The following is a 57,671-nucleotide window of genomic DNA, read 5'->3' on the forward strand; positions in this document are numbered from 1 at the left end:
GCTGCCGCGCCCGCAGCCGCAGGCGACAGCCCGCGCGAGCGCCGCGCGCCGCGGCCAAAGCCGAGGCCGACGGCCCGAAGGAGCCGTCGCCGAACCAGCCGCTGCTCGACCGTCTCGTCGCCATCCTGAAAGAAACGGTCGGCGAAGATGCCATCGAAGCGGCTTACATCAACGAGATGGATAGCCACCGGCCGTGCGTCGTCATCAAGGGTGAGCGCTGGGCGGAAGCGGCCAAAGTGTTCCGCGACCATGCGGAGCTCAAATGCGATTATTTGCGCAACCTCGCGGGAGTCGATCAGGAGACGCACCTCGAGGTCGTGTACCACCTGCTTTCCTTAACGTCCAAACGCGAGTACGGCGTGAAAGTGAAGACCGACCGCATGGCGCCTGCCGTTCCTTCCGTGACGCCGGTGTGGGACACCGCGAACTGGAACGAACGGGAGGCGTACGACTTGTTCGGCATCGATTTTCCCGGTCATCCCGACCTGCGCCGCATCATGATGCCGGACGACTGGGTCGGCCACCCGCTGCGCAAAGATTACGAACCGCTCGATCCGGAGGTGTAACGTCGTGGCTCAACTAGAACGCATCGAACCAATCCGCGAACAGGCCGAAGCCGAACCGGCAGCAGGCAGCGGCCAGCAAACCTTTGCCGATGGCGACATTTCGGCAGCGTACGAAGCGACGGCCGGCGGCCTTCTGAGGGCGGGGCCCCCGGAAAGCGGCGACGGACTGCGCACGGAGGAGCTGCTGCTCAACGTTGGCCCGCAGCATCCGAGCACGCACGGCGTTTTCCGCGTCATCGTCAAACTGGACGGCGAAGTGATCCGCGAAGCGATTCCCGTGATGGGCTACTTGCACCGCGGCACGGAAAAGCTGGCGGAGAACCTGAACTATACGCAAATTATTCCGTACACGGACCGGATGGACTACGTGTCGGCAATGACGAATAACTACGTGCTGGTAAACGCCGTCGAGAAAATGCTTCAGCTCGAAATTCCCGAGCGGGCGCAATTTCTGCGCCTGATCGTGATGGAGCTGCAGCGCATCGCTTCCCACATGGTATGGTGGGGAACGTACCTGCTCGACATCGGCGCCATGAGCCCGTTCCTGTTCGCGTTCCGCGACCGCGAGATCATCATCAACCTGTTCAACGAGCTGTGCGGCGCGCGCCTGACGTACAACTACATGCGCGTCGGCGGCGTCAAGTGGGACGCTCCTCCCGGCTGGATCGACAAAGTCCGGGAATTCATCCCCTATATGCGGAAAAAACTCGACGAGTACAACAATCTCGTCAGCGGCAACGAAATTTTCTTGGCCCGGATTCAAGGCATAGGCAAGTACGACGCCCAGACGGCGATCAGCTACGGCCTGAGCGGCGCCAACCTGCGCTGCACGGGGGTCAGCTGGGATTTGCGCAAAGACCAGCCTTACTGCATTTACGACCGGTTCGAATTCGACGTGCCGGTAGGCAAGAACGGGGACTGCTACGACCGCTATTTGCTGCGGCTCGAGGAGATGCGCCAATCGCTGCGCATTCTGGAGCAAGCGGTAGCCCAGTTCCCGGATGGCGGCGATATTATGGGCAAAGCGCCGCGCGTCATCCGTCCGCCCGAAGGCGAAGCGTATGCGGCAATCGAATCGCCGCGCGGCGAGATCGGCTGCTACATTATCTCGCGAGGTAAGCAGGAGCCGTTCCGCCTCAAGTTCCGCCGCCCGTCGTTCGTCAACTTGCAAATTTTGCCGAAACTGCTCGTCGGCGAAACGATGACGAACCTGATCACGATTCTCGGCGGCATCGACATCGTAGTCGGGGAGGTGGACGCGTAATGATGCACTTCCTGGAACAGCCTTTCGGCTGGAGCAACTTTTTCGTCTTCCTGCTGCTCGGTATCGTGATGCTGCTCATCGTGCTCGGCTTCGTGACGTACGCGATTTACTTCGAGCGTAAGGTCATCGGCTGGATGCAATTCCGCATCGGGCCGAACCGCACCGGACCGCTCGGACTTTTGCAATCGGTGGCCGACGTAACGAAGCTGCTGATCAAAGAAGATACGATTCCGCGCAAGGCGGAGCGGCAGCTGTTCATCCTGGCGCCGGTCATTACGTTCATTCCGTCGTTTGCGGCCATCGCCGTCCTGCCGTTCGCTAGCAATCTGTTTTTCGCGGATTTGGACGTCGGCATTTTGTACTATGTAGCGCTGTCCGGCATTTCCACGATCGGCATCGTGCTCGGCGGCTGGGCGTCGAACAACAAGTACGCCCTGCTCGGCGGCATGCGCTCGGCGGCGCAAATGATTTCGTACGAAGTGCCGCTCGTCATTTCCGTCGTCGGCATCGTGATGATGACCGGCACGCTCAACCTGCGGCTTATCGTCGAAGGCCAGGCCGGCGGCTTCTGGCACTGGAACTTCATCCCGCAAATCATCGGCTTCGTCGTCTTCGTCATCGCCGGCATTTCCGAGCTGAACCGGACGCCGTTCGACTTGCCGGAGGCGGAGTCGGAGCTCGTGGCTGGCTATCACGTCGAATACAGCGGCTTCCGCTTCGCCTTCTTCATGCTGGCGGAGTACGTTTACGTGTTTGCCATCGCGTCGCTGACCACGGTGCTGTTCCTTGGCGGCTGGCAATCGCCGCTGCCGGTGCTTGACTTTATTCCGGGAATCATTCTGGTTCCTGCTCAAATTTTCGTTCATCGTCTTTTTCTTCTTCTGGCTGCGCGCGACGCTGCCGCGCATCCGGATCGACCAGCTCATGGGTCTCGGCTGGCGGGTGCTGCTGCCGCTCGCGATCGTCAACATTTTCGTCAGCGCGATTTTAATGGCATTGGGGGTTGGGGGCGCATGAAAGGGATCATGAAAGGGCTGGGCGTCACGTTCAAAGCGATGACGGCCAAAAAAGTGACCTACGCCTATCCGGACGTCCCGCTCGAGATGCCGGACCGGTTCCGCGGCATACAGCATTTCGAGCCGGACAAATGCATCGTCTGCAACATGTGCGCGAAAATTTGCCCGACCGAGTGCATCACCTTGACCGGCAAGCCGAATCCGGACCCGGAGAAGAAAGGCAAAGTCATCGACACGTACGACATCAACTTCGAAATTTGCATTTTGTGCGATCTGTGCACGGAAGTGTGTCCGACCGAAGCGATCGTCATGACGAACAACTTCGAGCTGAGCACGTACAGCCGCGACGAGCTGTTCAAGGACATGAAATGGCTCACGGACAACAACGAGAACGTGCGCAAGGAAAACAACTCCGCCGCTCCGAAAGGAGGCGCCAAAGCCAATGCTTGACCGCCTTATCGGATTTTTAAGCAGCGGAGAGAACCTCGTGTTCTTCGTGTTCTCGCTGGTGGCGATTTGCGGCGCGATTTTCATGATCAGCCTCACCCGCGTCGTCCACATGGTCATGGCGCTGGCGCTGACGTTCCTGTCGCTCGGCGGCATATACATTACGCTCGGAGCCGAGTTCGTCGGCTGGGTGCAGGTGCTCATCTACGCCGGCGCGATCACGATTTTGATGATCTTCGGCATTATGATGACCCGCCACCGCGGGGAAGCCGAAACGGAGCCTCAGCGTCCGTGGCACAACGGCCTTTTGCTCGTCGGGGCGATCGTGCTGTTCGGCATTTTGTTCTATGTCATTCAGAACGCGACGATTACGCCGCAGTCAGCGCCGGTCGATCCGAAAGATAACACGCTGCAGATCGGGCAACTGCTGTTCAATCAGTACGTCATTCCGTTCGAGATCATGTCCGTGCTGCTGACCGTCGCGTTCATCGGTGCGATTGTCGTGGCGAAGAGGGAGGAGGATTAGGATGAGCATCACCCCTTACCTGACGCTGGCGGCAATTTTGTTCTGCATCGGGCTGTACGGCGCCCTTTCCAAAAAGAACGCGATCATCGTGCTGCTCTCGATCGAGCTGATGCTGAATGCGGTCAATCTCAATCTGATCGCCTTCGCCAAATACGGTCCGAAGCCGGGGCTAGCCGGGCAAATTTTCTCGTTGTTCAACATTACGGTGGCGGCGGCGGAAGTGGCCGTAGGCATCGCGATTCTGATCAATCTGTACCGCAACCGGGGGACGACCGACGTCACCGACATGGACACTATGAAGCGATAGGAGGCTGGCACGGACATGGCAAACGATTTTACCTCATACGCATGGCTCGTTCCGCTGTTCCCGCTGCTCGCCTTCCTGGTGCTCATAGCGGCGGGGCGGCAGCTGCGGGAGGCCGGCGCGTACATCTCGATTGTAGCGATGCTCGCCTCTTTCGTGCTGGCGCTGCTTATTTTCTTCGAGCGGCTCGGCCATACGACGGACTATACGTGGAATCAGCTGAAATGGCTTACCATCGGCGACTTCCAACTGAACATGGGCTTCGAGGTGACGAATCTCAACGCGCTCATGCTCGTCATCGTGACGCTCGTCAGCCTGCTGGTCAACATTTACTCGAAGGGCTACATGCACGGTGACGAGCGCGTCAACGTATTTTTCAGCTATATCCAGCTGTTTTCGTTCGCGATGCTCGGCCTCGTCATTTCGGTGAACGTGCTGGAGCTGTACATTTTCTGGGAGCTTGTCGGCGTCTGCTCGTTCCTGCTCGTCGGGTTCTGGTATTTCAAGCCGGAAGCGCGCGCCGCCGCAAAAAAAGCGTTCATCGTCACGCGCGTCGGCGACGTCGGCCTGTTCCTCGGCATGCTGCTGCTGTTCTGGTATATGCCGGGGCATTCGCTCGACTTCAGCGCCATTCACAACGCCTTCTCCCAAGGCAAAATCGATCCAAGCATCGCCACCTGGATTGCGATTCTCGTCTTTGTCGGCGCGATGGGCAAATCCGGCCAGTTCCCGCTGCATACGTGGCTTCCGGACGCGATGGAAGGCCCGACACCGATTTCGGCGCTTATCCACGCGGCGACGATGGTCGCTGCCGGGGTATACCTCGTAGCCCGCACGATGGACATTTTCCAGGCGTCGCCGGATGCGATGCTGGTCGTCGCCTACGTCGGCGGCTTCACGGCCATATTCGCGGCGACGATCGGCACGGCGCAGAACGATATCAAGCGCGTCCTCGCGTACTCGACCGTCAGCCAGCTCGGCTACATGATGATGGCGCTCGGTCTGGGCGCGGCGACGGCAGGCATTTTCCACCTGTTCACGCACGCGTTCTTCAAGGCGCTGCTGTTCCTCGGAGCGGGCAGCGTCATTCATGCTGTACATACGCAAGACATCCGCGAGATGGGCGGCCTTGCCGGCAAAATGAAAATTACGGCCTGGACGTTCGCAATCGGCGCCCTGGCGCTGTCCGGCATTGTGCCGCTGTCCGGCTTCTGGTCGAAGGACGCGATTTTGTCCGCTGCCTTCGAACACAACCAGCTGCTGTTCTGGGTCGGCCTCATCGCCGCATTCTTTACCGCGTTCTACATGGCGCGCCTGTTCTTCCTCGTCTTCGCCGGCAAACCGCGCTCGGACGCACACGCCCACGAATCGCCGGCGCCCTTCACGTTCCCGCTCGTCGTGCTGGCGGTGCTTGCCGTTATCGCCGGCTTCGTGTTCACGCCGTTTAACGGCTGGCTCGGCCACTGGCTAGGCGATCATGCTGAGGCGGAGACGGCAAATTGGACCGTTATGATATTGTCGACGCTCGCCGGACTGCTCGGTATCGGGCTCGGTTACGTGATGTACGGCAAAAATTCGGTTTCGCGCGATATCGTCGCCGGCAATGCGCCGTGGCTGTATACGCTCGTATACCGCAAATACTACATCGACGAATTGTACGACGTCGTGTTCGTCCGCGGATTGCGCCTCATCGGCAAAGCGTTCGAATTGTTCGATATTTATATCGTAGACGGGATCGTCCGGCTGTGCTCCGCCGCGGTCGTCGGCATCGGCCGCCTCGGCCTGCGCCTGCAGAACGGCCAAGTGCAGACGTACGGACTCGCTACGCTGCTGGGGCTGCTGATCCTGGCGCTTGCTCTGGCGGGAAGGAGGTTCTTCCACCTTGGATAAGCTGCCCTTACTGACACTGATTGCCTTCACGCCGCTGCTCGGAGCGCTCGTCCTGCTCTTCGTTCCGAAGCAGCAAGGCCGCCTGATCAAAACGATCGCGCTGATCGCGACGCTCATCCCGCTCGTCCTGGCCGCAGCGCTTTATGCCGCCTATCAGGCGTCGGGCGATCCGGTGCAATTCAAAGAGATGTACAGCTGGATCAAAATTCCGCTCAACAAGGAAGGCTTGGAGCAGATCACATCGTTCTTCTTCGAGTTCAAGTACAATCTTGCCGTGGACGGTTTGTCGCTGCCGCTCGTGTTCCTGACCGCGCTCGTGTCCGCGATGGCGGCCCTCGCGTCGTTCCATATCAAGAAGCGGTGGAAGACGTTCTATATTTGCTTCCTGCTGCTCGAAACCGGCATGTTCGGCGTGTTTATGGCGCAAGATCTGTTCCTGTTCTTCCTGTTCTTCGAAATCACGCTCGTTCCGATGTTTTTCCTGGTCGGGATTTGGGGCTATCTGGACCGCGAGAAAGCGGCCAACAAGTTCCTGATCTATAACGGCATCGGCTCGGCGATTATGCTGATCGCGTTCCTGATTATCGTCGCCACGGTCGGATTCACGATGACGCAGACGAACAACGAAGTGATCCTGTCCTACAGCGGCGACATTCATCAGATCGCGCACAATCTGTTCCAGGATCCGAACGCATTCGTCAATCAGGCGAAACCGAACAACCCGTTCTTCATGAGCGATACGATGAAGTGGACGGTTTTCCTGATGCTGCTCGTGGCGTTCGGCATCAAGCTGCCGATTTTCCCGTTCCATACATGGATGCTTCGCGTACATACGGAGGCGCCGCCTTCGATCGTCATGATCCACTCGGGCATTTTGCTGAAAATGGGCGCTTACGGCTTGATCCGCTTCGGCGTGCTGTTCTTCCCGGCGCAGGCGAAGGAAGCGGCGCTCCTGCTCGGCATCCTCGGCGTCATCAATATTTTGTACGGGGCCGCGCTTGCCGTCGTGCAAAGAGAGTTCAAGCTCGTGCTCGCGTACTCGAGTATTTCCCACATGGGCGTCGTGCTGCTCGGCCTGGCGGCGTTTAATACGTCCGGCCTGCAGGGTGCGGTGTTCCAGCTCGTGTCTCACGGACTCATCTCGGCGCTCCTGTTCCTGCTCGTCGGCAGCATTTACGAGCGGACGGAGACGACCGAGCTCGGCGCTCTCGGCGGACTCGCCAAATCGATTCCGTTCATGAGCGGCATTCTGCTCATCGCCGGCATGGCTTCGCTTGGCCTTCCCGGCTTGTCCGGCTTCATCGGCGAGTTTCTGGCCTTTGTCGGCATGTTCGGCACGTACAAGGCGGTCGCCGCCGTCGGCGCGCTCGGCATCATTCTGGCTGCCGTCTATGTGCTGCGAGGGGTGCTGAGCATCACGTTCGGCCCTATTGCCGCGCAATATGCGGGCATCCGCGATGCGCGTCTCGTCGAGGCGATTCCGATGATCACACTCGTCGCATTCATTCTGCTGCTCGGCATCTATCCGAGCGTCCTGAGCGAACCGCTGCAGCAAACGATCAGCGGCATGGATCAGCTGCTGCACAGCGCCGCCGGGCACATAGGAGGGTAGAGCCATGGAAGCGTTACGTCTGCAACTGTCCGATCTTCAGCACCTGATTCCCGAACTGACGCTGATCGTTACCGCCTTGCTGGCAGCTCTGCTCGATCTGGCGCTGCCGCGCAAAGTGAGCCGCAGCTTCAGCGCCTGGCTGACGCTGCTGGGCATTGTCGTCGCCATTTGCTTCACCGCGCTGGAACTGAATCCGGAAGAACCGATCCAGCTGCTCGCCCAGAGCTACCGGATCGACGATTTCGCCAGCTTGCTGAAGCTGGTCATCCTGGTCGGCACCGGGCTCGTCGTCTTCATGAGCCTCGGCAGCGCCGCCAGAGACGACATCCATCACGTCGGGGAGTACTACTACTTGTTCCTGCCGGCCGCTCTCGGCGGCATGATCATGGCCTCATCCGGCGACTTGATCACCCTGTACGTCGGCCTGGAGCTGCTCAGCATCACATCCTACGTGCTCGTGGCGATGAAGAAAAAGAGCACGGAGTCCAATGAGGGCGCGTTCAAATACATTGTTCTCGGCGGCATATCATCGGCGATCATATTGTACGGCATGTCATTCTTGTACGGCATTTCCGGCTCGACCAATTTGCTGGCGATCAATTCGGCGCTGGCTGGCAGCATAGATGACGTCAAAGGGCTTGTCTATCTCGCATTCTTCCTGCTGCTGGCGGGCTTCGGCTTCAAAATCGCCGCCGCCCCGTTCCACACGTGGGCGCCGGACGTATACCAGGGCGCTCCGACGCCGGTCACCGCGTTTCTGGCCGTCGTATCCAAAGGAGCGGGCTTCGCCATCCTGTTCCGCGTCATGTACTGGGTGTTCGGCTCTCTGACGCTGATGGGCACGGATTTGCAAAAAGATGCGCTGCTGTCGCTGTCCGTCCTGGCGGCCATCTCCATGATTGCGGGCAATGCGATGGCTCTGCGGCAACATAACGTCAAGCGGCTCCTCGCTTACTCGGGGATCGCCAATGCCGGCTACTTGCTCGTGCCGATCGCCACGCACTTTTCGCTGGTGCATTACGCGAACTACTCCGAGTTCCTGTTTTACTTGATCGCCTATCTGTTCATGAACATCGGTGCCTTCGCCGTGCTCATGATCGTTCAGCGGAGCAGCGGCAACGAGGAGCTGAGAGGGTTCGCAGGCTTGTACTACCGGGCGCGTGGACGGCCGCAGCGGCCGTGCTGCTCGTCCTTTCGCTGGCCGGCATCCCGGTCACGGCGGGATTTTTCGGAAAGCTGTTCATCATCCTGGGCACGATGCAGACGCAACAGTATTGGCTCGGCACGGTGATGATCCTGACGAGCGTCGTCTCGTTCTATTACTACTTCGGCTGGATCCGGCAAATGTTCATGCGCACCGACCAAGAATCGAAGGAAGTAAGCGTGCCGGTGCCGCTCGGCATCACGGTATGGCTCTGTGCGCTGGCCGGCGTGCTGCTCGGCTTCTTCCCGCAGCTCGTGCTGAGCGGGATCGACCGCATTTTCAGCTTGACCAAAGATATGTTCTCGATGTAACGGCAACAGACGCGAAGCAAAATGACACTCGAACCGTCGACGGTTGGAGTGTCATTTTTTTGCGGTTGATGTTTAAGCGCTGAAGCGAACGCGAGTGCCCCATGTTGAAGGGAACTGTTGGTTTCGGCGTCCGCAGAGCCATCGCAGCTCCCCGTTGTTTATTGCGATAACGTTACGGTCTCGCCGATTCGGACGTTGAGCCGCGTTCCACTCGGCAAAACAAGCTGCATTTTGACAGTTTTGTGATTGTTCCGGCAGCGGAGCATTTTTTCCAGCGAATCTAGGGAGGGTTTCAGAGGCTAAGCCTCGAATTATAAGTAGAAGCATTCACAGCTCCATCATGAAGAGGATTACGATATGTTACGAATACGAAAATCCATCCCATCCGCCGCCAAGGCAGCTTGGCTGTCGGGTGCCGTTATGCTATCGCTGCTGCTTGCGCTCACGTCCACCGTTCCGGCCGCTCATGCCGCCGTGGACCCGGCGAAGCCGAACGACCCGCTGCGCGTGAAGCAGACGTATTTGGACCAAATACATGCGCCCGAAGCTTGGGCGGCCGCCGCAGGCATTGCCGCGAGTCCGCCGATTGTCGTGGCGCTTGTCGATACCGGGGTCGATCTGACCCATCCCGATTTGCAGGGCAAACTGACCAGCGGTTACAATTTGCTCGATCCGGCGAAGCCGCCGCAAGACGACAACGGGCACGGCACGAACGTGGCCGGCGTCATTGCCGCTGCCGCCGACAACGACAAAGGCATCGCCGGCATTGCCCAGAACGTCCGCATTATGCCGATTAAGGCGCTGGAAGCGGACGGACGCGGCGACGAGGCGAAGCTGGGGGAGGGGATTCGGTATGCCGTCGATCACGGCGCCCGCATTGTCGTGCTGTCGTTAGGCTTGTACCGGTACAACGAAAGGCTGGCTCAGACAGTGCAATATGCCGAGCAGCAGGGCGTACTGCTCGTGGCCGCCACAGGCAATGAGGGCGACAGCGTCAATTACCCGGCCGCCTATCCGACTGTTGTGGCGGTGGGCGGCGTCGATCCGTACAATCAGCCGGAATACCGTTCCAACATCGGTCCGGAGATCGACCTGGTAGCTCCCTATGACGTATTTACCACAACGCTGGGGGGCGGCTACGGGTCGAAAAACGGCACCTCCATGGCGGCCCCGCAGGCGGCGGCCGTAGCGGCTCTGGCCTGGAGCAAATACCCCTGGATGAAGCCGTATCAGCTGCGGAGCTTGCTGCGGCAAACGGCAGAGGATTTGAACGTGCGCGGCTGGGACGAATATACGGGGTACGGCCTTCTCCGCGCCGATCGCGCGCTGCTGCAGCCGTACCGGGAAGATCCGTTCGAGCCGAACGATCAAGCGAAAGACGCGAAGACGATCCCGGTCAATAAAACGATCAGCGCCGAGTTCGCCGGCGGTTCGGATATCGATTGGTTCAAAATGGACAGTCCCTATGACGGGGCATTGAATATGAAGCTGGAGACGAATGACGGCTCAAGCGCGTCGGTCGTCCTGTACGACGCCAGCCTGCGTCAGCAGGCGGTGTACGAAGCGCCCTCAGGCCGAACAATGCGGCTTCCAGTGAAGCGAGGCTACTCGTATTTGAAGCTGCAAGCGGCGGATACGAAGCGGAGCACCGCTGTCGGTTACCGGTTAACGACCGATTTTCAAATTTATGCGGATCCGTACGAGCCGAACGACAAGCAGTACGAAGCGTTCGTGCTGCCGGCGCAAAGCCAGGTGGTGAAAGGAACGTTCGACCACCCCGGCGATGTCGATTGGTTTATGCTGCCCATCGAACAATCGGGAAAGCTGACAATTCGGCTCTCCGCCGACACGGCGCGCATGGATCCGATTCTGCTGCTCGAGAAAAAAGGGGAGAAAGCCTCCATTTACGACGAAGGGGGCAACGGGGCCGACGAGACGGCGTCGCTGGAAGTATTTCCGGGCGACTATTATATTCGGGTAAGCAACCAGAAAAATTACACGAACCCGATCATGGGGCAATACACGCTATCGATCAACTATACGCCCGAGTGGCTCGACCCGAACGAACCGAACGACAAGCCGTATCAAGCCGCATCGCTCAGTCCCGGCACCGAGTATCCGGGAACGTTCGAGACAGCCGACGATCAGGACTGGTTCCAGCTGGATGTGGCGCAGGACAGCTTGCTTCAGCTGCGGCTGACCGGAGTTCCGGAAGGCCGCACGGTAACGGCGACAATCGTCGACAACAGCTTGAAGCCGGTATGGTCCGGCCAAACCGAGGCACCGAGCTCGGGGCTGCGTGGCTCTCGCATGAACAGCATTTGACAAGCGGAACCTATTATATTAAGCTTCAATCGGATCGGCCCTTTTCCAACCAGCCTTACCGGCTGCAGGCGGACCTTACGCCGCTGGTGGCCGGTTATTCGGATATCGCCGGACATTGGGCGGAACGGGCCATTGTCGAGATGACGAAGCGAGGCATCATTGACGGGTACGGCAATTACCGGTTTTTGCCGGACGGCATTGTAAGCCGGGCGGAAGCGGCCGCCATACTCGCCCGCGCCTTCCGCTGGACGAAGGAGGATCCGCTGCGCTTTTCCGACGTTGCGAACGCGTACTGGGCGTATTCCGCGATCGCCAGAGCGGCTCACGCCGGCGTTATCGACGGTTATCCGGACGGCACGTTCCGTCCGGACGCCGCAATTACGCGCATGGATATGGCCTACATGATCGCCAGAAGCCTTGGCTTGGCGGGCAAGAAGCGCGGAGGCCCGCCGTTCGCCGATATCGGCGAAGATGACCCGGCAGCGGGCATCTTGAAGCAGCTGAAAGCCGACGGCTGGATCGGAGGCTTCCCCGACGGCACGTTCCGTCCGGACCGGCTGGCCACGCGTGCCGAACTGCTGACCGTGCTGGAGAAAATCCTGAATTCGTAGGAGGCGAAGGCGCGACGTGAACCCGCTCGATCCATCTATGGCGGCAGCCCGTTACATGGGACTTATCAACATTTTCGTCTATTTGCTCTTTATTGCGCTCTCCTGGTGGGCGCTGCAGCAGTTCCGCTTCGACGTGCTGCTGCGGCAGCCAAAAAGCGCGCAGGGCAAAATGCTGCAAATATTTTTATCGATTGCGCTAGGTTACGAGCTGGCCCGCTTTTTCCTCGATTACTTGCAGTATTCGCTAGGGCTGCAGCGTATGTTCTGAACGCGATCGAATAACGCGTCCTGAACTTGTCAACAATGGTAATACAACCGTACGAAATTCGGGACCGTCTCCGAACGCTATAAACCGTGGCGCAAATCGGCAGAGTTGATCCGTGCGGAAGGCGGCGTTTTCGCCTTCCTGGCGTTAAGCTGGAGAGTAACGGCGAGCAATGTGCAAGACGTCTCGCCGCCAGCTTAACGCCAAGACGTTAAGCTGGTGGAGTAATGGTGAACAACGCGACTAACGTCTCAGCGCCAGCTTAACGCCTACGTGGAAATATATCTCAGTTGAGCTGCAAAATCATCCAATGCTAAACTAGCAAAGGGATCGGCTTTGCCGCGAGCCGGCATGTCGGAGGAAAAACAGTTAACGCGGAGGGACCATGATGAGCAAAATTATCGTCCGCGGCGGCCGAAAATTATCGGGGCGCATCAGAGTCAGCGGCGCGAAAAATGCGGTGCTGCCTATTATTGCGGCTTCGATTTTGGGGGAAGAAGGAGAAAGCGTCATTCACGAGGCGCCTCCTCTTGACGACGTACTTGTCATAAACAAAGTGCTGCAAAGTCTCGGCATCGGGATCGAGTATCAGGGCGAGACGATTCGCGTGAAAGCTCAGCATATTGGGACGTGCGAACCCGCTTACGATCTCGTGCGCAAAATGAGGGCTTCGTTCCTCGTGATGGGACCGCTGCTGGCGAGGCTCGGGCAGGCTCGCATTTCGCTGCCGGGCGGCTGCGCCATCGGCACGAGGCCGATCGACCAGCATCTCAAAGGGTTCGAGGCGATGGGCGCCGACATCGAGCTCGGTCAAGGCTACATTGAAGCCAAAGTCCGGGGCACACGGCTGCACGGGGCGAAAATTTACCTCGACGTGGCGAGCGTAGGCGCGACAGAGAACATCATGATGGCGGCAACGCTGGCCGAGGGCACGACCATTATCGAGAACGCCGCGAAAGAGCCGGAAATCGTCGATTTGGCGAACTACTTGAATGCGATGGGGGCCATGGTTCGCGGAGCGGGCACAGGCATTATCCGGATCGAAGGGGTCGACAAATTGCGGGGGGCCGTACATACTGTCATTCCAGATCGAATCGAAGCGGGCACGTATATGATCGCTGCAGCCATTACCGGCGGCGACCTGTACATCGAAGGGGCGATCGGTGACCATCTGGCCCCGGTCATTTCCAAACTGCAAGAGATGGGCGTTACCGTCGAGGAAGATGAGAACGGCTTGCACGTGCGCGTCGAGCGGCCGCTCCGCTCCGTCGACGTCAAGACGCTGCCGTATCCGGGCTTCCCGACCGACATGCAGTCGCAAATGATGGCGCTGATGATGGTCGCCGACGGTACGGGCATTGTGACGGAGACGATTTTCGAAAACCGCTTCATGCATGTAGAAGAATTCATCCAGATGAACGGGCAAATTAAAGTCGAAGGCCGCTCGGCTGTCGTCAGCGGCAATACGGCGCTCAAGGGTGCGAAAGTGTGCGCGTCCGATTTGCGCGCCGGCGCCGCGCTCGTGCTGGCGGCACTCGCCGCCGAGGGCGATACGGAAATTACCGGCGTCCACCATATCGACCGCGGCTATGTCGATCTGGCGGCGCGACTGCGCGCCGTCGGCGCCGATATTTCCCGGGTCGAGCCGGAGGAAGACGAAGAGGAAGCAGCGGATTTGCCGCTGTTCTCCATTCAGCCGAGTTGGGCTTGAGGCCCGACAACATTGTAAACAGCCAATCTTTCTGATGAGAAAGATTGGCTTTTTGTTTCCCGGATTCTCCGATTGTCGCCATAGTTTCGTTCTATCCTAGCATTTTTTCTCATATGCTGATTATACGTACGGGCTGATCTAAGAGACGCAGCACAAGGCGAAACCGCATATGGAGGAACGGATATGAACGCTACATCCAAACAGCTGCTAGGCTGGGGTACCGCATGGCTGGCGGCCCTCGCCTTCCTTGCCGTACTGCTGCCCGGCCTGCTCGTGAAGCGCATCGCCGGCCCGGCCGCGCCTGCGCAGAGCCCCGTCACCTCCGGCGCCGGAGTTCCGTCAAGCGGGGACAACGCCAAGGTGCAGCCGCTGCTCATTCCCGTCTATCTCAGCGAGCGGCAGACGATAGAGAAGGTGCCGCTGGAAGACTACGTGCGCGGTGTCGTAGCAGCCGAAATGCCCGCCGACTTCGAGCTCGAGGCGATGAAGGCGCAGGCCCTCGCCGCCCGGACCTACATGGTCCGCCGCATTATGGAGCAAGACTTCGGGGGCGTCCCCGTGCAAATGCCTGGGTGACCGATACGGTAGCTCACCAGGCCTATATCAGCGTGGACGAGCTGCATCGGCGCGAGACCTCCTCGCCGGCTGCCGCCGCGCAGATGGAGAGGCTGAACCGTGCCGTGCAGGAAACGAAAGATCTCATTCTGACCTATGACGGCAAGCCTATTAACGCGACCTTCTTTTCGACCAGCAACGGCTACACGGAAAATTCGGAAGATTACTGGGGCGTGTATACGCCGTATTTGCGCAGCGTGGCAAGCCCATGGGATGCGAAATTGTCTCCGCGCTACAAAGAGACTGTTACGTTCTCCTATAAGGAGCTGCTGCAGAAGCTCGGCGTTGCGTCGATCTCGGCCAGCGCCGGGCGCTCCACGGCGATCAAGGTGCTCGGCTGGACGGAGGGACACCGGATCAAAACGATTTCGATCGGCGGCAAAACGTTTTCCGGCAAAGACGTCCGCGAGAAGCTGGGGCTGAATTCGACGCAGTTTGCGTGGACGTGGCGTGGCAACCAGCTGGACATTACGACAACCGGCTACGGACACGGCGTCGGCATGAGCCAGTGGGGTGCGAACGGGATGGCCAAAGAGGGCAAGACGGCGGAGCAAATCGTGAAGTATTACTATCAAGGCATCGCGATAGAAAAGGTCCCTTCCTCTTATCTCGCAGCAAAATCTTAAAAACAATCAAACTTTCAACTGGAAAAATGTATAAAACTCTTGTTGTTGTCAACAATGGTTATTGAGGTGATAACCATATGAATGAACAAAAACAAGAGTTGCAGAAAGAAGAAGCTCCCAAAACTGGACGGGGAGCGCAGGGACAATCGTCCTGGAAGAGGCTGCTGGCGAAGAAATGGGTCTTTCCGGCGGTGTACATGGCGGCGGCGGCAATTATTTTAACCTTAATGTGGGTCTATCAGGACGCAGGCAAAAAGTCTGCGGCCGACGATACCGGCCTCAAGGTGAGCCAGTCGGATACCGGCGCCAAAGGCGGACAATCGGTACCCGTGAACGCTACCAGCGAGACAATGGGTTGGCCCGTTAAGGATCGCAACGCTGTCGCTACGTCGATGGATTTCTACGACGCAGGCGGTACGCCGGAAGCGAAAGCAGCCGCTATGGTGGAGTACAACCAGCAGTTCACGCCGCACACCGGCATTGACCTGACGGCAAAAGACAACTCGGCGTTCGATGTGCTCGCTGCTCTTGGCGGTAAAGTAACGACGGTGGACAACAATCCGGTCGTCGGACATTTGATCGAGATCACAAGCCCGAACGGTCTCGTCACTGTCTACCAAAGCGTTACCGACGTGAAGGTGGCGAAGGGCGCCGACGTGAAGAAGGGCGACGTCATCGCCAAAGCCGGCCGCAACGAGCTGGAGAAGGACGAAGGCGTACATCTTCACTTCGAGGTGCGCCAAGACGGCAACGCCGTTAATCCGGCCCAGTTCCTCGGCGACAAGTAATTGCAAACTCTTCCATTTGGAAGCGGGAGGATTCGTTCCTTCCGCTTTTTTTTTCTTTGCTCCTGGCTTTTGCCCATGGCACGCGGAGCGAAGCGGAGGGCGGAATATGGGGGCGGAGAGCGTTAGCGTGCGCGTTCCCTCCTATTCATGTCTTATTGGATGAGGGAACCCGCTTTTAACGAAGCCGTAGCCCCCATATTCCAGCACGAAGTGCAGCGCAGCCCTTGCCATGTCTTGCAAAGACTAGAGCCTGGAGCCGTAACCCCATATTCCAACCCGTAGCGCTACCGGCCCTCGCAGCCCGTTATTGCCGGGGAAATAATTTCCCCAATTTGTACGACCGCCCTTGTCCACGACGAATATAACGTACCGCCCCTCATATAATGTACCAAACTAATTCGAGCAGGGAGGCGAGGGGAGTGCACGATTACATCAAGGAGCGAACGATCAAGATCGGGACCTGCATCGTGGAAACCCGCAACACGGTTCGCACCATTGCCAAAGAATTCGGCGTTTCCAAAAGTACGGTGCACAAAGACTTGACCGAACGGCTGCCGGAAATCAATCCGGAGCTTGCAAATCAAGTGAAGCATATTTTGGAATATCACAAATCGATCCGCCATCTGCGCGGCGGCGAAGCGACAAAAATCAAGTACCGCAAAACGAAAAGCCCCAGAACCTCCGAACTGGTCGCAAGCAAATCGTGACCGCCGTCACCTTCCGTCCAAATCCGCACTTGCCTCATCACATTCGCAGAAACGTTCCCGCCCTATGCAGCACAATCCCATAAGCATGTCCGCAGGGCGAGCCGGTTACACGGGTCGCCCGCAGCGGTGCCGCAATTTGCAGCGGGATATGTCGATTTTATGGTAAAAAAAAGAGGAATTGTCGACTTTCCAGCGAATTCAGGTATAATGAAAAAGTGTATATTTCGGCTCCGTGAGGACGGGCAAGGCGATTTAGGAGGATGCGGCGGTCATGTTGAATAAAGATATCGGAATTGACTTGGGCACGGCGAACGTGCTGATTCACGTAAAAGGGAAAGGAGTCGTTCTGGACGAGCCGTCCGTCGTGGCGATCGAGAGCGATACGAAGCGGGTGCTCGCCGTCGGCGAAGAGGCGCGCCGCATGGTAGGCCGGACCCCGGGCAACATCGTCGCCATCCGTCCTCTGAAAGACGGCGTCATTGCGGACTTCGAAGTTACGGAGCAAATGCTCAAGTACTTCATTGCCAAAGTAGGCGGAAAGCGCTGGTACAGCCATCCTCGCATTCTCATTTGCGCGCCGACGAACATTACGTCGGTTGAACAGAAGGCGATTCGCGAGGCGGCGGAACGGAGCGGCGCGCGGGAAGTGTTCCTGGAGGAAGAGCCGAAAGCGGCGGCTATCGGCGCCGGCATGGACATTTACCAGCCTTACGGGAACATGGTAGTCGACATCGGCGGCGGGACGACGGACGTAGCCGTTCTGTCGATGGGCGACATCGTTACCTCATCTTCGATCAAAGTCGCAGGCGACAAATTCGATCTTGCGATTTCCAAATACATAAAAAAACAAATACAAGCTGCTCATAGGCGAACGGACCTCGGAAGATATCAAAATCAAAATCGGTACCGTGTATCCGAACGGACGCAACGAGACGATGGACATTCGCGGGCGCGACATGGTGTCCGGGCTGCCGCTCACCGTCTCGATCCATTCCGACGAAGTGCAGGAAGCGCTGTGGGATCCGGTGTCGTCGATCGTGATGGCGGCCAAAGGGGTGCTGGAACGGACGCCTCCGGAGTTGTCGGCGGATATTATCGACCGCGGCGTCATTTTAACCGGCGGCGGCGCGCTCCTTCACGGGCTTGACCAGCTGCTGGCCGACGAGCTGAAAGTTCCCGTGCTCATTGCCGAAGATCCGATGCATTGCGTCGTCAAAGGTACCGGCTTAATGCTGGACAACCTGGACAAAATCACCAAGCGGAAATTGGGCTAATCGGAGGCAACCGCTGCTGGCGACGGCTTCCTCTTCAGAACTTACGGAGATATGCCGTTATTATATGTAGTCGGTAACCGCAAGGAGGAGGCAGGCTCCTATGTTAAGAGGATTGTACACCGCCGCCGCCGGCATGATCGCCGAGCAGCGGAAACACGATATCATTACGAACAATATCGGCAACTTGAACACCCCGGGCTTTAAGCAGGGCAATGCGGTGGCCCGTTCTTTCCCGGAGATGCTGATCGCCAGAATTCGCGGCGGCCAGCAGGACGGGGGCGCCCCTGTATCGTTAGGACGCATCAATACCGGCGTTCTCGCGGAGGAGAACGTTTCTCTCCACGCTCAGGGCGATTTGGAGGAGACGCAAAATCCGTTCGACTTCGCGCTCATTTCCAACATTCAAGTTCCGGGCGCGACGTTCGACGCTTCCGGCAAATACATCGATGCGAACGGCAACCGCGTATTTCAACCGCAAGCACTGTTTACCGTGCGCAATGCGCAGGGTGAGCAGCGATATTCGCTCAACGGCAAATTTTCGGTCGACGTGGCGGGCAATCTGGTCAACGGCGACGGGCTGCAAGTGCTCGGCACGGGCGGCCAGCCGATCCGGCTCGTGGATGCGGGCGGCCAGCCGATTCGGAACTTCAAAGTTACCGCGACCGGCGAATTTCTCGACGGCGACGGCCGGCCTCTCGTCGATGCGAACGGCCAGCGGGTCGGGCTGTTGATCAGCCGCGCCGACGATCCGAACGCTCTGGTGCGGGAAGGCAACGGGCTGTTTTACGTTCGTCCGGAAGACGCCGCGACGGTAACCCCGATTCGTCAGGGAGATCAAGTGCAAGTGCGGCAAGGTTACATAGAGCGGTCGAACGTCGACCCGCAGCAATCGATGGTGGATATTATGACGGCGCTACGCGCCTACGAAGCCAATCAGAAAGTGATCCAATATTACGATAAAAGCATGGAAAAAGCGGTCAACGAGATCGGAAGGGTGTGAATAAGCGATGAATAACTCGATGATCAACTCCTTCGTTTCGATGCACACGCTGCAGCAAAAGCTGGACATCCTGGCCAGCAATATCGCGAACGTCAACACCGCCGGATACAAGAAGAAAGAAGCTTCGTTCGAAGACGTGCTGACGAACATCAAGCTTCAGCCTGCAGGATTTCGCCGGGATGGCCGTCTGACACCGCTCGGCTACAATCAGGGCTGGGGATCGAAACTTGTCGGCATCAAGTCGAATTTTGCGCAAGGCCCGCTTTCGCCGACGCAAAATCCGACCGATCTCGCCATTCAAGGCGACGGTCTGTTCGAAGTGGAGGTTCCGAGCCGGGATGCGAACGGCAATCTTGTCGCGAAACAGGCCTGGACGCGCAACGGCGCTTTTCAGTTCGAACCTTCGGCGGACGGCACCAAGATGTATTTAACAACGAAGGAAGGCTATCGCGTACGGGACGTAAACGATCAGCAGATTGCAGTACCCGTGAATACTCATCCACAGATCGACGCGCAAGGCAACATTTGGGCTTATCCGGACGGGAGCGCGACGGCGGGGGCCAAGGTCGGCCAGATCAAGCTCGTGCGCGTTGCCCGTCCGCAGCTGTTGAAGGAAATGGGCGAAGGCCTGTATACGCTGCCGACTACTGGCAATGCGCAGCAGGATCAGCAGATTCTGGCCGATAATATGAGGAACGTCAACAATCTGCCGCCGAACGATACGGATCGGGTAGAAGTGCGCCAAGGCTATTTGGAGCAATCGAACGTGAATTTGCCCGACGAGATGGCCGAGCTCGTTACCGTGCAGCGTGCGTTCCAATTGAATGCGAGGGCGCTGACGTCGGCGGATACGATGATGAATTTGGCTAACAATTTGCGCGGCTAAAGGCGGTGCGTGACGCCGCCGCGACAGCAGCCCGCACATAGGAAGGAAACGGCATGTCGGATCAAACGAATACTAGGCAAGGGAGCCGGCGCCCGCTGTGGCTGACCGTTGTGCTCGCCATATTGAAAATTATCTGGTTCCCGGCCGCCTGCATCGTGGCTCTTATTGCCGGACTTATGATCGGTTACGTCATGTTGGGCGGACAGCCGTCCTCGGAAGTGTTTCATATTCAGACATGGAAGCATTTGTTCGATCTCGTATTTGCCGCCAGTTAAGGGCGCGCCTCCCGCTCGGGAGTTTTTTTTTTGCCGGAGGAACGGTATAATGGATGGGAAACTGGCGACTTGCCTTGCTGCATCAGATGGTATAAGCTTCGCCAATACTTGGGCCGAATCCGCTGCTAAGCGTAAAGCCGGAGGTGTAACGGCGAGCAATGTACCTGATGTCTCACAGCCAGCTTAACGCCGGCAAACGCGCACGTCGAATTGGACGGCGTAAGCCGTTTATCCTTAGAGGTGAAGGCGATTGAACGTACCGAACGCTCTGACGCTTTGCCGCTTCATGCTTATACCCGTTTATTTGGCCGTCTTCTTCGCCGGCTACGTCAAGCTCGCGTTCGTCGTCATTGTAGTGGCGGGGGCTACGGACGTGCTGGACGGCTATTTGGCGCGCACGCGCGGCCAGGTAACGATCGTAGGCACGATGCTCGACCCGCTCGCGGACAAAATGATGATGATCGCCGTCTTCCTGTCCCTCGTGCTTGGCGGACTGATTCCGTGGACGGCTGCGGTCGCCATGCTGGTGCGGGACGCCGGCATGATCGTCGGCTCGGCCTTTTTCCATTTCCGCGGCAGCCGCACCGTGCCGGCCAACTGGATGGGCAAGCTGACGACGGTACTCTACTATGCGGCCATCTTATGGATTTTCTTCGATCTGCCTTACGCTATCCCGTATTTATGGTTCGTCATCGGCTTTTCTTTCGTCACGTCATTCATCTATATCTTTCTTTTCGTTTCCTTGAACAAAAAAAGAGCTTATCCCTGAGCCTCAAGCCGCGTGAGACGCGCTGCCGATTCAGGGAAAAGCTCCTTATCTCAACCTTCACTGCTGCAGATCGTGAAGGATACTGTTATTGTAAGTTTCTCCATAGCATTTTATACAAGTGTCGGAAGGGGACCTGTCCACAATGTTGAACGTTCAGCAGATTCAAAATATTATTCCGCACCGGCCGCCGTTTCTGCTTGTAGACCGCATCCTGGAAGTAGAAGAAGGCGTACGCGCTGTCGGCATCAAAAATGTTACGGTGAACGAGCCGTTCTTCACCGGACATTTTCCGGGGTATCCCGTTATGCCCGGGGTGCTCATTGTCGAAGCGCTCGCCCAGGTCGGCGGCGTCGCCATGCTGAAGTCCGAGGCTTATCGCGGCAAGCTGGGGCTGTTCGCCGGCATTGACGGTGTCCGGTTCCGCGGCCAGGTCGTCCCGGGCGATACGCTCGTGCTGGAAGCGACGGTAACGCGCCTCAAAGGGACGATCGCCAAAGTAAGCGCCGTGGCCAAGGTCGAAGGCAATGTCGTGTGCGAAGGTGAGCTTATGTTCGCCATGATTGACGCGGGCGCATCGAACTGAAATTTAGCTTCATTATTATAATAAGGAGTGGACTTATGAGTGAAATGAACCGTGTGCAGACCCAGTATCGGCTATGGCTGGACGATCCGGCTGTAGACGAACGGACGAAGCAGGAGCTGCGGGCGATTGCCGATCAGCCGAAGGAGATCGAAGACCGCTTTTACCGCGATCTTGAGTTCGGCACCGGCGGTCTGCGCGGCGTTATAGGCGCAGGCACGAACCGGATCAACGCATATACCGTCGGCCGTGCCACACAAGGCTTGGCGCAGTACGTGCTGGGTGCGGCGGGGAAGGCTGCGAACGCCGCTCCGGCAGTCGTCATTGCACACGATTCGCGCCATCAATCTCCGGAATTGGCGCTCGAAACGGCGCTTGTTCTGGCCGGCAACGGCGTGAAGGCGTACTTGTTCGACGCGCTTCGTCCGACGCCCGAATTATCGTTTGCCGTCCGCGAGCTTGACGCTTCCGCCGGCATCGTTATTACCGCCAGCCACAACCCGCCGGAATATAACGGATATAAGGTGTATGGCGCCGACGGCGGACAGCTCGTGCCGCAATATGCCGAGCAAGTGATGGCCGAGATCGATGGCGTGCAGCGTTTCGACCAAGTGAAGCGGATGGGGCAAGAGCTGGCAGAGCAGCAAGGACTGCTGCAGTGGATCGGCAAGGACATCGACGACAAATTCGTCGCCGCCGTTACTGCCGTGAGCCAGCATCGGGATGTAGTAAAACGGATCAGCCCGGACTTTCACATCGTCTACACGCCGCTGCATGGCGCCGGGAATACGGCGGTTCGGGCCGCATTGCGGGAAATCGGGTTCGAGAACGTTCATGTCGTGCCCGAGCAAGAGCTGCCGGACCCGAACTTCTCCACTGTGAAGTCGCCGAACCCTGAGGAGCGCGAAGCGTTCGCCTTGGCGATCGAACAGGCCAAAAGGGTAGGAGCCGACATTATTATCGGCACCGACCCGGATTGCGACAGAATGGGCGCAGTCGTGAAGGACGCAGACGGCGAGTATTTCGTATTGACGGGCAATCAGTCTGGCGCCATTATGGTGCACTATCTCTTGTCCAGCATGAAGGAGAGCGGAGCCCTGCCGGCGAACGGCGTCGTCATCAAGACGATCGTCACGAGCGAGATGGGGGCCGCGATCGCTGCCGGCTTCGGCATCCCGACGCTGAACACCCTGACCGGCTTCAAATATATCGGCGAGAGGATGACGCAATTCGAACGGACGGGGGAGCATACGTTCCTGTTCGGGTACGAGGAGAGCTACGGCTATTTGGCCGGCACGTACGCCCGGGATAAGGACGCCGTACTTGCCTCCATGCTGATTTGCGAAGCGGCTGCTTACTATAAGAGTCAAGGAAAGACGCTGTACGACGTGCTGCAAGAGTTGTACGAGGAGCATGGATATTTTCTGGAGAAGCTGGAATCCAAAACGCTCAAAGGCAAAGACGGGACCCGGCAAATTGCCCGCATGATGGAGCAGTGGCGCTCTGCGGCACCGTCCGCCATTGCCGGCGTGAAAGTGGCCGAGGTTGAAGATTATGCGCAAGGACTGTACGGATTGCCGCAGGAGAACGTGCTGAAATTCAAGTTGGAGGACCGTTCCTGGTTCTGCATGCGCCCTTCGGGCACCGAACCGAAAATCAAATTTTATTTTGCCGTAACCGGATCGTCAGGAGCGGAAGCCGCAGCGCGGCTGGAAGCTTTGTCGCAATCGGTGCTGCAGCTTGTGGAGAAGGCCGTATAGGCCTTCTCGCTGCGTGAGCAACATAGACAAAAGGAGTGGACAGCTTGACTTCAATGTACCGCTACTGGAACCTCAGAACCCCGAAGCTGCTATGGATCCTGACGCTTATCGGAATGCTCTGCGCCCTGCCGCTCGTCTATGCCAGACATGAGACGGAGACGTCGACGAAGAACGTGGAGTTTGTGTTTGACTATCGCGACCTGCTCGACATCGCCGACATGAAGGCAGACCCGAAGGCGTTCGTCGACGGTGAGCTGGGCAAAATGAAAGATGCCGGCATCGGCTCCCTGGCGGTTTACGAATCGACGCTGCAAGAGCTGAAGGAAAGCCGCCGGATCGACGTGTTTTCCGCGCACGAAGCCGCGTCGCTCACGCAAGGGCCGGTCAATCCGGGCAATAACTTCACGTACGTGGTGTTTACCGAGCCGGATACGCAACCGGTGCTGCAAGCGATGATCACGGATACGTTTACTTCTCTCGGCGTGCCGACCCGGCCGTGGACATATAAGGGGCAGCCGGGGCTCATTATCGAGATGGGTGTCGACGAAGCGTCGCTAAAGCCGATGGATCCGGACCCGTTCACGATGCAGAAGCTGAAGGCGCAAGGATTTCATCTTGTGGTGCGGCTGTCCAATCGCCGTCCTTTTGACGCGCAGAAGATGGACAAGCTGCTCGCCGAATTGCAGAAGCTGGGCGTGACAAGAATCATCGTCGACGGCGACGAAGTGCCGGGATACGGGGAAACTTCCACCGCCAATCTCGGCAAAATGGCGTATATGCTGCGCGCGCACGGCATCGGCCTGGCTGCGATCGAGCTGCTGAAGACGCCGCAAAAAGGGTTCAGCACGCTGGCGAAGGATACGTTCTACAACGTTGTCCGCCTCCATTCCTTTACGGAGAAGGACGGCGAGAAGCTGACGGAGACAGGGTTGAAGAAAAGCGAGCTGGATACCCGCATCCAGGGCGTTGCCGACCGGTTCGTGCTGGCCGTCAAGGACCGCAACATTCGGATGGTGTTCCTGAACGCCAAACCGGGGAAAAATATCGACAAAGGCGTTATCACCGATCCGCTGAACGCTTTGTACGCCAGCCTGAACGGTCCCGACGGCGCCGTCAAACGGGTGCAGAGCCTGGGCTTTCAGCTCGCCCCCGCGAAGCCGTTCCAGATCGATGAGATGGCTGCGTGGCAGAAGGTCGCCCGCGTGTTCATTTTGCTTGGGGGCGTCGCCCTAATCGCGCTGACGGTATCGTACTTCTTGCCGCAAACGGCACTCGGCCTGTTCGTCATCGGCACGATCGGCGCTATCGGCTTGCGCGTCCTTTCCGGCAGCCTTTATGCCCAGGGGCTTGCTTTGGCCGTGGCGATCTGCGCTCCGACATTGGCCGTCATGCTGGCGATACGCCGCGTTCAGAGCGGCCGGGCGGCCGCCGCCAAGTCGCAGCTTGGATATGCGCTTTTGGAACTCGTCCGCAGCTCGCTGATTTCGCTTATCGGCGTCGTATATGTCGTTTCGCTTCTAAATAATATTACGTATATGCTCGTACTTCAGCAGTTCCGCGGGGTTAGCCTGCTTCACCTGGTGCCTATAGCGCTCATTGCGGTATACTTGCTGTTCTTCAGCGAAAAGCTGACGGCCAAACAGCGCGTCGCCCGCCTCAGAACGATGTTGGCGTTCAATATCAATGTGCTGTGGGTCATTATCGCCGTACTTGTGCTCGCCGGGGGCTACTACTACTTATCGCGTACCGGCAACGAAGGGCAGGCTTCCGGCTTCGAGCTGCTGTTCCGTTCGTTCCTCGAGAACGTGCTGCAAGTTCGGCCGCGGTCGAAGGAGTTTTTGTTCGCCCATCCGGTATTCCTGCTCGGCGCCTATTTGGCCGTAAAACATCGCAGCGCCGCTTATTTGTATATCATCGCCGTTATGGGGCAGCTGTCCATCGTAGACACCTTCTGCCACTTGCATACGCCGCTCCATATTTCGCTGATCCGCATTACGTACGGCGTCGTATTCGGCACGCTTATCGGACTCGTGTTCATCGCAGTGTGGAAGCTGGCGGCAAGGAGTTGGAAACGATGGTCTTCCCTGCTCCGGGAATAACAGGCGGCCGTCCCGTAGTCAGGCTTGTCATATCGGGCTACTACGGGTTTCGGAACAGCGGCGACGAAGCCGTCCTGCAATCGATATTGCTCGCCTTGCAGGAGCAGGGCGAACTGCAAGGAATACGGGTGGAGCCGGTCGTGCTGTCGGCCGATCCGGAGCTGACCCGCGCCATGTACGGCGTCGAAACGTGCCATCGTATGCGCTATGCCGACGTATCGGAAGCTTTGCGCGACAGCGACGGCCTGATCAGCGGCGGAGGCAGCTTGCTTCAGGACGCGACGAGCGCGAAGACGATCCCGTACTATTTAGGGGTCATCAAGCTGGCGCAGCTGCTCGGCAAGCCGACCTTCATCTATTCGCAAGGAATCGGGCCTGTGCGGCGCAAGCTGTTTTACCCGCTCATTCGCAGTGTGTTCCGCAAAGCGAAGTATGTGTCGGTGCGCGACCGGGAGTCAGCTGAGCTGCTCGCCGAAATGGGGCTGCGGGTGCCGGTGGAAGTCGTGCCCGATCCGGTGATGGGGCTTCCGCTTAAAGATGAAACCGGCTATGCGCAAGGCATGGCAGTCGGAGAAGCCGCAGAAATGCCGCCCGCGCGGCCTTCCGGGAAGCGGCCGGTCATTGGCGTGTCAGTTCGTTATTGGAACGACGACCGGACCGATCTGAACAGCATTGCGGAAGCGTTGGACCGCATGCTCGACGAGAGCGATGCCAACATTAGATTTTTGCCCTTCCACCTCCCTTCTGACGAGCAAGCTTCCGAATATATAAGTAATAAGCTGTCGCGGCAGGAGCGGGTCGCTATCGCCAGAGGCGTCGAGCATCCGCAAGACATGCTGGCCAAAGTGGCCACCTGCGATTTGCTGATCGGGATGAGATTGCATTCGCTCATTTATGCCGCCTCGCAAGGTGTGCCTATGGTGGGGATCTCGTACGATCCGAAGATCGATCAATTTTTGCACCGGTTAGGAATGAGGGCGGCGTCTTCGACTGAGCGCATGAGCGTGCCGGAGATTGTGCGGGAAAGCGCCGCGCTTCTTGCCGGCAAAACCGAGTGGCAGCGGGAAAAGCGGGCCGCCATTGACGAATTGAAGCGACAGGCTCAGTTGCCGGCGCAACAAATTTGCTCTTATTTCCGTTCTAAAGGATGAGGTTGAGCCAATGACTATGGCCCCAATACCAACGGTATCCATTTATGGAGTGCGGGTATCCCGCTTGAATATGCGGCAGACGGTCGACTACTTGACGGAGACGATTGAACGGGGCGTCCCGCAGCAAGTCGTGACGGCCAATCCGATCATCCTGATGGCCGGCCTCGACAATTCGTCGTTTATGCAAACGCTCCGCGAGGCCGAGCTTGTCGTACCCGACGGAACAGGGCTCGTTTGGGCGGCTTCCCATATCGGCCAGCCCGTTGCGGAGCGTGTCGCCGGCTACGATCTGATCCACGAACTGATGAAGGTCGGCAGCCCGCGCGGCTGGAAAGTGTACTTGCTCGGGGCCGCACCGGGAATCGCCGAAGCCGCGGCGGAGAAACTGGAGTCCCTTTATCCAGGCATTCGCATTGTCGGCTGCCGCGACGGATTTTTCCCCGCTAGCGAAGACGACGATGTGATTGCCGACGTGACGGCCGCGGCGCCGCATCTGCTCCTGGTCGCCCGGGCGACGAACAATCAGGATCCGTGGATAGGCAAATATAAGGACCGCCTGCGCGTGCCGGTCATGATGGGGGTCGGCGGCAGCTTCGACGTTTTGGCAGGCCGCGTCAAGCGCGCACCGCTCTTTTTCCAGCGGCTCCGCCTGGAATGGCTGTACCGGCTGCTGCGGGAACCGTCGCGGCTGCCGAGAATGCTCGTCTTGCCGAAATTCGTACTCAAAGTGCTTCGGGATAAAGAAAATGTGTCCAAATAGCTTGCCAAATGTGTCTAACGAAACCATATCACCCGCAAAACGCTGGAAAGGGCCAAAATTCCGTATGGCTTTCACGCTCGCTTGGGAGTATAATTTGTAAGGTCGTTTACACAAGAGACGCTTGCAGAAGCAAAAAAGGGGCTGTGTGAAAGATGATGTTTGCGTTATATGGGATCGGGTTTGTAGCCGCGTGCCTTATCTCCATCCTTCTGACGCCGCTCGTGAAGAAGTTCGCCTTTTGGGTTGGTGCCGTGGACGCTCCCAATCATCGCAAAGTGCATACCCGCATTATGCCTCGTTTGGGCGGTCTCGCTATTTTTCTGGCATTCGTAGGAGCTTATTTTATCGTATCGCCCGCTCTGAACACATTTAACAAGGATGCCGGCATAGCGCTTTTGCTTGGCGGATTCGTCATCGTGCTGACCGGTGCGCTTGACGACCGGTTTCAGCTGTCGCCGAAATGGAAGCTGCTCGGCCAGCTGATCGCTGCGGTCATCGTCGTCGCATTCGGCTTCCGGATCGACTTTCTGAACATTCCGTTCGGCGAATCGTGGAACCTGATGTCCTGGATCAGCATTCCGCTTACGATAATTTGGATCGTCGGCGTCACCAACGCGATCAACCTGATCGACGGCCTGGACGGGCTGTCTGCCGGCGTATCCGGCATCGCCACTGCGACCATTCTCGTGCTCGCGCTTCTCATGGGCGGCAGCAGCGGCATGACTGTCGTTTTGCTGAGCGCCATCCTGCTCGGCAGCATTGTCGGCTTTCTGTTCTACAATTTCCATCCGGCCAAAATTTTCATGGGCGACTCAGGCGCTCTGTTCCTCGGGTTCAGCCTGGCGCTGTTCTCGATTATGGGCTTCAAGCAAGCGACCCTTATCTCGTTCCTGGTGCCGCTGCTGATTCTGGGCGTGCCGCTGTCGGATACGTTCTTCGCCATCTTGCGGCGCTACGTAAACAAGATGCCGATTTCGGCCCCGGACAAAAGCCACCTGCACCACTGCTTGCTGCAGCTCGGCTTCAGCCACCGCGCCACAGTGCTGATCATTTACGGCATTTCGCTCGTATTCGGCCTTTGCGCCGTGCTGATGTCGCAAGCTACCCTTTGGGTGGCCGTCCTCATCGCCGCCGCACTGTTTGCGATACTGATCGTTGGCGCCGAAGCAATCGGCATCATCAGCAAGAGCCGCCGGCCTGTGCTGAGCTTCCTGCAAAAGCTGCGGGTTAAGGCGCTACCCGGCAAGATAACGAAGTAATGATATAATCGAATTGTGAAATCCCCAGACTGACTGGGGATTTTTTTGTTGCGCGAATGTTGGGGGAGAGCTAAACTTTAACCGCTTTTGAGCCGATAAAAAACGTACAACTCTATTTATTTTGGCAACTTTTTTACGATGATTGCCGTCATCATGGGAGGGAGAGGAAAACCTAGGTAATTCGGCGCATCGTCTTATCGTAATGTGTCGAAAGCAAGCAATCATACATAAGGAGGAGCTTAGTTTGAAACGAATTTATGCCAAATGGGTGAGCTTCAGCCTCGTCGTTGCGATGCTGATCGCCTTGTTGCCGCCTGTGACGGCTAATGCAGCAACGTCGTTGGTAATCACGAATTTGTTCACTGGGGATCCGTCAAACCCACCGAGCAATGACAATTTGATTGACCGATTTACGCAAAACCCGATAACGGTGACCTTCCTATTCAGCGGTATACCGTCGGACCAATTGTCCAACGTTTATTATGAAATCTATAATGAAAATTCAGGAGCTACGACGGTCAACAAAACAAATAAAGCGATTCAGGATCCGAGTAACAGCTCGCAGGCATCGTTCGCTAACGTTCAATTGCCGATTGGCAGAAATCAGATTACCATTAAGTATGGTATGGGCGGCGTTGTGGCTTCCAGTCCGGGGTACGCTTATTTTACGCCTGTGACCAGCATTAATAATCTTCAGATGAACACTGCTGATTTTACAAATAGTCTTCCCGTGCAATCATCAACTACATTGCCTGTCATGTTCCCTACGTCGGCGCCGTATTCAGGGTTTACGATCACGGGTAGCTCGGCCAATGCGCAAACGGTACAGGCTACTGTGAACGGAACGATCTTCAATCCGATCAGCTTCAGCGGAGGCAATTTTACCTTCGTTGCCAATACGGGAAGAGATCAGGATATGAATTTTCAGCCCGGGGACAATCGAATTACGTTCTCCGCTCAAAACGCAACGAACTATTATACGCTGACGAGGGATTTTATTTACGACAACGGCACCCCGTTTGCTTATAATGCCCAAGTCAAGGATAGCGGCAGCTCAACGTATACAGGCTTGTATACTTATCCTACGGTAACAAAATCAGGTACATCATCAACAGTCGATATTAAAGCGGACTTAAAAGTGCCGCTTGTCAACAAGGCGGGCGTAACGGAGAATGTGTACACCGTTGACGTTTTATTGGCCGGCGGTACTACAACGTATCATTACGATTTCACAACCAACACTGGAGATTCAGCGATCAGTTATGATTCGTCGCTATCCTCGGCTTCGAATTATAATATTTATCATTTCGCAACAACGGCACTGCCGATCGATACCAGCAAGACGCTTCAACAGATGTTGTTTATCTTTAAAGACAATAACGGCGTACCTACTACGATAACTTACAACTTCAACTATATCGATCCGAACAAGGCCTATTTGGATCATTTGGCTTTGGTGAAAGGCACTTCCGGCGGCTCGACGTACGAGCTCTGATCCCGAACGTAGGGACAACGCCGATCAATAGCTTCCCTGCCAATATGAAGGTCTATGCAACGGCTACAACTACGAAAGTATTGGTCACTTATAATGGAAATCCGGTGCAGAGCGGCGGCGTTACAGACGGATTTTATGCTACCGATGCGACGAGCCACACTGCAACTTTTTCGTTAATCGGCTTGCCGGACGGACCCGGCGTTCTGACGATCACTCCTTACGATACGTCAGCTAACAATGCCGGTACCCAAAGCTATAAATTGAATATTTCCGGAGCACCTTATGCGATTGCGACAGGTATCTATAGCGGTATGGTTATAACGTCCGCAGCAAACCTGACTTGCGGCACGGGTACCAGCACAGCTGCAAAATGTATTTCCGGCGAAATTCAAAACCTGCCGTCAAGCGAATATTCAAACATCAAAGTTTTGTTTAACGGTACCGATGTCACTACTTTAGCAACGCTGACTCCATCAGCCGGATCGGGTCCCGGCACATTCAAGCTTGACCTGAGTACTAGCGCGACCGACATGTCCAAAGACGGCAAGTACACCATTCAGATTGTGCTCTCCGTAGGCGGTCACCCAGTGTCGACATCGACATACGATATTTTCGTAATAAGCAGCAATGTTCCTGTAATCAACAATCTGGCGCCGGATAACGATCCGTTGAATCCGCAGTTCGTGCAAAGCCAAACGGACTCCAGTACATGGACAACTCAGGCGAGCACCGTCGTATTGCACGGGGATGTCAGCAATTCGGTGTTCGACGGAGTCAATGCGAAGCTGTATATTCGCCAAGCCGGCGATTCAAGCTCAGCTCCGGCTCAGCCGTTAATTAACGTACTTACGTCTAACGGCACGTCGTTCGACGGCTTCTCACCGAGCCAACCGACGTCTCCGCCGCAGAATCTGATCATTTACGATCCAAACACATCCAAATATGTATTCGACATGAGCGCCAACTACGGCAAATACGTGTTTGAAATCGTAGCAACCAACAGTTCGGGGCAGACCGTTACGAAGACATTGAGTATTATTCGCCAGCCGACTCCATATACAATCGTATCGCCAGTCGTAATCAAAGGAACGAGCGGCAACGATTCGGCGAATATTAACTCGAATTTCCAAGTCATCATCATTAAGGCGGATAACGCCGACAGTGTCATGTTCGGTAAAGACGCCGCTACTTACGATTCCGTGAAAAAACAGTATGTATATGAAGCAAAGTCGCTAAAGCCAGGCAAGAATTCGATCAAGTTCACCGTTAATAGAGGGTCGGCCAAAACTAACGGGACCCTCGAGTTGAATTACGAGAACACGTCAATCGAAGGTGCGCAGTATAAAGGTGTCCTCACCAACAAATACTCTGTATTCAATAATGAGGTTCAGCTATCTTTCCCTACCGGTACTAAATTGATGCGTAATGATGCAACCAATCCGAATCAATATTTAACAACCGACCGCAGTATATTGTTCGGAATTGCCAATATCAATGACGGCCGTGTCGATAAGGTAGCCGAAGCTACATCGGGAGTGGCGCTCCCCAGGGAACTTTCCGGGCGATTTATTCCGGCAAGCAAACTGTATTGGATAGACGCCGGCGTAATCTCCTCCAACGCAAGTCAAACTACGGCCGGTCTAACCAAAGCGCTGCAAGGAAGCGGAGTAACACCGTATGACGCTTCCGCACCCTACTACAACCGCAGCTATCAGGACCTGGTTGTACCGACTCAACGAGGGACTTTGACGTTAAAATATGACGCCAGCATTACGGAAAGCGCCTGGAGATACGTAACGGTGTTCGAATACGGCTACTTCCCGGATCCGCAAGGGTCAATGGCGCCTCCGTTCGGGAAATGGAAAAACATCGGCGGAGTAGTGGATCAAAGCAAAAATACGATCACCGTACCGGTAGATACCTTCGGGTACTTCCAAGTCATGTACATGAACAACAGTTTCGACGATGTGACCGGGCATCCGTATGCCAGAGATGTTTTGGATACGTTATATTCCAAAGGAATCATGAATAATAAGACGGCAGGCATGTTCCTGCCGAACGATCCGATCTCTCGCGGCGAATTCACGAATATGTTGGTCGACATTTTTAATATTCCGTTAGTGAATCGCGATACGGCCACACAAGCGCAGCAAATAAGTCAAGGTACGTTTATTGACGTGCCTAGAAATATGACGTTGCCGGGCAGCTTCGGTTTATACGATTTCCTTCATATCGAAGCAGCGGCGCGGGTTGGCATCGCACGCGGGTCCGGCTACAAGCTGTTCCAACCTAACGATACCTTGACCAGGCAAGATGCAGCAACTATGATTGCAAGAGCCGCCGAGCTGAAATTAAACGCTGACCCAACGAAGTCGCGGGGCAATTTGCAGAAAGCATTTACGGATGGCGGAGATATTGAAATTTATGCTGCACCGGCTGTGGAAGCCATTTATAAAGCCGGTTTAATTGAAGGCATCGCTAACGACCCTCTTCCCGGACAAAAGAAAACGACAGTACGCTTTGATCCGACAGGCACGTTAACAAGGGCCGATGCAGCTATGATTGCTTACAGAGTCATGAAACAACAAAAGAAAGTTCCGTATTAATACAAACCGCTAATACGCTTGAGGCCGCGTTTATGACGCGGTCCTTTTTTCTTTTCATGGAAAATTATTCGTGATGACGCTTATGATAGATCATAGTATACTAGGACACGTGGACAAAGCGATATACCGCTGGATATACGCCGATCCTCCTCCAAAAAAATTTCAAAGTTTTTTTGCACCCCAGCGCAACTTTTTGCGAACGGTGGCGTTTAATACTTTGAAATTCCAACACGAGGTCACTCGTCACTTGGAACAAATTCACAAAATTATCTCTTTACTCGACCTTTTGACCATTGTATAATGTTTAAAGTGGTCAAGGTGCCTCTATTTCTATCTTCGTTTACTAGTTTCTGCAGCTTCATGCTGCAGTACTTTATCCATAATTGGATGCAAACAGCTCTTACTCTGGAAAGGGGGTGAATCGGCCAATGAGGAATTCGAGCTACAATAATAACAAACAAGACTTCCAACAAGCGAAACATATCCGAGGAGGAGAAATAAAGGTTATGAAGAAAAGTTTAAAAGTGATCGCTTCCGCAGCCATGGCCCTCTCGATGTTTTCATCAGTAGCACTGGCTGACGACGCAGCGACAACAACCACCAGCACGACAGCTGCTGTAAAAACTTCCAAAGATTTTAAAGATCTGGCTGGCCAAGACGCTGCTCTGCTTGCAAAGATCGACGCTCTGCTGAAAGCTGGCGTGTTCGAAGGCGTATCCGACGATTCTTTCGGTATCAGCCAAAACATGACTCGCGCACAAGTGGCAAAAGTCCTGACGCTGATCTACAACGTGAAAGTGGACACTTCGGTGAAAACTTCCAGCTTCACGGACGTGAAAGCAGACGACTCGGCTAACGGTTGGGCGATTCCTTACATCGAGGCTGCGAAAAAAGCCGGCCTGATCGACGGAATGACCGACACCACGTTCGCTCCTGGCGACAACGTAACGCTTGGCCAATTCGCTACGCTGCTCGTGAAAGGCCTGGGCAAAAAAGTAGACGTAACTGGCACTCCTTGGTACAAAGACGCTGTTGACCAAGCAGTATCCCTGAAGATTCTTCCGGCAGGCACTGACGGTTCCAAGCTTGCAACTCGCGCAGACCTGGTAGGCGGAGCTTTCAATGGCCAACAAGCGTACAATGAGCAAAACAAACCTGCTCAAGTATCCGTTGTTTCCGCTAAAGCGACCGGCGTGAAAAGTGTTACGGTTAACTTCGACCGCGACGTTGACACTGCAAAAGCGACTCTGACGCTGAAACGTGGCACTTCTACTGTAGCAACGTCTGTAAAGTTCGCTGACGACAAGAAATCCGCTACGTTGACGCTGACTGATACCAAGTTAATGGCTGACAGCTACTCCGTAACATTGGGTGGCTTGGATGCATCTGCAATTAAAAATGCAACAGGTACATTCACTGCTCAGGACGAAGTAGTGCAGAAGATTGAGTTCGTAAGCGCAAGCGATACAATCGCTAAAGGTCCGAAAGTTGTTGTTAAGATTAAAGCAACTAACCAATACGGCGAGATCGCTTCTGCAGCAGCTGGCAACTACAGCACTGTTGGTACTACCACGGTTGGTCAAGGCAACGTTGTGAAGCTGACGAAAGATGCTGACGGCTATCTGCTGGCAACAGTTAACACAGACAACTTGACCCCGGGCGTGGGACTTGCAACAATTACGATCATCAGTAATGACTCTGGACACGTTACGGCTACGAAAAACTTCAAGGTCGGAACGCAGCCAATCCTGTCCAAGCTGGAGCTGGGCTCTGCTCAATATTCCAACGGTACATCGATTAACGGTACTGGCGACACAGCTAAATTTGCATTGAATCTCTATGATCAATATGGCAGCATGATGGGATACGATGCATTGAATGTTGGGGCAGGCGCTCCTAACGAGATCACACCAACTGTGATCTGGAACGATTTTGTGCAAAATGTTACTACTTCTATTGAAGATGATGGTAACAATATTCCGACTCTGAAAATTTCCTTGACGAACAACGTAGACAAAGCAGGCGACTACAACTTCACAGTCGTAGCTCAAGCTGCTACGGCTACCGGGAAAGTTTCCATCAAGTCTTCGAAAATTGCTACGAAGGTGCAAATCGGTAGCTTGGATGACGTCATTGCAGCTGGGGACACAGATGCATATATCCCGGTTATCGCGTACGACGCTCAAGGCAACCAGCTGAGTGCTGACGATTTGGTTAGCACTGAAAACCTGGCACAAATTAAGCTCTCTTCCAACTATCCGCTTGCTAATGGTGGACAGCTTGAAAACTCTGGCGAGCATAAAGGTACTATTCACGTTGTAGGTAGCACCTCGGTTGCTAACACTCCGATTGCTACTACAAAGAATAGCGTTGTGTCCGTAAGTGCATTCATCGCAACTGCTAATGTCAGCAGCAACGATTCCAAGAACTTTACGGTTCAAGCAGCGCGTATTCCGGATCATTTCAAGGAAATCACTGCGCCTGGCAAGCAGATTGCTGTGGGTGGAACTACGAGCTTCCAGTATGCTGTTATTGACCAATATGGAAAGCAGTTGGATAAGCTGATTCCTGTTGATGACCAAGGAAATTATGCAGCTACGGGCGGTCACACTTATACAGTATCTGTTACTGCTAAGACTTATGCACCAACTTATGCTTCCACGGATACTACACATGCAGTAGTTACAGGCTATACTCCGGTGACTGTTGCATCTCGTACGCCTACGCAAGTTGGTACTACTACAACACCTGACGTTGTGTTTACTGACGGCGATAATCTTGCTGCCAAAATGGCACTTGTTGTAGACGATAATCCTGCTTCCGGTTCTCAAGTAGCAAGATTCGGAACCAACCCGACAACCTTCAGCACCGACGTAAAACATGGTTTCAACGATACAACTTACAGATTTGGAGCGTTCAATGACGCTTCTCTTACAGGGTCTACGGATTACAAAGTAGAACTTACTTTGGTAATCACTAAAGACGCCACTAATGAAATGAGCAAAATCACCAGAACTGTAACAGTTGCTAAACCGAGTGCTGATCTGACTTACTCCATTAACAGCGTGCCTGCACTTTGGAACGCTAAAGACAGTGGTGTTGTAACAGATGCTGTTTACGATACTAGCGGTTCTATCTCAGGCGGTGCTGTTACAGGCGCAGCAATCTCGAAGGCTACCCAACTTCAAGCGAACAGCAAATTCGGTCGAGAAATTACGCTTACAGCGAAGAATGCTGCTGGTGAAGTAGTAGGTCTTCCGAGAAATATGCAGTCCGTTACTTCCTCCGATACGAACGTTGCAAACGTATGGTACGACAGCGTCAACAAGAGAGCATACGTTATCGGTAACAAAGCTGGTACTGCTAAAGTATCCGTAACCTATCAAACACCTAAAGGTGAAATCAAATCCTTTACAACAGACGTAACAGTTAAGAACGATGCGTTGACTGCTGCGAATGTATCGTGGGATGATAGAGCTTATGATTACGGTACTGGCGCCAACGCTTTCAATGCCTTCAATCATTTGAACGTTACCGATAGCTATGGCAAAGTATACGAAGACACTGACGCGCAGAAATACAACTACGCTCTGGGTGTAACTTTCTCTGCTACCAACGTTAAGGGTGGAACAGTAAGCATTGATCAATTTGGTAACGTATCAGTTACTGGCACTAATGTATCGTTCGATTTGACCGCTTCAACTGGATCGGGTAAAACGGCGACTACTACGATCTATGCTAATTCCACAACAGTATATCCTAGAGTTCACTAATCATCTTCCTAAAAGAAGACCCTCCGGGGTCTTCTTTTTTTTTCTAGACAAACTCTCAAGAAGTCCCGTATTATGGTAAGAAAGCTTATATATAAAGGAAGCGTGACAATGACTCGCAGAGGAAAACTAGCGTATGCACTCGTTCTAGGCACTATTCTCACCATCAGCGGCTATAGCCTCGTTAAGGCCGATAGCGCAAACACTACACAAGGTACTGTCAACGATCCACTAGTGACTAAAAGCTATGTCGATAGCCTTCTCAAAGGCGCGGGACAAGCTACTCAGCCGCAGCAACCTACGACGCCGTCAACACCTGCACCGACGCCCTCAACCGCCACCGGCATAACCGTCGTCCAACTCAAAAACGGCCAAACCCTCTACGCGGCTGCCGGAAGCGAACTCCTAGTCCGCACCGGCAAGACCGTTGCCGTTAGTATCGACGAAAACGGCATACCTGATGCAACAGCCGGTAAAGACCTCGCACCAGGCGCTGCAGTAGAGAATAACCACCTGCTCATCTTCCCGAGAGAAGGCCGCGGTGTTAAGGCTGCCCCTAAAAACACGCAGGATATCTACATCATGGTTCGCGGCAGCTATTCCGTTGTCAACGAAGATGGGTCCAAGGCTGATCAGTAATGCCGACACCATAATTTTGTCCAATATGACAACATCTTATTCGTGTGCGTTCCTATGAAACGGTGATACTATAGTCAACTCACCGACAAGGAGGATGCGCACAAATGGCGAGAAACAGCAATGCAAAAGTTGTGCCTGAAAGCGCGAAGGCTCTGGATGCATTGAAGTATGAAATCGCAGCGGAAATGGGGCTTCCCGTCGGCAAGGAGCTTGCAAACTTGGGAGCCGATATGGAGTTCGCAACCGAGCTGGGAAGCATCTCGTCAGGCCAAATTAGAGAGGATTACTGGGGCCATATCGCCTCCAGAGATGCGGGTGCTGTCGGGGGGGCGATCACGAGCCGTCTCATCCGAAAAGCGGAAGAAATGATGTTTACGCTATAGGCCTCATTCTTGCAACATTTCCTTACGAAAAAAGATGATGTCCATTGACAGGTATCGACAAATCCGGTAACATGAATAATTGAGGTTCAAAGCATGTAACCTTTTCCAAGCGGAAAAGGTTCATTTTTTGTATAGACTAGTTTGTGGGAGGTCGATGGACATGGCGGATTTGCGCGGTCGACGTTTATTTACATCGGAATCGGTGACAGAAGGTCATCCGGACAAAATTTGCGACCAAATTTCGGACTCGGTACTTGATGCATTCCTTAAAAACGATCCCAACGCTCGCGTCGCTTGCGAGGTTTCCGTTGCAACAGGATTAGTGCTCGTTATTGGTGAAATTACCTCTCAATCGGAATACGTTGACATTCAGTCTATCGTGCGTGAGACCGTTAAGGGTATCGGCTATACGCGGGCGAAATACGGCTTCGACTATCAAACTTGCGCGGTTCTCGTCTCGCTTAACGAGCAATCACCGGACATCGCTATGGGCGTTAACAAGGCGCTTGAAGCCCGTGAAGGTCAAATGACCGACGACGAGATCGAAGCGATCGGAGCAGGCGACCAAGGCCTTATGTTCGGCTTTGCCGTCAACGAGACCCCTGAGCTTATGCCGCTGCCGATTTCGCTCTCCCATCAGCTCGCGCGTCGGTTGACGGAAGTGCGTAAAGACGGTACGCTGCCTTATCTTCGTCCGGACGGAAAAACGCAAGTCTCCGTCGAATACGATGGCGACAAGCCGGTACGTGTAGACACGATCGTCGTATCGACGCAGCATGGCGAAGATGTGACGCAAGAGCAAATCGTGCGCGACATTAAAGAACACGTTATCAAGCCTGTCGTCCCGACACAGTTTTTGGATGCGGACACCAAGTACTTTATCAACCCGACTGGGCGTTTCGTGATCGGCGGACCGCAAGGAGACGCAGGTCTTACCGGTCGGAAAATTATCGTCGACACGTACGGCGGCTATGCCCGTCATGGCGGCGGAGCGTTTTCCGGCAAGGACCCGACCAAGGTGGACCGCTCAGGAGCTTATGCCGCTCGCTACGTAGCGAAGAACATCGTCGCGGCAGGCCTCGCAGAGAAGTGCGAAGTGCAGCTGGCCTATGCCATCGGCGTAGCGCGTCCGGTATCGATTGCAGTCGATACGTTCGGCACCGGCAAGGTGAGCGAAGAGAAGCTCGTTGAGCTGATTCGCAAACATTTTGACTTGCGCCCGGCTGGCATCATTAAGGAGCTCGACCTTCGTCGTCCGATCTACAAGCAAACCGCAGCATACGGCCACTTCGGCCGTACCGACGTCGATCTTCCTTGGGAGCGTACGGACAAAGCGGAGCTGCTCAAGAAAGAAGCACTCGCATAACCAAGCAATCGAATATCAGTCGGAAGCACCGGCTGTCTGTTCATGTGAATCGTGAGCAGACGGCCTTTTTTGTTGCTATTTTGTAAACTATTTCTACCGGAACTTTTTTGATAGAATAAGAGTCTATACTTTTGTAGAAAGAGAGAGAAGCAGAAACGGAGAGAGGAGTATTTCCAACAGCATGAAGAAGGCGCTAAAAGTCATCGTTCACACTACGTCGGCACTCATCATTACATTCTCCGCAATCCCGGCTATACCGGCCGTAACAAGCGCCGCGCAGTCGCAAGCAAGCACAATGGCACTATCGTCACAAGAGCCGATTACCTCAGGAGCGACTCTTAAAAAGTACATATGGAACGGGATGAGAGGCTCCAAAGCGGTGAGCGTCTCGGTGAACGTCATTGAAGTCGACCTCACCAACCCGAACGTTCGGCTTGACGTCATGACAGGCACGAACGGGCAGTTCGCCAAGCGGAATACGGTATCCGGCATGGTGAAAGAGACTGGCGCCGTAGCCGGGGTGAACGGGGACTTCTATAATACGATAGCAGAAGGTGTGCCGGACGGCCCGGAAATTATGAACGGCCAGCTAATGTCGACGCCGCCTCTGGGGCTGCAAGGTCTTTACTCTTTTGCGATCGATAAGAACAACCAGCCTATTGTCGATGCGTTTACGTTTAAAGGCTCAGTCACAGCTAAGGACGGCTCCACGTTCCCGCTTGGAGGGGTCAACAAGACGTCGTACTGGCTCGATGACCCGAATAGCACGTACGGGTTGACGGACGGCATGTTCGTGTATACGAGCGCTTTTGCCACGGACAGCCGGACAAACGATGGAGTCACGGTTCCGTCGGAAATTCTCGTTCAGAACGGCGTGATCCAGCAAATCGCCATCGATAGCGTTCTACCGGGGCTTGTTCCGCCTGGGGCCATGATTCTTAAGACGAACGGAAAAGCGACCGATTACGTGAAACAGCATCTTAAAGTGGGCGATCCGATCAAGGTAGACTATCAAATTGTGCCGATGGATGCTTCCAAGACTTACGATACGAAGTCGTTTAAAATGATGATCGGCGGGGAAACGCTGCTTGTTGACGAAGGCAAATCGAGTATTTTAACCAGGGACGTTTCCAACTTCTCCGGCTACAGCACCGTGTCGCGGACCGCCATCGGATACTCCAAAGACCTCAAAATCGCTTATCTTATTACAGCCGATAAAAACAGCAAGAGCGACGGCATGACAATTCCGGAATTGCAGGATGCGATGGCAAAGGCCGGAGTATGGAGAGGGATGGTCCTCGACGGCGGGGGCTCCACGACGATGGTATCCAGGCCATTAGGCGATACGGATGCGAAGCTGGTGGCGGATCTGCAGAACGGTGTCGAACGCAGAGTCGTGAACGGCGTAGGCGTCTATTCCACAGCGCCGAAATCGACAGTAGTGAAAGGGTTGTTCGCGCGCGGGCCGGAAATCCTTTTCCTCGGGGAGAAAGCATCGTATCAGGTCAAAGCTTACGACGAGTATTACAATCCGATGGATGCATCCGCTATGACGGCACAGTGGTCGAGCACCGCACCGGTCGGTACGTTCCAAGGCAACGAATTTACAGCTGCGAAATCGGGTGCGACGAAGCTCAATGTCGTATCCGGGCAAGGCCAAGCGAGTATGGACGTCAAAGTCATCGGCCGCGACGATATCGCCTCGATGACAGTGCGCGGCTCGAATCTCATTTTGTCGGAAAATGAAACGTTCCGCCTGCCGGTCATCGTGACGACGAAAGACGGCAAGACGCGCGAAATACCTCCGGAGCTTGTCAATTGGGAGCTCAACGGCTTCCAAGGATCGGTTGCGAACGGCGTCCTGACGGTAAGCAGCTTAAAGGGCAGCACCGTGGCGCAAATCATTGCACGCTATGACGGCTACAGCTCGATGCTGGCGTTGCCGGTGGGACAAGAGCAGCTGTGGTACGATCTCGATACGAAAGCGGTGCTGACGACCTCGGACAAGGCACCGGCAGAGACGGACGCTCACGTCAATATCGTGCAGGACCCGGTTACGCAGAACAAAAGCCTGGAGCTGTCATACGATTTCACCAAAGGAAAAGGGATTAAAGCCGCCTATGCGCTTTTCAACCAGCCAGACGGGGGCGTTAAGATCGATGGCAGGCCGGAATATATGAAGCTGAAGGTATATGGTGACAATAGCCTGAACTGGCTGCGTGCCCTTGTTACCGACGCGAACGGCAAGGCCTACTATCTTGACCTGGCCAATCCGATCAATTGGACCGGATGGCGGACGGTCAGTCTCGATTTTTCGGACTCCAAGCCGGCGTACCCCATTACGCTGAAAGGAATTTATGTGGCGAATCCGGAGCAAGGCCAAGACGAACGGGCTCCCAAGGGCAAAATCCAGATCGACGACATTTCGTTCGTCTACCCGGGTACGATGCCGGCGCTGTCAAACAATCAAGTCAAGCTGACGGTGGGCAACCGCAAAGCTTCAGTGAACAGCCAGACGATGACTTTGGAGCAAGCGCCTGTCATTATAAACGGCAATACGATGATCCCCGTCCGGTTTGCGGCTGAAGCGTTGGGAGCGAAGGTGATCTGGGACGGGAATGAGCGAAAAGTCACCCTGCTGCGCGGCGGCAAAATGATCGACTTATGGATCGATAGTCCCGATCTCATCGTAAACGGACAACGCGTTACCGCCGAAGTCGCACCTAAGATCATGAACAACTTGACTATGGTGCCGCTCCGCATCATCGCCGAAAACATGGGCTGGAAAGTGAGCTGGGATCAGAAAGCTCAGTTAGTTACGCTGCAATAATTTTGTAAAATAGTTCCGGAGTTCCACACGCCAATTTCCGAAATATGGTACTATAAGAGGTAATGATCGACCTAATTCGTCATCATCACCATAAAGGAGCAAGGATTCCTTTGCAGCCCGATGCAATAGACCGCATTATAAAGAACGCTATCGGAGTGATGGAGAACAGCAAATACCAGATCTTCGAAATCAGCGAAACGGCCCGGCAAGAGCGGGAAATGCTTACCCGCGAATTGCAGGAAGTTCAGACCGAGACGTCGAAGACGATTGATCAGGTGGACAGGCTTGAAATCGAATATAAACGTTCCCGAATACGTTTGACGGAAGTGAGCCGCGATTTTCACCGTTTCCGCGACGATGACATTAAGGTGGCCTATGAGGCTGCGATCACCTTGCAGACGCAGCTGGCCGCGGCGAGGGAACGGGAAACGCACCTCAAAGCACGGCGAGACGAGCTGCAGAAACGCATCAAGAACGTGGACAAGCAGGTCGAGCGAGCGGAGACGATCGTTTCCCAAATGAACGTCGTGCTGGAGTATTTGTCCGGCGACCTCAATCAAGTAACCCGCATCCTGGAGTCGGCGAAAAATCGGCAGCTGCTCGGTCTGAAGATCATTTTGGCGCAGGAAGAAGAACGCAAGCGCATCGCCCGTGAAATTCATGACGGCATGGCGCAGACGATGGCCAATGTCGTTCTTCGTACGGAAATTGCCGAGCGGATGCTGGATAAGCAAGAATACCCGGCTGTCAAAGACGAGCTTATCGATCTGAAAGGGCAGCTCCGCGGCGGGCTGGAGGAAGTTCGCAAAATGATTTTCAACCTGCGGCCGATGGCGCTTGACGATCTTGGCCTCGTGCCGACGTTGCGCAAATTCGTGCAGGACTTCGAGGACAAAGCGAAAATTCGCACCAAGTTCGAGCTGAAGGGGCGGGAGATACGCCTCCCTTCGGGGATGGAAGTGGCCATCTTCCGGCTTGTGCAGGAGGCGTTCGCCAATGTGCAGAAGCATTCCGGAGCCACTTACGTGTCGTTGGAGACGATCTTCGGCAAGGATGGGGTCAAGTTGCACATTGTCGATAACGGGGTCGGCTTCAACCTGGAGCAGTTGGAGCCCCGGCTCGCCCACGACAATCATTTCGGGCTCTTGGGAATGAGGGAACGGCTGGAGCTGTTGGATGGCAGTATGGAGCTCCATTCCGAGAAAAATTCCGGCACTAGGATCACGATGTATATACCATTCGGAACCGATTCGAAGGAGGATGGCAGCGGACATGGATAATGCGGGGAAAACGAAGCAGAAGGTCGGTATCATTCTTGCAGACGATCACCAATTGTTTCGTGAGGGCCTGAAGCGCATCATTAATATGGAGAGCGACATGGAAGTCATAGCGGAGTGCGGCGACGGCATCCAGGTCATTGAGCTGTGCAACCAATACAGCCCCGACGTGGTGTTGATGGACATCAATATGCCGATAGAGAACGGCGTTGTGGCAACCGAGCGGCTCAAAACCATTTTTCCGGATATTAAAGTAATTATCTTATCGATTCACGACGACGAGAGCTATGTGTTCGAGACGCTGCGCAAAGGCGCGTCCGGATACTTGCTGAAAGATATGGAGCCTGAATCGCTGATGAACGCAATCCGGTCGGTGGTGAACGGGTACGCCTTCATCCACCCGAAGGTAACCGGCAAGCTAATCAACCAATTGCGCCGCATGACGTATTTGGACGAAGTCGGGGTGGTCGGGCCGAGCGCATCCATTAAGGAGCACGGTCTGAAATACGGCAGCGTCGAGAACAGTCCGCTCACGAAGCGGGAAGCGGAAGTGCTGAAGCTGATGGCCGAGGGCAAGAGCAACAAGGCGATCGGCGACAATCTGTTCATTAGCGAGAAGACGGTCAAAAATCACGTCAGCAGCATTTTGCAAAAAATGGAGGTCGATGACCGCACGCAAGCTGTCATCATCTCCATCAAGAACGGCTGGGTCACGATATAGGGCGATGTTTCCGGCGCAAGACCCAGAACCGGAAGGAACCTGCCAAGTTATGACGGCATATACTACTTCTAAGAATGGAACGTAGTGATCCTCTCGGACGCTAGAGGAGGAGTGCCGCATGCTTGGCTTGTTCGCTATTATGGCGTGTTACTTGATGGCCGTTGTGCTCGTACATGCATACGGCAGGCTGATGATTGGCCGGAAAAACGGCCGCAAACCGGCGCACGTCGTGCTGATTACGAACAATAACGAGTCTCAAATCGAATGGTACGTTCGTTCGCTCTATTTTTTCTCCAAGTTCAGAGGGCGGCAGATCGATACAACCGTGCTTGATGAAGGCTCTACGGACGATACGCTGCGCATTGTCGAAAAGTTGTCGCGCAAGCATCCGATGCATATCGGATTGCACGGCGAAGAGGCGGTCGACGAATTTCTTAAGCGGCATGAACAAGACGATGTCATCGTCGTAAGACTGCACCGGCAGGAAGATGTTACGAAGTGGCTGCAGCTACAACAGTAACCGTTTACATTGGATTTTGGCAGGTGAATTATGAAGGCGGCTCTTTATGCGGTAAGCAGCGGATCTACGTGGCAATGGCGCACGACGATCTGCTGGGAAGCCGACGCTGTCTATTGGCGGAGCCGAACGAAGGGCGAGGCGGAGCTGTGGCTTGTTCGTCCTCCCCTATCGTTTGGACAAGCCGAGCGGGTCAGGCGACTGTTATCGGCAAGGCAAGGTGAATATCCTCACATACCTCCCTCGGAGTTAGTACAATTACTTCAGTCCTCACCTCCGTTCAAGCTCATATTCCAACACGAACAACAAAGGGAACCCGTATGTATTCCTGTACTGAAAGTGGGACTCTTCACATCCTATTCCACTCTGCAGCCAATACCCATTGTCAAAGAGGAATATTCCGAGCTGCTTCGTCTTGCCTTGGGCCGGCATCTGCTCCTGGATGAAGCGCTGGCGTTAGCGTCTCATCACGGTCTTGAGCTTGGCGGTTCCATGTCGCGTCTGACATTTGCGGTTCAATGGGCCAGCTTGCGGGGAGAGCTTGCTATAGAGCCAGCGTTACGATGCTCCGAACGGGCCCGGCGCCTGCGCTTTTGGCGGAAAACCGGCCAATCTCCCGCATACGTGTGTGTCAGATGCGGCAGCGGAGAGGAGCGTCTGCGCTGGACAGACTGTCCGCATTGCGGACAAGCCTGCCCTTATTGCGAAGAGTGTTTGACCATGGGCAGAGTGAGGGCGTGTACTCCTCTGATCCGGAGCGTATCAAATGCGGCAGATCAGGCAAACAAGGCGGAGGCGGATAAGCTTGTCGCTATGCCCGGCATGGACGAACTGCTCGCTCCGTGGGGGTTAAACGCTGCACAATCGGCGGCTTCCCGGGCGGGACTCGAGTTTTTGCTGCAACCTCAGCAAGCGGAGCGGGATCGGGACAATCCGCCCTGTTTTCTGATCTGGGCCGTAACGGGAGCGGGGAAGACGGAGATGATCTTTCCGTTCCTCGCCGCCACCGTCGCCGGCGGGGGCCGGGCGCTTATTGCAACGCCGAGGAAGGATGTCGTGCTGGAGCTGAGTCCGCGGGTAGAGCGAGCATTCCCCGAGGCCAAAGTAGTCACCTTGTACGGCGGAAGCGAGCAGCGCTGGGATATCGGGAATATCGTTGTCGCCACGACGCATCAGCTGCTGCGCTTTCACGAAGCGTTCGAGCTGGTCGTCATTGACGAGCTTGACGCGTTTCCGTTCCACAATAACCCTTCCTTGGCCTATGCCGCCCGCAAAGCCTGCAAGCCGCAAGGCCGCTACATATTGTTATCCGCCACCCCTCCGGCCGGCATGCAGCGGGCGGCCCGGCGAGGGCGTCTGCCACATGCGAAGGTTCCGGCCCGTTACCATCGCCATCCGCTGCCCGTCCCGCAGCTGACGTCCACGGCTTCGCTCGCGGGCATGATTGCTGCCGGGCGGCTGTCGCGACCATTGCTTGACAGCGTTCGGCGAAGTCTGCTGCGCGGCGCCCAGTTGTTCGTCTTCGTGCCCGGCATAGCTATGGTAGAGCCGCTGGTAACGTTGCTTCAGCGTGCGGAACCGCAGAGCAGCATTCAAGGCACGTTCTCGCAGGACCCGGAGCGCGTGCGGAAGGTGCAAGATTTTCGCGAGGGGGTGATTCGTGTTTTGGTGACGACGACGATTTTGGAGCGCGGGGTGACCGTGCCGAAGAGCGATGTCATCGTGCTGGATGCGGATTCCGGCTTTTTGACGACGCGGCGCTTGTGCAAATGGCGGGAAGAGCGGGGCGGTCCGCTGCCGATCCGGCCGGGTACGTAACGTTTCTGGCGCAGCATCGGACTGCGCCGCAGACGGCGGCCGTACGTCATATCCGAAGCATGAACCGGCTCTCGAAGAAGCTCGGGTACATTTCATAAGGATAAACGGCTTAGGCCGTCCTTTGGGGACGTGCGCGTTTGCAGGCGTTAAGCTGGCTGTGTAACGCCCTGCACGTTGCTGGCCATTACTCCCCCCAGCTTAATACCTAGGAGCGGAATCAGCCTAAGTTTAGGCGTAGCATATACTTTCTGATGGAGTGAATAAGGGGGAATGACCTATACAGTTTCAGCGGAAAAGCTCTATCCGGACGGCGGCTGCGGATTGGTCCCGGCGATTGTCGGGGCTGCTAGCTCCGGAACGAGCTGCTTGCCTATTATGCCGAGGGAGTGTACGAAATGCCGCACATTCGTATCCGCCGGGACTGTGCTCGGGATGCCGGAAAGCCATTCCGTGGATCCGGGACGTGCGGTGCGGTGTTTGCGGCCGTTATGAGGACTGTGCGGATTGCGCGCGCCGGGAGACGGCCTATTTTGTGAGGAACCGCAGTGCGGTTGAATATAACGAACATATGAAGGCGTGGCTGGCCCGTTACAAATACCGCGGGGACGAGAAGCTTGCAGAGCTGCTGGCCGAAATGTTGCTGCATGCGTACCGACTCCATCAGGTAGCTGTCGATGATGCGCGTGCGCCTGCCCGAACCGTCCTTACTTTCGTTCCTTTAAGCGTAGCACGCCGGTTGGAACGGGGATTTAACCAGGCGGAACAAATGGCGCGAGCGCTCGGTCGCCGGCTGGATGCCCCTGTTCTGGATTTGCTGCGGCGAAACCGGCATACCGAGAAGCAAAGCTTGAAAACGCGCGGAGAGCGGCTCCAGGACACGAGGGATCTGTTCTCATTGCACGAAGCCGGGCGGAGGGAACTCGGCATGTGGCTGTCCGCCCGCCATCCTCAGCCAGTCCGATTGTTTGTCGTCGACGACGTGTACACGACCGGCAGCACGCTGAACGAGTGTGCCAAAGCGATCCGCGCGGCCGGCGCTGTCGACGTTTACGGTTTAACGCTGGCAAGATAAACGGCTCGCGGCAGAACCTGTAAAATGTAATGCAACACACAGATCTATGATGTAAAATAATAGTAGCATGAAGGGTAAAGGGGGACTTGCTATGGGCCTCAACAATGTGGGCAATTGCTCTCGTTGCGGAAAATTGTACATGAAAGGCATCCACGAGTATTGTCCGAGCTGCATGAAAGATATCGAAGAACAATATGAGAAATGCTATAAATATTTGCGCGAGAACCGGCAGTCGACGTTTCCGGAGCTAAGCGAGGCTACGGGCGTAAGCATCCGGCAAATCACGAAGTTTGTCCGCGAAGGCCGCATTTCGTTAGCGAATCATCCCAATATGTCCTATGAATGCGAAGTGTGCGGCGCCGCGATTCGCGAAGGAGCGATGTGCGACAGCTGCCGCCAGAAGCTGCTGAAGGATGCGAGCCATGTGCTGCAGGACAGCCAGAAGAAGCTGGAGCAGCAGAAGTCGGATCTTCAAAAGAGCTTCAACATCAAAGACCGTCTTAGAGAGCGTCATTGAAAATTATTGCAAACCCCTAAAATAAATTCCGACTTTCGCCGATAATAGATGTATACATTATCGGCCTTTTGGTTTTGGACGGAATTGGACGAGGTGATCAAGGTGAAGATTAACGAATCGCAAAGAGTCGGATCTCTGGGCATGTATAAACGTTCTGCGGATGCGAAATCCGTAGCCGGTGCCGGGAAAAAGGGAAAGAAAGACGAAGTACAAATTTCCCCGGAAGCGATGGAACTGTTAGGAGCTCAAGGCACGGAGGAGCACCGCAAGCGCATTGAGGATTTGAAGAACTCGGTATCGGCCGGGACGTACCACGTTGAGGCGAAGAAAATCGCCGACAAGCTGCTGCCGTATTTGAAATAAGAACGCGTGAGAAACGGGTGAACGTGGTGACGATAGAACCGTTATTGGAACTTATGGAACGGCTGGCGGCAGTGCATAGCCAGTTAATTGAGCTGGCGAACGAAAAAACACCCGTTCTTGTGCGCAATGACGTCGACAGCTTGAACGCGATTATTCATAGGGAAAACAAGCTGGTCAGGCAGGTTGCCGAATTGGATCGCGAGCGAGTTCAGAGGACAGGGGAATATCTCATTTCCCGCGGCTACAACCCCGACCCGCGCGTCACCGTTTCGGATTTGATCAAAATCATTTTTAAAGCGGACGAAAAGAAAGCCCTCATGAACGTACAGCAAATTCTTCTGGAAAAGCTGATCGAGCTGAAGAGGCTGAACGAAACGAATCAGAAGCTAATCGAGCAATCGCTGGCCTTTATTAATTTTTCCATTGATTTGCTTGTGGACGATCCGAATCAAGACTTGTTTTACAAAGCGCCGGCCTCTTCGTCGCATAACGCTGTAAGGAACGGGTTGTTCGATACTAAGGCATAAGAGCTCGAGAAGGAGTGGCGTAGATGAGTTCTACTTTCCATGGCATTGAGACGGCGCGGCGCAGTTTATTTACGCAACAGGCCGCTTTAAATACGACGGGGCATAACATTGCAAACGCGAATACGCAAGGGTATTCGCGGCAACGAGTAAACATGACGGCCTCGATACCGATGGAAGCTCCGGGGATGATGCGAAGCAACGTCCCTGGCCAACTGGGTACCGGGGTTGAATTCTCGTCGATTACTCGCGTGCGCGAATCGTTCTTGGATGACCAGTTCAGGAACGAAAATAAATCTCTGGGCAATTGGAACATCCAGGCGGATACGCTGGATAAATTGCAGACCATTGTGAACGAACCGAGCGACAGCGGAATACGCACGGTGCTGGACAACTTCTGGAAAGCGTGGTCGGATTTAAGCAAAAATCCGGAAGATGTGACCGGTCGCAAAATATTGCGCGAAAACGCCAACGCTCTCACCGACGCTCTGAACCAGACGAGCAAGCAGCTATCCGATCTGAACAACGATTTAACTACGAATATCGGCGTGAAGGCGGACGAGATCAACTCCACAATTCAAACGATCGCCAGCCTTAACGCGCAAATTTCCAAAATCGAAGGCATGGGCGACAGTGCGAACGATCTGCGCGACCAACGCGACCTGTTGACGGATAACTTGTCCAAAATCGTTAATATTACAGTGACAGAAACAGCCACTGGCTACAGCATCAATATGGGCGGCGTGAACCTGGTGAATGGGGAAACGGCTACTGCTACGAGTGCCACCGCTCTCCAAACGGCCTTCTCCTCGGGAGATTTGAGCAGTGGCGAAGCGTACGGAATGATTTATTCCCGCGATAAATACGTTGTCGATTATCAAAACCAACTGGATACACTCGCAAATACAATCGCTAATGGCGATGTGACCATTACTATTCCCGCGGGATCAGTGATTCCAAACAATACGGTTTTAAATACGGCTAACGGGCCTGTCACTTATAGCGGCAGCGTTGCCCAGCGAACCCTGGCTGCCGATACCGTGGTAACTGTAAAAGGCTTGAACGGCCTGCATAAACTAGGATATTTGTTTACGACACCTCCTACAACCGGCGGCGACTTCTTTACAGCGAAGGCGGGTTCGACGGGGATTACGGCTGGCAGCATTCAACTTAATCCTGCTATACAGAACGATGTATCATTAATCGCAACCTCCATGAGAACGGATGATTCTACTGGCACCGAACTAACGGTCAAGGGCAACAATACGCTTACACTATTGATGGCGCAACTAAAAGATTCCAAATTCGCTTTCCCGAGCGGAGCGTTAAGCAACGGGGTCACCAGCGGGACTATCGACGATTACTTTCAATCGATTGTCGGGCAGATGGGCGTTCAGGCTCAAGAGGCAACACGCCAGATGAATAATCAACAGAACCTGGTTGATCAAGTCGATTCACGCCGACAGTCCGTAAGCGGGGTATCGCTTGACGAAGAAATGTCGAACATGATCATGTTTCAACATGCTTATGGTGCGGCTGCACGTTTCATGACGACGTACGATCAGATATTGGACAAGCTCATTAACGGAACCGGCGTCGTCGGTCGTTAAGATCAAAGTGGGGATTAGGAGGAACTTCCGATGCCGCTTCGCGTTACGAACAGCATGCTCAGTTCGCAATTGCTTAGAAACGTAAATAACAATTTAAATCGCTTGGAGGTAAACCAAGACATTTTGTCAACGGGCAAAAAAATAAACAAACCTGGTGACGATCCGGTTGGTATTACTTATGCGCTCCGATACCGAAGCGAGCTTTCCATGAACGATCAGTATCAGAAGAACATTGACACAGCGAAATCCCTCGTTGATCATACGGATACTGTCCTCGGACAAATTAACGATTTGTTCCAGCGGGCAACCGAACTGACCACGCAAGGTTTGAATGGAACCAATCCGCAATCGGCCCTGAATGCTATCGCTACAGAGTTGGGGCAAATTTACGATCAAGCTGTCGTTCTCGGTAACGATCAGTTGAATGGAAAGTATATATTTAACGGTCAAAAGACGGATCAGAAGCCATATTCCAGTACTAATGCAGCGGCGGATAAAACTGATACAGCACAGATCAGCTATCAATTTGCCGCGGGGGTAACGATACCGACCAATGTAACCGGCGACCAGGTTTTCGGCCCACAGGATACGAACGGTACTACGGACAACCTTTTCACTGTGTTGAAGGGGCTGCAAAACGCATTTGCCAATGGCGACAAGACAAGTGCGGCAGCCTTTTCTGATAAGCTAAAAACCCGAATGGACAAGTTTTTGAATGTACGCGCGGAGGTTGGCGCTCGTTCGAATCGGATCGATTTGATGGATAGTCGTATGAAGGACTTGAATGTGAACTTGACAAGTCTCGACTCGAAAGTTGAGGATGCCGATATCGCAGAAACGATTACTAAACTTAAGGCAGATGAAAACGTGTATCAGGCCTCTCTTTCCGTCGGAGCCAAAGTCATACAGCCAACTCTAATTGACTACTTGAGATAGTGAGAGAGGACTCCTATGAATGACCTTCGTCTCTCCATCCATCAAACCTTTGCTCAGATAGGTATTCAAACGTATAGGGCATCGCAGGAGATGCAATTACCCAAAGGCGATTTGCAAATTCAGCAGCCGAAAGCCCAGATTGATATTCATTCGCCCCCGGGGCAATTGCAAATTGATTCGTCGGAAGCCTGGTCTGCTTTAGGAGTCGGCCCGAACTTGGCATGGAACAGTATGATATACAGCCAATGTCAAAGCGTAGCTCTTCAGGCTATAGCCAAAACTGTAGAAGATGGAAACCGGATGGCTCAAATAACGAATCATGGGGATGCTTTCGCCGATATTGCCAGCGATGTGTTCGAACGGCAAAATCCGATTGAGTACACAGGAAACCCCGCTTACGACAACGTGAAAATCACGTATACACCTCAGAAGCCGGAAATTCACATAGAGGCGCAGCACCCGATCATTCAATACACACCGCAGAAGCCCGATATTCAATATAACCCGGGAAGCGTAGACATTTATTTAAAGCAAAAGCAAGCGATCGATATCTCTGTGACGAAGTACGACATTTATAAATAATAATTGCCAATGCTATAGCGCAAGCTATAGCATTGAATTTTAGGAGGAATATCCGTGTTGGATTTCTTGCATGAGCGAGTGGTTCAATTTGATGGAAGCATACTGGGATTCGAACATTTGAACGAATTTACCTTGCAAATCATGGAGGAGCAAAGTCCGTATGCATATTTGCAAAGCGTTGCCGACCCTAATGTAGGTTTTCTGGTCGCATCGCCCTTCGCTTTTTTTCAAAGCTATTCGTTGGAAATCGAGGAGAAAGACAAGGAATACCTGGAACTAGCATCTGCCGAAGATGCGGCCATCCTGTCGATCATTACCATACACGAGCCGTTTACCGCATCGACCATGAACCTTCTTGCTCCGCTTGTCATTAATGTTCGGAACAATAAAGGAAGACAGATCGTTCCTCCTTATAAGGTCGCCTATACCGCCAAAGAGCCTATGTTCCGAGAAGCTCTTGCGAAGAAGGGAGAGTAATCCTTTGTTGATCCTAACAAGAAAAAAGGGACAATCGATACTTCTTGGCAATAATATCGAAATTTTTATCTCCGCCGTCGATGGAGATCAGGTTAAAATCGGAATCGAGGCCCCTAAAGATATAACGATCCTCCGCAAGGAGTATATGATACGATTCAAAAAAGCAACCAGGAAGCGTTGAAGCCTCATCTGGATCTGGCGGCCATAAAAAAAATGATGAATCCGACTCAGAAATAATCGAAAAAAATATAATTTTGCTATTAAATAAGTACAAAGTACCGCCGATATAATAAATTGTAAGGCGAAAAGCCTACTCCACATGGAAGTGGACAATCAACATTCAGGGAGGAAACGAATCATGATTATCAACCACAATCTTAACGCAATGAACGCCCACCGCAACTTGGCGTACAACAACGCTCAGCAGGGCAAATCCAGCGAGAAGCTGTCCTCCGGTTACCGCATTAACCGCGCAGCTGATGACGCAGCAGGCCTCTCGATCTCCGAGAAAATGCGCGCTCAAATCAGATCGCTGAACCAAGCAAACCGCAACACGCAAGACGGTGTATCCCTCGCTCAAACGGCCGAGGGCGCAATGAATGAAGTATCCGACATGCTGACACGCATGAAGGAACTGGCAACGCAAGCAGCCAACGGTACATACAACTCGACCGACATCACTGCTATTAACACTGAGTACCAAAAGCTTGCGAGCTCCATTAAGACCGACATCGCCACTAACACCAAGTTTAACGGCATTGCCCTGTTGAACGGAACGAACAACACCGTTACGATTCAAACCGGCGACAACAGCTCCGATACGGTAGCGATTGATCTGTCGAATGCTAACCTGACTACTCTTAGCTTCGGTACGATCACAAACAATTCAACGGCTCGTACCGAGTTGTCTGCAGTTGACACTGCAATCGAGAAAGTGAACAAAGGCCGTTCCGACCTCGGTGCTGTTCAAAACCAGCTGGAGCACAGATCCAACAACACCCAAGCTACGACTGAAAACCTGCAAGCTGCCGAGTCCCGTATCCGTGATACCGACATGGCTGAAGAAATGATGACTTACACGAAGTTCAACATTCTTCAACAAGCTGCTACTTCGATGCTGGCACAAGCTAACCAAGCGCCTCAAGGCGTACTGCAGCTCCTGCGTTAATCATCGACCTTTGGGAAAAGGCCCATTCATTGGATGGGCCTTTTTCTTTTCAATGGAGGCTTTATGACAACATTTAGCGTATGCCTAATTGTACGTAACGAGGAAACGAATATTCGCCGCGTGTTGGCAAGCGTTCCGAAGCACGTCGAGATTGTGGTCGGCGATACCGGTTCCCAAGACAATACTAAAAAAATTGCATCTGCTATGGGAGCCAAAGTGGTGGATGTGGAATGGAACGGGAGCTTTGCTGATGCAAGAAATGGTACCGCAGCTTATGCAACAGGGGATTATATTTTATTTCTGGATGCTGATGAGGAACTCGATAGCGGAGCGCTAACGGCTATGCGAAAGTTCGCCAAACACCATCCCGATCAGGCGGGAGCGATTACGATACGGAACCTGATTGAAGATGAGATCCATATCCATTCGATGGCGCGCTTTTATCCCAATAATGGGAAGTATCGTTACGCAGGTGTCGTGCACGAGATGATTTACTACGGGGATACTCCCGCTTTGAGTGCCAAGACTGGCATCATTGTTACTCATTACGGATATCAACAGGAAGAATACGAAAGAAAAGGCAAAGCCAAGAGATACTTCGAGCTTTATGAGCAACATTTGCGTCAACATCCCGATGACGGATACATGCTGTACCAATTGGGCAAACTGCATTTCTCGTTAAAACAATACGAAGAAGCCGTTCTCGCGTTAAATCGATGTATCGCATTGCACGAAGAACAGCAGCTATATTTTCCAGTAATGGCCGTTATGCTTGGATACGCCCTTAAATACATAGGTAGAAGCGCGGAGGCGGAAACGCGTTTAACGCCATACATTGCCCGCTACCCCACGTTTCCGGATCTTCCATTCTTGTTGGGATTACTGGCTATGGACTCTGGGAAACTTCCTGACATTGAAAACTACTTCCGGATGGCTCTTGCCATTGGAGATAACGATAATTACGCGTCGGTAGTAGGCACTGGTTCCTTTAAGGCTGCCTACAACCTGGGCGTGTTTTACGAAATTACAGGGCAATTAGAGCCGGCTCGAAAATATTATCAGTTGGCAAGCCGATACGGTTATTCGCCTGCCAAGCAACGTTTGCAAATAATCAAGCAAAGACTCTAAAAGAAATGCCTCATTTCGTCGATAATAGTAATAACGAATAATTTTGTCAAACGCTTGATTGAGCGGAGGGATTAACATGGTGAACCGAATAAGCGGTTTAGGATCCGGAATGGATATCGACGGAATGGTAAGCAAGCTGATGATGGCGGAGCGAGCTCCTCAAGATAAACTCAAGCAAAAAGAGCAGCTTTTGGAGTGGAAGCAAGATGCGTACCGCTCCATCAACAGTCTCGCGGCATCGTTCAGAGACTCGGCCTTTTCTCTTAGATTCTCGGCTAACTGGCAGAAAACGACGGCGACGACGTCGGACTCAACCAAAATAACGGTTTCCTCCGATTCGACTGCTCAGCCTGCGTCGCATCAGTTAACCGTGACTAGTCTGGCAACAAACGGGTTTAATGTGAGCGGTAATGCAATTTTTGGAGGCAATGGCAAGCTGGACCCGACGGCTAGCATAAGCAGTCAGGCTAGCGCTCTCGGTTTTACTTTAGATTCATCTAATCAATTTGTCATTAATGGCAAGACAATCAGTTTCTCTCCTAGCGACAGCTTGAATTCCATTATGGATCAGGTCAACAAATCCGGTGCAGGAGTAACGATGACGTACGACTCCTACTCCGACAAGGTCGTCATTTCTACAAATACAACTGGATCGAGCGCAGTAATTGATTTTACGGGAACGACCTTTTCGGGAACAGGCACTAGCGGGAACGTTCTGGAAATGTTGAAATTGGACACGAACTCAGCAACCCAACCGCATAAAGGCACTGATGCGCAATTTACTCTTGATGGGCTTAGTACGTCCAGGCCCAGCAACCAGTTCACGATTAACGGGGTAACTTACAACTTGCTTGACAAGACGCTGTCCGGACAAACGGTCACAGTCAATATTTCGTCCGACACCGCCAGCATAAAAAAATCGATTCAAGATTTCGTTGACAAATATAATACGCTCATTTCTACAATTTCAAGCAAACTTTCCGAACAGAAATTCCGTGATTATCAGCCGTTGACCGATGATCAGAAAGCTGCAATGAAGGATTCGGATATTACGTCATGGACCCAGAAAGCGCAAAGCGGGCTCCTCAACGGCGATGACTTGCTGCAAAAAGGTTATAACGATTTCAGGGCTGTCGCTTATACTCAAGTTACCAATGTAAGCGGGTCCTATAGTTTATTATCGCAAATCGGCATCACGACAAACCCGTACAATTCAAATGATCCTACCTCAGCTGGCAAGCTTTCGATCGATAATACAAAATTGGATGCAGCACTTGCCGCTGATCCGCAAGGCGTTATCGATTTGTTCACCAACGTGGGAACTACGGGCAGTTCCGACCGCGGTGTTGCGCAACAATTTTATGAAGCTGCGGATAACTTGGTCAAATCGCTTACAAGCCGCGCCGGAATTACCGGTACTGTCTATAACAGCAGCACAACGGAACTCGGTCTTCAAGTAGATTCATTAAGCAAACAGATTGATGAATGGACCGATAAATTAAGCAAAAAAGAGGATTATTATTATCAAATCTTCTCTGCCATGGATACAGCGGTTGCCAATGGAAACCAGCAAATCTCTTGGTTGCAAAGTCAGATGAAATAAACTGCTATAATCACCCCTTAAGGGTTGCTAGGAGGATGGAGGTAATGGATGGAATTGCATTGTCAAACACAAATACTTCGTCATTGGGGCAGAGCGTAGGTGTTTCCAAGGCTAGTACAGGCCGGAACGATGCAGACTTGGAATCTGGTTCCGTATATATTAACGCCTTGCGAAAAAATCGGCACGAGCTTTCTTATAGTGAAGAACAGATAGTGAAAGCCGTAGAAAAAGCAAACAGGGAGATTGTCGGGCCGCCGAAAAAGGTAGAATATTCCGTTCACAAGCCGACAGGAGATATTGTTATTAAAGTGATCAATTCGGATACGAACGAAGTGCTGAAAGAGCTTCCGCCCGAAAAATTGTTGGATATTGTAGACCACATCATGCAAACGTCCGGCATTATTATAGATGAAAAGAGGTAAGCGTTATGAACGTGAACACACATGACATTTACTTAAGAACACAAGTAAATACGGCATCTCCAGGGGAATTGACGCTTATGCTTTTTAATGGAGCAATAAAATTCATGAAGCAGGCGAACGAAAGCATCCAAAAGAAGAATTACGAAGCCAAGCATGAGAATATTATTAGAGCCACGGATATATTTGACGAGCTTCTCATAACATTAAATTATAAATATGATATTTCCAAAAATCTATCCGCCCTTTACATTTTTATTAAAGATAAGCTCCATGAAGCAAACATGAAATTGAATCTGGAATCTTTGCAAGTCGCTATTCGATTAACAACAGAATTGCGGGACACGTGGGCCGAGGCCGTCAAAATCGTTAAATCGGGCGCGGCTTCTACAGCAATGAAATGAGCACCATGGAGGATGCTCAATTTCCTTTCTTATTCAGTCGAATGCTTGAAGTAACCAAAGCTATCGCGAACTGGCTGGAGGAAACCAGTTTGGACGAAGACACAGCCGTTCTGGAGTCGCTCCAATCCGAGCAAGCTCAGCTTCGACAGCGTATCCAAGCGTTGGCACAACCCGCAGTGCATGCGCCGAATATTTTGCATGTTATCCAAGACTGCCTTCAATTGGAGGAGCAGATTCAAACCAGACTGCAACAGCGCAAAGCATGGTTGGGGAAACAAATTACAAGTATTCATGATGGAAATAAGATAAAAGATGCTTATCTGGTGAAATATACTCAAACTGAAGGGTTCTTTGTAGATAGGCAGAAATAAAGAAGAAGGCTTGCATTTTCGCCAAGCCTTCTTCTTTTTTTTATGGGAGCAGTAAGCTTGACAGCAGGTGCTGGCCGCTGGTTAAAGGGCCGATATAAAAGGAAGATTTCTGCATTGCGGATATATGGTATACAGGTTTTCCTTTATTTTTGCTTTGATTGGCGAACTGCTACAATTCGTACAGTAAAGCACGTACAACGATATTTTTGTCGGATTTCCCTCAATCGCCTTCTCTAAAAAGGAAAGACCGGTTTCTGTTTCGTTCAGACGCAAGTAGAGCTTGGCCATATTTTCATAACCTTGCGGATGAAGCGAACCCTGTTCTAATAGCATGGAATAAAGGTCGACGGCTACCTCCAACTGAGCTTGTTCGTATAGAAAATCCGCATAATGTTGATATAACGTTGTCGATTGCCGGCTTTCAATAAAATTGTATGCTTCTTCGTTTAAACCAAGCTGACTCAGAAATTGAAT

The 57,671-nt window shown here is 53.8% G+C and carries 53 protein-coding genes and 3 pseudogenes (1 of these 56 running past the window's edge); 55 read left to right on the forward strand and 1 reads right to left on the reverse strand.

All coding sequences use genetic code 11. The annotated features are described in order from the left end of the window. The 55 genes and pseudogenes from SD70_RS11860 to SD70_RS12115 all read left to right on the forward strand — a co-directional run. Positions 1–566: NADH-quinone oxidoreductase subunit C (locus tag SD70_RS11860; RefSeq protein WP_041047787.1), on the forward strand; the 566-nt coding region annotated here is incomplete at its 5' end. 166 nt (positions 567–732) lie between these two features. Beyond that, complete coding sequence (locus tag SD70_RS11865) at positions 733–1,830, forward strand: NADH-quinone oxidoreductase subunit D (RefSeq protein ID WP_052487345.1); 1,098 nt, start codon at positions 733–735, stop codon at positions 1,828–1,830. After that, a pseudogene (gene nuoH / locus SD70_RS11870) lies at positions 1,830–2,847 on the forward strand (NADH-quinone oxidoreductase subunit NuoH). The gene SD70_RS11865 and the pseudogene nuoH overlap by 1 nt, the downstream one beginning before the upstream one ends. Before the next feature lie 8 nt (positions 2,848–2,855). Next, positions 2,856–3,296: an NADH-quinone oxidoreductase subunit NuoI gene (gene nuoI / locus SD70_RS11875; protein ID WP_269432461.1), complete on the forward strand. Its 441-nt coding sequence runs from the start codon at positions 2,856–2,858 to the stop codon at positions 3,294–3,296. Continuing rightward, positions 3,289–3,819, forward strand: a complete 531-nt coding sequence (locus SD70_RS11880) for an NADH-quinone oxidoreductase subunit J (RefSeq protein WP_041047789.1) — start codon at positions 3,289–3,291, stop codon at positions 3,817–3,819. The genes nuoI and SD70_RS11880 overlap by 8 nt, the downstream gene beginning before the upstream one ends. A 1-nt stretch (position 3,820) precedes the next feature. Next, positions 3,821–4,126: an NADH-quinone oxidoreductase subunit NuoK gene (gene nuoK, locus SD70_RS11885; protein WP_041047790.1), complete on the forward strand. Its 306-nt coding sequence runs from the start codon at positions 3,821–3,823 to the stop codon at positions 4,124–4,126. A 15-nt stretch (positions 4,127–4,141) separates the two neighbouring features. Then, a complete protein-coding gene (nuoL, locus tag SD70_RS11890) occupies positions 4,142–6,013 on the forward strand; it encodes an NADH-quinone oxidoreductase subunit L (protein WP_041047791.1) in 1,872 nt (623 codons plus the stop codon). Next, positions 6,006–7,625, forward strand: coding sequence for a complex I subunit 4 family protein (locus tag SD70_RS11895; RefSeq protein ID WP_041047792.1), 1,620 nt, complete (start codon positions 6,006–6,008; stop codon positions 7,623–7,625). Before nuoL ends, SD70_RS11895 begins: the two co-directional genes overlap by 8 nt. A 385-nt stretch (positions 7,626–8,010) precedes the next feature. Then, positions 8,011–8,876: pseudogene (locus SD70_RS40305) on the forward strand (NADH-quinone oxidoreductase subunit N); the annotation flags it as partial. A 6-nt stretch (positions 8,877–8,882) separates the two neighbouring features. Then, positions 8,883–9,140 (forward strand): hypothetical protein, encoded by a 258-nt coding sequence (locus SD70_RS40310; protein ID WP_394297958.1) that lies wholly within the window; start codon positions 8,883–8,885, stop codon positions 9,138–9,140. 357 nt (positions 9,141–9,497) lie between these two features. Then, positions 9,498–11,465, forward strand: coding sequence for a S8 family peptidase (locus SD70_RS11905; protein WP_231571169.1), 1,968 nt, complete (start codon positions 9,498–9,500; stop codon positions 11,463–11,465). Continuing rightward, entirely contained in the window at positions 11,462–12,076 is a 615-nt protein-coding gene (locus SD70_RS37930; RefSeq protein WP_231571170.1) for an S-layer homology domain-containing protein, read from the forward strand. The genes SD70_RS11905 and SD70_RS37930 overlap by 4 nt, the downstream gene beginning before the upstream one ends. A 37-nt stretch (positions 12,077–12,113) precedes the next feature. Continuing rightward, the gene (locus SD70_RS11910; protein ID WP_041047793.1) at positions 12,114–12,344 is read left to right on the forward strand and encodes a DUF1146 family protein; all 231 of its coding nucleotides are present in this window, start codon (positions 12,114–12,116) and stop codon (positions 12,342–12,344) included. A gap of 385 nt (positions 12,345–12,729) precedes the next feature. After that, positions 12,730–14,052 carry a UDP-N-acetylglucosamine 1-carboxyvinyltransferase gene (murA, locus tag SD70_RS11915; RefSeq protein WP_041047794.1) on the forward strand — a complete coding sequence of 441 codons (1,323 nt, stop codon included), beginning with the start codon at positions 12,730–12,732 and terminating at the stop codon, positions 14,050–14,052. A gap of 183 nt (positions 14,053–14,235) precedes the next feature. Continuing rightward, a complete protein-coding gene (locus SD70_RS37935) occupies positions 14,236–14,628 on the forward strand; it encodes a SpoIID/LytB domain-containing protein (protein ID WP_231571171.1) in 393 nt (130 codons plus the stop codon). Further along, entirely contained in the window at positions 14,625–15,293 is a 669-nt protein-coding gene (gene spoIID, locus SD70_RS37940; RefSeq protein ID WP_231571172.1) for a stage II sporulation protein D, read from the forward strand. The genes SD70_RS37935 and spoIID overlap by 4 nt, the downstream gene beginning before the upstream one ends. Before the next feature lie 77 nt (positions 15,294–15,370). After that, positions 15,371–16,081: a M23 family metallopeptidase gene (locus SD70_RS11925; RefSeq protein WP_041047795.1), complete on the forward strand. Its 711-nt coding sequence runs from the start codon at positions 15,371–15,373 to the stop codon at positions 16,079–16,081. Positions 16,082–16,500: 419 nt separating this feature from the next. Beyond that, positions 16,501–16,788, forward strand: a complete 288-nt coding sequence (spoIIID, locus tag SD70_RS11930) for a sporulation transcriptional regulator SpoIIID (protein ID WP_041047796.1) — start codon at positions 16,501–16,503, stop codon at positions 16,786–16,788. A gap of 271 nt (positions 16,789–17,059) precedes the next feature. Then, a pseudogene (mreB, locus tag SD70_RS11935) lies at positions 17,060–18,062 on the forward strand (rod shape-determining protein MreB). A gap of 100 nt (positions 18,063–18,162) precedes the next feature. Further along, positions 18,163–19,062, forward strand: a complete 900-nt coding sequence (locus SD70_RS11940) for a flagellar hook-basal body protein (protein ID WP_041047797.1) — start codon at positions 18,163–18,165, stop codon at positions 19,060–19,062. A gap of 7 nt (positions 19,063–19,069) precedes the next feature. After that, positions 19,070–19,948: a flagellar hook-basal body protein gene (locus tag SD70_RS11945; RefSeq protein WP_041047798.1), complete on the forward strand. Its 879-nt coding sequence runs from the start codon at positions 19,070–19,072 to the stop codon at positions 19,946–19,948. Between the two features lie 53 nt (positions 19,949–20,001). Then, on the forward strand, positions 20,002–20,223 hold the full coding sequence (locus SD70_RS11950; RefSeq protein ID WP_052487329.1) for a DNA-directed RNA polymerase subunit beta: 222 nt from the start codon (positions 20,002–20,004) through the stop codon (positions 20,221–20,223). 250 nt (positions 20,224–20,473) lie between these two features. Beyond that, positions 20,474–20,992: a CDP-alcohol phosphatidyltransferase family protein gene (locus SD70_RS11955; RefSeq protein WP_041047799.1), complete on the forward strand. Its 519-nt coding sequence runs from the start codon at positions 20,474–20,476 to the stop codon at positions 20,990–20,992. Positions 20,993–21,134: 142 nt separating this feature from the next. After that, on the forward strand, positions 21,135–21,575 hold the full coding sequence (gene fabZ, locus SD70_RS11960; RefSeq protein WP_041047801.1) for a 3-hydroxyacyl-ACP dehydratase FabZ: 441 nt from the start codon (positions 21,135–21,137) through the stop codon (positions 21,573–21,575). Positions 21,576–21,610: 35 nt separating this feature from the next. Next, positions 21,611–23,332 (forward strand): phospho-sugar mutase, encoded by a 1,722-nt coding sequence (locus SD70_RS11965; protein ID WP_041047802.1) that lies wholly within the window; start codon positions 21,611–21,613, stop codon positions 23,330–23,332. A gap of 53 nt (positions 23,333–23,385) precedes the next feature. Further along, a complete protein-coding gene (locus tag SD70_RS11970; protein WP_041047803.1) occupies positions 23,386–25,431 on the forward strand; it encodes a DUF5693 family protein in 2,046 nt (681 codons plus the stop codon). Further along, a complete protein-coding gene (csaB, locus tag SD70_RS11975; RefSeq protein ID WP_052487330.1) occupies positions 25,407–26,582 on the forward strand; it encodes a polysaccharide pyruvyl transferase CsaB in 1,176 nt (391 codons plus the stop codon). Before SD70_RS11970 ends, csaB begins: the two co-directional genes overlap by 25 nt. 10 nt (positions 26,583–26,592) lie before the next feature. Then, positions 26,593–27,342, forward strand: a complete 750-nt coding sequence (locus SD70_RS11980) for a WecB/TagA/CpsF family glycosyltransferase (RefSeq protein WP_041047804.1) — start codon at positions 26,593–26,595, stop codon at positions 27,340–27,342. Between the two features lie 155 nt (positions 27,343–27,497). Then, positions 27,498–28,601: a glycosyltransferase family 4 protein gene (locus SD70_RS11985; RefSeq protein WP_041047854.1), complete on the forward strand. Its 1,104-nt coding sequence runs from the start codon at positions 27,498–27,500 to the stop codon at positions 28,599–28,601. Between the two features lie 244 nt (positions 28,602–28,845). Continuing rightward, complete coding sequence (locus tag SD70_RS33205; protein WP_052487331.1) at positions 28,846–30,096, forward strand: hypothetical protein; 1,251 nt, start codon at positions 28,846–28,848, stop codon at positions 30,094–30,096. A gap of 44 nt (positions 30,097–30,140) precedes the next feature. Continuing rightward, complete coding sequence (locus SD70_RS33210) at positions 30,141–32,702, forward strand: S-layer homology domain-containing protein (protein WP_082053290.1); 2,562 nt, start codon at positions 30,141–30,143, stop codon at positions 32,700–32,702. A 506-nt stretch (positions 32,703–33,208) separates the two neighbouring features. After that, complete coding sequence (locus tag SD70_RS12000; RefSeq protein ID WP_041047855.1) at positions 33,209–36,475, forward strand: S-layer homology domain-containing protein; 3,267 nt, start codon at positions 33,209–33,211, stop codon at positions 36,473–36,475. 108 nt (positions 36,476–36,583) lie between these two features. After that, entirely contained in the window at positions 36,584–37,111 is a 528-nt protein-coding gene (locus SD70_RS12005) for a hypothetical protein (RefSeq protein ID WP_041047806.1), read from the forward strand. A gap of 104 nt (positions 37,112–37,215) precedes the next feature. Then, on the forward strand, positions 37,216–37,494 hold the full coding sequence (locus tag SD70_RS12010; protein ID WP_041047807.1) for an alpha/beta-type small acid-soluble spore protein: 279 nt from the start codon (positions 37,216–37,218) through the stop codon (positions 37,492–37,494). A 160-nt stretch (positions 37,495–37,654) separates the two neighbouring features. Beyond that, positions 37,655–38,860, forward strand: a complete 1,206-nt coding sequence (metK, locus tag SD70_RS12015; RefSeq protein WP_197081013.1) for a methionine adenosyltransferase — start codon at positions 37,655–37,657, stop codon at positions 38,858–38,860. Positions 38,861–39,041: 181 nt separating this feature from the next. Further along, positions 39,042–41,690: a stalk domain-containing protein gene (locus tag SD70_RS12020; protein ID WP_041047809.1), complete on the forward strand. Its 2,649-nt coding sequence runs from the start codon at positions 39,042–39,044 to the stop codon at positions 41,688–41,690. Positions 41,691–41,800: 110 nt separating this feature from the next. Further along, complete coding sequence (locus tag SD70_RS12025) at positions 41,801–42,970, forward strand: sensor histidine kinase (RefSeq protein WP_041047810.1); 1,170 nt, start codon at positions 41,801–41,803, stop codon at positions 42,968–42,970. Next, on the forward strand, positions 42,963–43,688 hold the full coding sequence (locus tag SD70_RS12030) for a response regulator (protein ID WP_041047811.1): 726 nt from the start codon (positions 42,963–42,965) through the stop codon (positions 43,686–43,688). The genes SD70_RS12025 and SD70_RS12030 overlap by 8 nt, the downstream gene beginning before the upstream one ends. Before the next feature lie 118 nt (positions 43,689–43,806). Further along, on the forward strand, positions 43,807–44,208 hold the full coding sequence (locus SD70_RS12035; protein ID WP_041047812.1) for a hypothetical protein: 402 nt from the start codon (positions 43,807–43,809) through the stop codon (positions 44,206–44,208). Between the two features lie 717 nt (positions 44,209–44,925). Next, complete coding sequence (locus tag SD70_RS37945) at positions 44,926–46,023, forward strand: DEAD/DEAH box helicase (protein ID WP_231571173.1); 1,098 nt, start codon at positions 44,926–44,928, stop codon at positions 46,021–46,023. A 532-nt stretch (positions 46,024–46,555) separates the two neighbouring features. Continuing rightward, a complete protein-coding gene (locus SD70_RS12045) occupies positions 46,556–47,095 on the forward strand; it encodes a ComF family protein (protein ID WP_052487336.1) in 540 nt (179 codons plus the stop codon). A gap of 139 nt (positions 47,096–47,234) precedes the next feature. Then, positions 47,235–47,612: a flagellar protein gene (locus SD70_RS12050; protein ID WP_394297957.1), complete on the forward strand. Its 378-nt coding sequence runs from the start codon at positions 47,235–47,237 to the stop codon at positions 47,610–47,612. 102 nt (positions 47,613–47,714) lie between these two features. Beyond that, positions 47,715–47,975 carry a flagellar biosynthesis anti-sigma factor FlgM gene (gene flgM / locus SD70_RS12055; RefSeq protein WP_041047856.1) on the forward strand — a complete coding sequence of 87 codons (261 nt, stop codon included), beginning with the start codon at positions 47,715–47,717 and terminating at the stop codon, positions 47,973–47,975. Between the two features lie 23 nt (positions 47,976–47,998). Beyond that, positions 47,999–48,502 carry a flagellar protein FlgN gene (locus SD70_RS12060; protein ID WP_156157992.1) on the forward strand — a complete coding sequence of 168 codons (504 nt, stop codon included), beginning with the start codon at positions 47,999–48,001 and terminating at the stop codon, positions 48,500–48,502. Positions 48,503–48,525: 23 nt separating this feature from the next. Beyond that, positions 48,526–50,109 (forward strand): flagellar hook-associated protein FlgK, encoded by a 1,584-nt coding sequence (flgK, locus tag SD70_RS12065; protein ID WP_041047815.1) that lies wholly within the window; start codon positions 48,526–48,528, stop codon positions 50,107–50,109. Between the two features lie 30 nt (positions 50,110–50,139). Continuing rightward, on the forward strand, positions 50,140–51,045 hold the full coding sequence (gene flgL, locus SD70_RS12070) for a flagellar hook-associated protein FlgL (protein WP_041047816.1): 906 nt from the start codon (positions 50,140–50,142) through the stop codon (positions 51,043–51,045). A gap of 15 nt (positions 51,046–51,060) precedes the next feature. Next, a complete protein-coding gene (locus tag SD70_RS12075; protein WP_041047817.1) occupies positions 51,061–51,627 on the forward strand; it encodes a DUF6470 family protein in 567 nt (188 codons plus the stop codon). Positions 51,628–51,681: 54 nt separating this feature from the next. After that, entirely contained in the window at positions 51,682–52,104 is a 423-nt protein-coding gene (gene fliW, locus SD70_RS12080; RefSeq protein ID WP_041047818.1) for a flagellar assembly protein FliW, read from the forward strand. Further along, positions 52,001–52,285, forward strand: coding sequence for a carbon storage regulator (locus SD70_RS39770; RefSeq protein ID WP_331436769.1), 285 nt, complete (start codon positions 52,001–52,003; stop codon positions 52,283–52,285). The genes fliW and SD70_RS39770 overlap by 104 nt, the downstream gene beginning before the upstream one ends. A 177-nt stretch (positions 52,286–52,462) precedes the next feature. Further along, complete coding sequence (locus tag SD70_RS12090; protein ID WP_041047819.1) at positions 52,463–53,272, forward strand: flagellin N-terminal helical domain-containing protein; 810 nt, start codon at positions 52,463–52,465, stop codon at positions 53,270–53,272. 63 nt (positions 53,273–53,335) lie between these two features. Further along, positions 53,336–54,400 carry a glycosyltransferase family 2 protein gene (locus SD70_RS12095; protein WP_041047820.1) on the forward strand — a complete coding sequence of 355 codons (1,065 nt, stop codon included), beginning with the start codon at positions 53,336–53,338 and terminating at the stop codon, positions 54,398–54,400. Positions 54,401–54,476: 76 nt separating this feature from the next. Beyond that, entirely contained in the window at positions 54,477–56,003 is a 1,527-nt protein-coding gene (fliD, locus tag SD70_RS12100; protein ID WP_041047821.1) for a flagellar filament capping protein FliD, read from the forward strand. A gap of 44 nt (positions 56,004–56,047) precedes the next feature. After that, positions 56,048–56,425 (forward strand): flagellar protein FlaG, encoded by a 378-nt coding sequence (locus SD70_RS34775; RefSeq protein ID WP_197081014.1) that lies wholly within the window; start codon positions 56,048–56,050, stop codon positions 56,423–56,425. A gap of 5 nt (positions 56,426–56,430) precedes the next feature. After that, positions 56,431–56,826 (forward strand): flagellar export chaperone FliS, encoded by a 396-nt coding sequence (gene fliS, locus SD70_RS12110; RefSeq protein ID WP_041047822.1) that lies wholly within the window; start codon positions 56,431–56,433, stop codon positions 56,824–56,826. A gap of 5 nt (positions 56,827–56,831) precedes the next feature. Further along, a complete protein-coding gene (locus SD70_RS12115) occupies positions 56,832–57,197 on the forward strand; it encodes a flagellar protein FliT (protein WP_156157994.1) in 366 nt (121 codons plus the stop codon). Positions 57,198–57,278: 81 nt separating this feature from the next. On the opposite strand, the gene SD70_RS33225 is transcribed toward SD70_RS12115, so the two are convergent. Beyond that, on the reverse strand, positions 57,279–57,671 hold the end of the coding sequence (locus SD70_RS33225; RefSeq protein ID WP_052487339.1) for a glycosyltransferase family 2 protein. Its footprint extends 1,485 nt past the window's final position; only the last 393 of its 1,878 coding nucleotides appear in the window; the start codon falls outside the window, past its right edge — the gene reads right to left on this strand; its stop codon occupies positions 57,279–57,281.

It is taken from the genome of Gordoniibacillus kamchatkensis (assembly GCF_000829455.1).
GTDB lineage: Bacteria > Bacillota > Bacilli > Paenibacillales > NBRC-103111 > Gordoniibacillus > Gordoniibacillus kamchatkensis.

Excerpts from the sequence above, each read along its gene's own strand:
- nuoI (WP_269432461.1), top strand. The coding sequence starts at position 2,856 with ATGAAAGGGCTGGGCGTCACGTTCAAAGCGATGACGGCCAAAAAAGTG.
- SD70_RS11880 (WP_041047789.1), top strand. The coding sequence starts at position 3,289 with ATGCTTGACCGCCTTATCGGATTTTTAAGCAGCGGAGAGAACCTCGTG.
- nuoK (WP_041047790.1), top strand. The coding sequence starts at position 3,821 with ATGAGCATCACCCCTTACCTGACGCTGGCGGCAATTTTGTTCTGCATC.
- nuoL (WP_041047791.1), top strand. The coding sequence starts at position 4,142 with ATGGCAAACGATTTTACCTCATACGCATGGCTCGTTCCGCTGTTCCCG.
- SD70_RS40310 (WP_394297958.1), top strand. The coding sequence starts at position 8,883 with ATGCAGACGCAACAGTATTGGCTCGGCACGGTGATGATCCTGACGAGC.
- SD70_RS11905 (WP_231571169.1), top strand. The coding sequence starts at position 9,498 with ATGTTACGAATACGAAAATCCATCCCATCCGCCGCCAAGGCAGCTTGG.
- SD70_RS11910 (WP_041047793.1), top strand. The coding sequence starts at position 12,114 with ATGGCGGCAGCCCGTTACATGGGACTTATCAACATTTTCGTCTATTTG.
- murA (WP_041047794.1), top strand. The coding sequence starts at position 12,730 with ATGAGCAAAATTATCGTCCGCGGCGGCCGAAAATTATCGGGGCGCATC.
- SD70_RS37935 (WP_231571171.1), top strand. The coding sequence starts at position 14,236 with ATGAACGCTACATCCAAACAGCTGCTAGGCTGGGGTACCGCATGGCTG.
- SD70_RS11925 (WP_041047795.1), top strand. The coding sequence starts at position 15,371 with ATGAATGAACAAAAACAAGAGTTGCAGAAAGAAGAAGCTCCCAAAACT.
- SD70_RS11940 (WP_041047797.1), top strand. The coding sequence starts at position 18,163 with ATGTTAAGAGGATTGTACACCGCCGCCGCCGGCATGATCGCCGAGCAG.
- SD70_RS11945 (WP_041047798.1), top strand. The coding sequence starts at position 19,070 with ATGAATAACTCGATGATCAACTCCTTCGTTTCGATGCACACGCTGCAG.
- SD70_RS11950 (WP_052487329.1), top strand. The coding sequence starts at position 20,002 with ATGTCGGATCAAACGAATACTAGGCAAGGGAGCCGGCGCCCGCTGTGG.
- fabZ (WP_041047801.1), top strand. The coding sequence starts at position 21,135 with ATGTTGAACGTTCAGCAGATTCAAAATATTATTCCGCACCGGCCGCCG.
- SD70_RS11965 (WP_041047802.1), top strand. The coding sequence starts at position 21,611 with ATGAGTGAAATGAACCGTGTGCAGACCCAGTATCGGCTATGGCTGGAC.
- SD70_RS11970 (WP_041047803.1), top strand. The coding sequence starts at position 23,386 with ATGTACCGCTACTGGAACCTCAGAACCCCGAAGCTGCTATGGATCCTG.
- csaB (WP_052487330.1), top strand. The coding sequence starts at position 25,407 with ATGGTCTTCCCTGCTCCGGGAATAACAGGCGGCCGTCCCGTAGTCAGG.
- SD70_RS11980 (WP_041047804.1), top strand. The coding sequence starts at position 26,593 with ATGACTATGGCCCCAATACCAACGGTATCCATTTATGGAGTGCGGGTA.
- SD70_RS11985 (WP_041047854.1), top strand. The coding sequence starts at position 27,498 with ATGTTTGCGTTATATGGGATCGGGTTTGTAGCCGCGTGCCTTATCTCC.
- SD70_RS33210 (WP_082053290.1), top strand. The coding sequence starts at position 30,141 with ATGAAGGTCTATGCAACGGCTACAACTACGAAAGTATTGGTCACTTAT.
- SD70_RS12000 (WP_041047855.1), top strand. The coding sequence starts at position 33,209 with ATGAAGAAAAGTTTAAAAGTGATCGCTTCCGCAGCCATGGCCCTCTCG.
- SD70_RS12005 (WP_041047806.1), top strand. The coding sequence starts at position 36,584 with ATGACTCGCAGAGGAAAACTAGCGTATGCACTCGTTCTAGGCACTATT.
- SD70_RS12010 (WP_041047807.1), top strand. The coding sequence starts at position 37,216 with ATGGCGAGAAACAGCAATGCAAAAGTTGTGCCTGAAAGCGCGAAGGCT.
- metK (WP_197081013.1), top strand. The coding sequence starts at position 37,655 with ATGGCGGATTTGCGCGGTCGACGTTTATTTACATCGGAATCGGTGACA.
- SD70_RS12020 (WP_041047809.1), top strand. The coding sequence starts at position 39,042 with ATGAAGAAGGCGCTAAAAGTCATCGTTCACACTACGTCGGCACTCATC.
- SD70_RS12030 (WP_041047811.1), top strand. The coding sequence starts at position 42,963 with ATGGATAATGCGGGGAAAACGAAGCAGAAGGTCGGTATCATTCTTGCA.
- SD70_RS12035 (WP_041047812.1), top strand. The coding sequence starts at position 43,807 with ATGCTTGGCTTGTTCGCTATTATGGCGTGTTACTTGATGGCCGTTGTG.
- SD70_RS37945 (WP_231571173.1), top strand. The coding sequence starts at position 44,926 with ATGGGCAGAGTGAGGGCGTGTACTCCTCTGATCCGGAGCGTATCAAAT.
- SD70_RS12050 (WP_394297957.1), top strand. The coding sequence starts at position 47,235 with ATGAAAGGCATCCACGAGTATTGTCCGAGCTGCATGAAAGATATCGAA.
- flgK (WP_041047815.1), top strand. The coding sequence starts at position 48,526 with ATGAGTTCTACTTTCCATGGCATTGAGACGGCGCGGCGCAGTTTATTT.
- flgL (WP_041047816.1), top strand. The coding sequence starts at position 50,140 with ATGCCGCTTCGCGTTACGAACAGCATGCTCAGTTCGCAATTGCTTAGA.
- SD70_RS12075 (WP_041047817.1), top strand. The coding sequence starts at position 51,061 with ATGAATGACCTTCGTCTCTCCATCCATCAAACCTTTGCTCAGATAGGT.
- SD70_RS39770 (WP_331436769.1), top strand. The coding sequence starts at position 52,001 with ATGTTCGGAACAATAAAGGAAGACAGATCGTTCCTCCTTATAAGGTCG.
- SD70_RS12090 (WP_041047819.1), top strand. The coding sequence starts at position 52,463 with ATGATTATCAACCACAATCTTAACGCAATGAACGCCCACCGCAACTTG.
- SD70_RS12095 (WP_041047820.1), top strand. The coding sequence starts at position 53,336 with ATGACAACATTTAGCGTATGCCTAATTGTACGTAACGAGGAAACGAAT.
- fliD (WP_041047821.1), top strand. The coding sequence starts at position 54,477 with ATGGTGAACCGAATAAGCGGTTTAGGATCCGGAATGGATATCGACGGA.
- SD70_RS34775 (WP_197081014.1), top strand. The coding sequence starts at position 56,048 with ATGGATGGAATTGCATTGTCAAACACAAATACTTCGTCATTGGGGCAG.
- fliS (WP_041047822.1), top strand. The coding sequence starts at position 56,431 with ATGAACGTGAACACACATGACATTTACTTAAGAACACAAGTAAATACG.
- SD70_RS12115 (WP_156157994.1), top strand. The coding sequence starts at position 56,832 with ATGGAGGATGCTCAATTTCCTTTCTTATTCAGTCGAATGCTTGAAGTA.